Source organism: Herpetosiphonaceae bacterium, assembly GCA_036374795.1.
Taxonomy (GTDB): Bacteria; Chloroflexota; Chloroflexia; order Chloroflexales; family Kallotenuaceae; genus LB3-1.
The window spans coordinates 1-48497 of the sequence record DASUTC010000372.1; the positions used below are offsets into that span (position 1 = coordinate 1).

Genomic DNA, 48497 nt, shown 5'->3' on the forward strand with positions numbered 1-48497 from the left:
TCCGGCAGCGGCGCGAAGACCGCCGAGCGCGATCCGACCACCACCCTGGCCGCGCCACGCCGCAGCCGCCGCCAGGTATCGTAGCGCTCGCCCAGCGACAGCCCGCTATGCAGCACCACCACCTGCTCGCCGAAGCGCGCCGCGAAGCGCCGCACCAGTTGCGCGGTCAGCGCGATCTCCGGCACGAGCACCAGCGCCTGCCGTCCCCGGCGCAGCGACCGCGCGATTGCGCGCAGGTACAGCTCAGTCTTGCCGCTGCCGGTGACACCATGCAGCAAAAAGACCGCGTGCTGGCGGGCGGTGATCGCCTCGGTGATCGGGCCGAGCACCCTCGCCTGCGACGGCGACAGCTCCGGTGGCTGATCGGGCTGGATCGCCGCGCCATCGAGCGGATTGCGGATCACCTCGCGGGATGCGATCTCGATGTACTTGCGCGCCGCGAGATCGCGCAGCGTCATCAGCGGAATGCCCTGAGCCGACAGCAGCGGCGTGCCATCCCCGGCTGGATCTTCCTCGGCGCGCGCCGTGGCCTGCCGCGCCAGCTCCGCCAGTGTCGCCGCCTGCCTGGGAGCGCGGGCCAGCTCCGCCAGCGTCGTCTCCAGATCGCCGGGCGCGATCAGCAGCCGCACCATGCGCTCGTACTGCGTGCGCGCCTTGGGCCGTGTCAGCGCAACGCCCCGCGCGATCAGGCCGCGCTCCTTGAGCGCCAGGCAGACGCGGCGCAGCTCGCTGGGCGAGCCATGCAGCGCGGCGTGCAGCGTCGCCTCCGCGACCTCGCCCTGCCGCCGCAGATAGTAGAGCAGGCCGCGCTCTGCCGCTGGCAGCGTGCCCAGTTCGACGCTCATGCCCTGTGGTGTTGCGCGCCACGTCGCCAGCGATTGCTGCTCGCTGCCGGGCGGCAGCAGCAGCTCCAGCGCATCCCACAGCGGCACGCGGTAGTAGCCGTGCATCCAGCGAGCCAGCCGCAGCAGATGGACCGGGATCGAAATATCGGCCGCGCTCAGATCGTCGATCGGGCGAATCGTCGGGGCGTTGGGATCCAAGTCCGTGGCGACGATCTGACCGCTGTGTACGACCGGCGGCTGATCCGGCGTGGGCCGCAGATGCGGCGGAAGCTGGCTATAGAGCGTCACGACGATGCCCTGGACCCGCTGACGACCGAACGGCACCCAGACCAGCGCGCCCTCCTCGATCGTGCTGTGCAGCGCCGGGGGCACGTAGTAGGTAAACACGGCGTTGGGATTGCGGAACAGCGCGACGCGGACGGCCACGTCGGCGAAGAGTTCAGGCGAGCGATCGGTCATCGACGGCCAGTTTCTCATGTATGGTCAAGGAAGCGCTTTGGTTTCGAGCGGGCCATGACGGAGCGCTCATCTTTGTTTGGCGAAGGTCTGCGCCAGCCACTCGAGCGCGCCCGGCGTCGAGAGCCAGTGGACCAGCCCCTCGATCAGATACTCGATCGCCTCGCTCTCGTCGCCGTAGCCGATGAACGGCGGCAACGAATCGGGCGGCTCTTTCGCGCCGGTCAGATAGAGCGGCACATGCGGGTTCTGTCTGAAGGCTTTGCGCAGCGCGGCATTCGCTTTACGGCCCGGACCCTCGCGGCGGAAGAGCCAGATCGCGCGGGTGTAGAGCCAGGCCGCCGACTCATCCTCTTTGTAGCGATCCAGCAGCTCGCCCAGTGCCTCATCCATGCCGGTTTCGAAGAGACAACTGGCGAGCAGATAGCGCAGCCCCTGGTTGTCGCCCGGATTCAGCCGCAGCAGATCGGTGAAATGCTCGATCGCCTCCTGACGCTTGCCGAGCGCCCAGAGCGTCTGCGCGAGCCCGGCGCGCGCCCGCATGTACGGTCGTGTCTCGATCATGCCCCAGAAGTGCCCGGCTCCCTGCTCAAAGACCTCAGGGCCGAGCGCTCGCTCGGCAGCCTGCACGCCCTGCTCGTACAGATCTTTCGCCTTGCGCACGCTGCGCGTCGACTCTTCGGCCAGCAGCACGTAGGCGTCGGCACAGTCGGGCGAGATCTGCAGCGCGCGCTTTGCCAGCTCCACGCGCTGCCGCTTGCTGGGGGCGTTCCACGCCTGGTACATCACCTCCTGCGCCTCCTCAAGCGGCGTTTCAGGCGGCGACGGCTGATCGAGTCTGCCACTGGTCATGAGCTCCTGCAAAAACGCATTGGCTTCGTCGATCGACTCGAACTCCTGCTCGCTCAGCGCTCTGCTGACCTGCGCCATCATCTTTTCCATCGCGCGGCGATCCATGATCGGCGGGCCGGGTATCGGTGCCAGCATATCGGGGGGCGGCGCTGGTTTCTGCGCTTTCTTTGGGCTCATACGACACTCCCTCTTGCTATCGGCAACACGCAGCCGCCACATGCGCCAGGCATGGCTCAAGGCAAGGCGCTTAGTTTTGCACCTCGACGATCCCGCCCAGGCTCTCGCCGACGATCACGATCGTGCCGTTCCGCGCGCGCAGCCAGGCCGTATCGCGCGACGCCTTGACGCGCTGCACGCCGTTCGAGAGATGCACCGAGGTAAGCGGCTGCGGCAGCGCCGCCGCGCGCAGCTCGATCGCCAGCGACAGCACCTCGCGGTCGTCGTAGATATGCCCGGCGACGATGCTCAGCTCGAAGCCGCCCGGATAGAAGCGCCGCACCTCGTAGCGCGGCTCGCCGCGAAAGGTCTTCTCCTGATAGTCGGCGCTCAGCACACGGGCCAGCCGCCGCATCATCTCGGCGGCCTCGATCGACTCCTCGGAAACCTGCTGATCGTCCCAGATTAAAAGATGTGACGCGCGCTGCATCTTCGCTGCTCCTTGCGTGGGATCAGCATACCCCGCGCCGATATGCACGTCAAGCACGCTGCGCCTCGCTCTGTGGCGGCAGACCCAGCCAGCTTGCGTAGATCCGCCGTGGAAGCTCGTCGGGCTGCGCTACCTGCTCGATCGTCAGCCGGTCGTGCGTGGGCACTGCCAGCGCCACCTCGATCGTCCGCAGCTCCTCGCGGCGGAAGATCGTCAGACTCACGCGCGCATCACTGCCGCGATCGTTGAGCCGCTCGCGCAGCGTGGCCTCGTCGGCAACACGATAGCCGTCGACCGCGACGATCTCGTCGTCGGCGCTGAGGCCCGCCTGGTAGGCCGGGCCATCGCTCAGCACCGCCGAAACTCTGAGCTGACCTCCGTCATGCCTGGTGCGAATGCCAAGCGCTGGCCTGGGCGATCTGCCATCCGCCGCCTTCTCTTTCCAGTCCCAGCTCGGCCTCAGCCCGGCGGCCTCGAAGATCTGAGCGTAGGGTAGCTCGTCTGTGCCGCCGATATAGCGCGCGAAGAAATCGCTGAGATCCTGGCCCGTCGCCTCCCGAATCGCGTCGAGATAGCCGTCGCGCTCAGGAATGCCGGGGCCGTCCAGCGGATATGCCCGGAACAGATAGCGCAGCACGTCATCCAGCGAGCGCTCGTTGGCAGTGCGACGACGCAGCTCAAGATCGAGCAGCGCGCCGACGATCGCGCCCTTGAGGTAGTACGAGGCCGCTGTATTGACGGTGTTCTCGTCGGGCCGGTAGTGCTTGATCCATGCGTCGAACGAGGAGCACTCCAGGCTGTGCAGGTTGCGTCCGGGCGTGTGCTGAAGCGTGACGATGTCGTCTGCCAGCCGCTCAAGGTAGCGCTGCGGCGTCAGCAGCCCGGCGCGGACCAGCAGCAGATCGGTGTAGTACTCGGTGATGCCCTCCATCGCCCACAGCAGCGTGGTGTACGTCTCCTGCGTATAGTCAAACGGACCAAGACCTGCGGCGCGAATGCGCTTAACGTTCCAGACATGGAAAAACTCGTGGCAGGTAACGGTCAGATAGCGCTCGTAGCTTTTGGCCGCGCCGAAGACGAAGCGCGGCAGCAGCAGCGAGGTCGAGTTGCGATGCTCAAGGCCGCCGCCCGCGCCTTTGCCCGCCAGCAGCAGGAAGAAGGTGTAGTGCTCGTAGGGCAGGCCGCCGAAGAGATCGCGGGCGGTTTCGACGATCTTGCGCGTGTCGTCGATCAGCCGCTGCTCGCGCTCGTTGCCCCTGCCCCAGATCACAATCCGGTGCGGCTTGCCGTCGACCTCGAAGCGCAGCGTGCGGTGCCGCCCGATCTCGAAGGGGCTATCGACCAGATGATCGTAGTCGTCGGCGTGAAACTGCTCGTCCCGATCCGCGTCCAGGCCGGTCGCCGTCTCCCACCCGTCGGGCGCGACAACCTCGATGGTGAGCGGCTGCTCCGTCGCGCCGTGGACGTACATGAACGTCGCTGCCGGGATCACATGCGCGTGCGTATCGTCGACATGGTTGGTGCGCACGGTCAGCTCGTTGCCGTAGACTCGATAGCGGAGCTGCACCCGCTCCGCGCCGTCGGCTGCGACGCGCCACGTCTGCTTGTCGCGCTTCTGCCATGTCGCGGGCCGATCATCCGCCGTCGCCGTAACCTCCTGCACGTGCCGCGAGTACTCGCGGATCAGGTACGAGCCCGGCGTCCAGGTCGGCAGCACAAAATCAAGGTACTCCACCCGCACATCGGCAACGTCGATCGTTACGTCGAGCAAGTGCTGCGCGGGCCGGGCGAGTGTCAGCGTATAGTGGATCTTCAAGGTTTGCGTAACCTTTCGTGACGAACGAGTTAGGAAAGATTGTACCGTAGATTTAGCGGGGGAAGAACAACGGAACAAAGAACCGGGTGCTCTCTGGGCGCACAAACCGAGAACCAAGAACTCAGAACTCAGAACTTAAAACTTTGAACTCTCGCTCCGATTTGACTCCTTCGGTACAATACCCTGCGATTATCCCCAACCAAGCTTCGGGATGAGCCGACACATGTACCCCAGAGAAAAGAGGCAATCATGACCATCCTACCCCCCGATGGAGCGCTGCTCACTGCGGCTGAAGCCCTTGTACTCCAAAATCCGGATCGCAGCCAGGGACGAGCGGCGCTGAAGCTGACCCTGATCGAGCTGCTGGCGCGCAAGCTGGTGACGCTCCGCAGCGAGGAAAAGAAAGGCATGCTTGGGCGTGTCCATAAAACTGACTACCTGCATCTGAGCCAGGAAGCGCACGAGCGCGCGCCACAGGGCACGCATGTGCGGTCCGTGCTGGAGGTGCTGGCCGCCGCCGGAGCCAATGGGAGCGGCGCGACGATGGCCCAGGTGGTGCGGCACGCGCAAAAAGCGTTCGGCTCCGACCTGGCAAAGTTCCAGTCGGCGCAGATCATCCCGACGCTGATCAGCCGTGGCCTGATCGAGTCGTACACCGCCAAGCGGCTGGGCATCTTTTCCACCACGCGCTATCGTCCGACGGCTGTCGGCGCGTCAATCCAGCAGCAGCTTGCAGGCTCGATGGCCCAGGCGCGCACGCTGCCGACGCTGATCGATCACGACCCGGCCAGCGCGGCGGCGCTCGTGGCGGGACTTGGCAGCATGGTGCTGCTCGTCGACGAGCTGAAGCCGCACTACGCGCGCATCTCCCAGGCGCTACGACCCGCAGCCGCCGATGGAGCCGACTTCGAGCTGGCTGATCCCGGCAACTTCGATGCCTCGCTCGGCGACAGCTTCGACTTCGACCTCTCGGCCTTCGATGCGCTCGACAGCAGCCTCGACGCCTTCGACAGCAGCTTCGACGCCGCCGACTCCGGCAGCGATGGCGGCGATGGCGGCGGCAGCTCCGATTAATAAAGAACAACGGAACAAAGAACAAACGGAAGAACAAAAGCACAAGGGAACAAGGGAACAAATGTCTAACTCTTTGTTCCCTTGTTTGCTTGCTCCCCTGTTCCTGCGCTCCCCCAACTTGACACCCCGTTTACATTAAACAATCAGACGTTCAGCGCCGTAGCGTGGTGCGAGGCGTATTCGCCATCTCGTTAATTTTGGTTTAAAATGCACGAATCGATTGTCAATCAGAAAGGAGAAGGAGATCGACAGATACCCTGCGATCACTCGTCGTCCAATCCTGAATCGTAGCCATCGATCAGACCCCGCCAACAGTGGAAAGGATGAACTGATGTATCGACGCTCCTCCTTGACCTCACTGCTGATCTGCCTCAGCCTGCTGCTCGCGGCCTGCGGCGGAACAGCGCCACAGACTCCGGCCTCGAACGCGACCGGCGCGCCTGCCGCCTCAACCGCTCCCCAGCCCTCAGCAAGCGCCGCAGCGACGGCTGCAAGCACAGACGGCGATCTCGTCGCCGGTGCCGACATCAGCAAGACCATTGCAGAAGTCCCGATCAACAACACGATCAAAGACAAAGGCGACATTACGCTCGACGTCTGGATGGCCGCAGACTACTACCAGACCGCGCCGGTCAAGGCCGTCTTCGACGCCTTCCAGCAGGCGTATCCCAACGTCAAGCTGAACGTCAGCGGCTACGAGTGGGGCGACATGCAGAATCAGGTCAAGCTGGCGGTAGGTACGGGCACCGCGCCCTGCGTCAGCCACGGCCACCCCTACGCCATGGGCGCGCAAGGCTTTGCCGAGGACATCACCGACTTCTGGAATGCATGGCAGCAGACCGACAAGTTCATGGAGAGCGGGATCAAAGACGTGATGTGGAAAGAGCGCGTCTATGGCGTGCCGCTCGACATCAACACGCTCTTCACGATCTACAACAAAGAGATGTTCAAGAGCGCGGGCGTGGCCGAGCCGACCGCGAACTGGACCTTCAAGGATGCGCGTGAGGCCGCGCTGAAGATGACTAAGGGCGATGTCTACGGCACCGTGATCTCGGCCAGCGGCTGGGGCATGAGCGGCATGGTCGTCTCCAACGGCACCAATCTGATCAAGACCGAGGGCAAGCAGATCAAGGCCAACCTTGACGATCCCAAGGTCGTCGAGGTCCTGGCGACGATCTCCGAGCTGGGCCACAAAGATAAGGTCAGCCCGATCCCGCCGCAGACGCCGCGCCAGACCGACGCGCCCGTAGCGATCTTCGGCGCGGAGAAGGCCGCGTTCTTCTTCAGCGGCCCGTGGGATCTGGCCCGTATCCGCAAGGAGGCCAAGCCCGGCTTGATCGACAAAGTCGGCACCGCGCCGCTGCCCAACGGCATGACCGGCCAGACCGACGGCTCAGTGCTCGGCGGCGGCTCGCTCTGGATTCCCAAGGGCTGCAAGAATACCGAGGTCGCCTTTGAGCTGCTGAAGTGGTTTACCACCAACAGCTACCAGATGAGCATGGTGAAGGATCAGGCGCGCTATCCGGTGATCGCCGAGCTGTACAACACCACCTACCTGCAATCGGACGCGCTCGCGCAGCCGTTCTACGAGCAGCTCAAGACGGCGGCGCCCTTCGCGCTCGATCCCTACGCCGACGCGGCAAAGGCCTGGGGCGATGCCGTGCGCGCGGGGATGGACGGCGGCGACGCGGCCCAGCTCCTCAAAGAGGCGCAGACCAAAGCCCAGGCCGCGATCGATGATGCCGAGAAGCAGTAGCGCCCACGCCAGCGCTCACCTCGAAACGTAAGGCCGGTTCGTCAGGGGCGTATTGCATACGCCCCGCCGATCACCATTGAAACATAAGGCAAAGATCAGCATGTCCACATCCGTCGAACGTGTGCAGCCACGCGGCGCCGCTTTTCGTCTGAGCAGCGCCCGCCATCAGCGCTGGCTCTACGGCTATGCGTTTATCGCGCCCGCGCTGCTCGTGCTGACCGTGTTCGTGCTGCTGCCGATCGTCGTCGCGATCTACCTCAGCTTCACCACCTACAACCTGATCGAAGCGCCGCGCTGGGCCGGGCTGGACAACTACCGCCAGCTAGCAGCCGACGGGCTCTTCCGCAAAACGCTCGTCACCACGACGATCTACGCTGTCGGCTCGATCGCGCTGGGCCTGGGCGGCGCGCTGGGCGTGGCCCTGCTGCTCAACCGTCGTCTGCCGGGCATCACCGGCTTCAAGATCCTCTACTTCCTGCCGACGATCGCCTCCGAGGCGGTGATGGCGGTCGTCTTTCTGTGGATGTACCAGGACCAGGGCACGCTCAACGGCCTGCTGACCGCGCTGGGCCTGCCCACGGTCGGCTGGCTGCGGTCGGGACGCATGGCGCTGCTGTCGATCATCGTCTACGGCGCGTGGCGCGGCCTGAGCTACAACACGCCGATCTTCCTTGCCGCGCTCAAGAACGTCTCGCAGGAGTTGTACGAGGCCGCGCAGATCGACGGCGCGAACAGTTGGGCGCAGTTCCGCTTCGTGACGATCCCAGGGATCATGCCGATCGTGATCTACACCGTGATTATGTCTACAATCGCCTCATTCCAGGTGGTAGCGGTCGTCGACCTGATGACCGATGGCGGGCCGCAGTACGCAACCGAGGTCACGATTCGCTATATCGCCTTCACCGCGTCGGAGTCGCTCAAGATCGGCTATGCGTCGGCCATGTCGGTCGCGGTGCTCGGCCTGCTGCTCGTCGTCACCTACTTCCAGATGCGCCTGTCGCCGGAGGATTGATTATGGCTTTCCCGTCCGCCGCCCGCCCGCAGCGCCGCTCCCGGTCGCGCCCGCCGACGGCCTGGGGCACGATGCTGCTGCTCTACATCCTGCTGGTGCTGGTGCTGCTGATCACGGTTGGGCCGTTCGTGGTGATGATCTCGACATCGCTCAAGGCGCAGTGGGAGAACTTCGTCTATCCGCCGACGCTGCTGCCGCAGCAGGTGACGCCGCAGAATTATGTCGAGGCCTGGACGGAGAGCATCGTGCCGCGCGGCGTCTTCAACAGCTTCATCGTCGCCACCGTCTCGGTCGTCACCAATGTGCTCTTCGGCTCGCTGGCGGCGTTCGCCTTTGCGCGTATGGACTTTCCTGGGCGGCAGGCGCTCTTCTGGATCGTGCTGGCGACGATGATGATGCCCTCCGCCGTGCTGGTCGTGCCGTTGATGTTTATCGTCAAGAACATGCCGGGCGGCGGCGCGCAGGGCTGGTTCAACACCTACCAGGGCTTGATCGTGCCGGGCGCGATCACTGCCTTTAGCGTCTTTTTTATGCGGCAGTACTTCCTTGGCATTCCGCGCGATCTCGACGAGGCCGCGACGATCGACGGCGCTTCGCCCTGGCAGGTCTTTCGGCATGTGGCGCTGCCGCTGGCCCGGCCCGGCCTGGCGATCGTCGCGATCTTCACCTTCCTGAGCCGCTGGAACGAGTACCTGTGGCCGCTGATCGTCGCGCGCCAGCCGTCGATGTACACCGCGCAGATCGCGCTGCGCTCGTTCGTGCTGACCTACACCGTCGAGTGGCAGAAATTCATGGCGGCGGGCGTGATGATCGCGCTGCCGGTGCTGCTGCTCTACCTGATCCTTCAGCCCTACTTCGAGCAAAGCCTGGGCGCGCTGGGCCGTGGCGTTAAAGGCTAGCACGCCGAAGAACCAAGAACAAAGAACAGACGGAGGAACAAAAGAACAAGCGAACAAAGCGAGCACCAAGACGCCCAGAGGGCACCTGAAACTAGAAACCAATAACTCGAAACTTGAAACTCGAAACAGCGTACACTTGCATGAGCACCATCGTCCTGAACCTGACCGGCTATGTCACGCCGGAGGATAAGCAGAATAACGATTACCGGTACGTCCCATTCGATCTACCCGCACCTGCCGCGCGGCTGCATGTCAGCTACCACTATGCCCCGGCACAGCCAGCCGATGCGGCGGATACCGTGATCGACATCGGGCTGTTCGATCCACGCGGCGCGGCATTCCCTGGCGGCTCCGGCTTTCGCGGCTGGAGCGGCGGCGCGCGCAGCGAGTTTACGATCACGCCCGCCGACGCCACGCCCGGCTACTTGCCCGGCCCGCTTCCGGCAGGCCGGTATCAGGTCATCCTGGGGCTGTACCGCATCCCGGCGTGCGGCGTGGACTACGCGCTCACGATCGAGGCCACGCTCGCCGATGGTGCTCAGCAGCAGCCGACGATCGAGCAGGATCGTCTGCCCTCGGCTCCACACGGCGCTGGCGGCGCGAACGCAGAGCGCTTCTGGCTGCGCGGCGATCTGCAAAGCCACACCGAGCACAGCGACGCGCGCGGAACGCTGGCGCAGCTTACCGCCAAAGCACGGGCGCTCGGCCTGGACTTCCTGGCGATCACCGATCACAATACGATCAGCCATCATGTCCACCTGGACGCGCTCGCCGACGACGATCTGCTGCTGATCCCCGGCCAGGAGGTGACGACCTACTACGGCCATATGAACGTGTGGGGCGCGCGCCGCTGGTGCGACTTCCGCTGCCGCAGCGCTGCGGAGATGACGGAGGTGATCGCGCTGGCCCACGCGCACGGCGGCGTGTGCTCGATCAACCATCCCAAGCGGGACGGCCCGGCCTGGGAGTACGATCCGGGGCTGCCCGTGGACGCGATCGAAGTCTGGCAGGGGCCGTGGCCGTGGCGCAATACCGAGAGCCTGGCCTTCTGGGAGCGTCTGCTTCAGAGCGGGAGGCAAATCCCGGCGGTCGGCGGCAGCGATTACCACTGTCCGGCGGGCGAGGAGATCGGCTTTCTGCGCCTGGGCCAGCCCACCACCTGGGTCAAAGTCGGCGAGCGCAGTATCCCCGCGATCCTCGACGCGATCCGCAGCGGTCGCACGTCGATCAGCGCCATGCCCGACGGGCCGCGTCTCGATCTGCGCGCGACGGCAGGCGGCAGCAGCGCCGAGATGGGCGGCGTGCTTCAGGGCACTGCGGGTGCTCCTGTGGAGGTTGAGGTGCAGGTCGAGCGAGGGGCTGGGTGGACGCTCCGGCTGGTCGCCGACGGCGTGATCGCACACGAGACGCCGATCACCGATGCCACAACAACCGTGCGCCATACGCTAGCCGCCGAGCGCTACATTCGCGCCGAGCTGGTGGGCGACGCGCCGCCCGAAATCCTGCCGCCGAACGCGCCGCCGGGCATCGATCTCCGCGAGTGGCGCTGGGCGCTGTCGAATCCGATCTACGTCGCGCCGTAGCGCGGGAGCAGTGCTACTCTTCCCGCGCCGCAACCAGGAACAGGCCCGGTATCTGGCCTGAGACGAGGGTCTGGTAGTGGCCCTGGATACCGCTCTCGTCGAGCGGCTGCTTTTGCAGCAGGCTGTAGAGCACCGCGTACGGCTCGTGCCGCCACTCGACGGTGTACGTCGCCGGGCTGCCGCCCTTGACCCGCAGCAGCGCGAGCTCGAACCGCGCCACCGCCGCGATCAGCGCATCGTCGTGCTGGCTCATGGCCTCAAGAAAGGTCAGGCCAAGCCGGTCGACAAACGGCGAGACATCGCGGCTGCCGAGAAATGCATGCGCTGTCGGCTCGAAGCTGCCGCGCTGTTGCAGCAGCGTCGACGTGAGCGGACAGGCGCGTATGATGCCAAAGGTCTGCCACCAGCGCGCGATCTCGCTCACCAGCTCAAGCTGCGGCGATTGCGCGACCATCTGAATGTAGGGCTCGTCGGCCTCGGTTGGCTGATAGGTCGCTTTGATCAGGCCGAGCAATTGCCGTTGCAGCAGCGCTAGTTCCATACGATCTGATCCAATCGCTTGCCCAGCCGCGCCAGCTCGTCGGTGATAGCGTCGTGGCCGAGCACCGGCACGGCCTCGCGCAGCACCTCGTAAGTCACAGCCTTGACCGAGCCGTGCGCCATGCGCGTCACCTGCTGAGCCAGCGCGACGGTCGACGGCTGCGGCAGGCGCGAATGCACGTCTAGCTGAAAGCCTTTGTGCTCGATCCCGCCTGCGACATGCAGCTCGCGCACGGCGGCCAGGTTAAGCTCGGCCAGAAACGCCGGAATATCGAAGCCGTAGTTGCGCGCGTCGCATTCGAGATTGTACACATCCAGGATCAGCCCGCAGCCGGTGCGCGCGACCAGCGCGTTGAGAAACGCGGCGTCTGAGTAATCGCCGGGCAGCTCCGGCAGCACATGCACAACGTTTTCGAGCAGGAACGGCACGGTGTAGCGCGCCTGAAGCTCGCCGACTCGCTGGCAGATCATGTCGAGCACCTCGTCGGTCTTGGGCAGGGCCAGCATCGTCCCCAGGTTCTGCCCATCGACCATCGTGTAGGCCAGGTGCTCGCTATGCCAGGCGACATCGAGCTTGCTCATGATCTCGTCGAGGAGACGGATGTACTGGCGCGAGTAGCCATCGTACGAGCCGATCGAGAGGCCGACGCCATGCACGATGATCTTTGCGTCACTGCCGATGTTTTGCAGCTCCGCGATCGTCGGGGCATGCAGCGCGACGCCATCGTCGCGCATCTCGGCGATCGTATCGGGCGTGACCTCGATATAGTCGACCAAAGGGAGCACTCGCTCCAGGAGTGCCGGATCATTACCCTCATAGGTAAATGCCAGCCCTGGGCGAGTACTCACCTCCGCGCTGAACGATGCAGCGTACGGCATAGGGTTAAAGCTTTCTACGTGAGCGTGGAAGGGAGAATGTCTGGCTGAGGTCCACCACTCGGATTGTCAAGCTCTCTGCGTGAGCGTGGAAGGGGGACTACCGACCCATCACCGATACGTCCTGCAAGCCCTCGATGCCCTCGAAGCGCTCGAACAGGCGATCGTCGCGGACGCGGATCATCAGATCGTCGATGCCGACGAGGCCACAGGCGGGGCAGCCAACCTCATTGAAGAGTTGGTCGAGCATCTTGTGAACGCTCTCAGCTTTGATGTTCTCCCGGACGACAAACTGCCATCGTTGGCCGCTGATGAACCTGGATTGTTCAAATCCTTGCTTCTCGGTCATGGCTTGCCTCCTGGGGTGATGAGGAAAGAGGAATACTCCCTCACAGTCATGTTACTATACGGCAGATCGAAATGCAATAGCTGGGCACGAGCGCAATCGCGCTCGTCGTCGCTTCCGGCCCAACGTCATCCACCCGCAGCCCACGGAGGAATCATGCCGCTCGATCAACTCATTCCGGGGATCATCGGCCTGCTGATCTTCGGCATCCCCACTGCCTACCTGATCTGGCTCTGGCTTCTGGCGCTCCAGAGCCGCAGCTGGGCCACCACCCCCGGCACCATCACCCGCTCGCAGGTCCAGCCGGGCGTGCGGCAACAGGCCACGGCCTCGATCCACTACACGTACCTTGTCGATGGCAAAGAGTACACCGGGACAACCGTCTATTTTGGCGGCTTCATCAACGCCCGCGCCTCCGACGCCCGCGAGACGGTTCGGCGCTATTCGCGCGGCGCTACCGTCACCGTCCGTTACCACCCGCAGCGTCCAGGTACGTCCACCCTGGAAACGCGAGTATCGCGCGGGCTGCTTTTGTGGATCGTGCTTGGCCTGGGCATGGCGAGCAGCATCCTGTACGGCCTGATCACCGGCACCTGAGTTTCAGGTTTCAAGTTTCAAGTTTCAAGTTTCCGGTTCTTGGTTCTTGGTGTGCCGGGGTACCATGCCGGGCACCCTTTGGGCATGGCACCCGGTTCGCGTGTTCTTCCTTTTGTTCTTTGTTCTTTGTTCTCTCACATGGAGATCCCCAATGTTTGTTTCAGATCCGCTGGTCTTTCTGGAACTCCAGAAAACGGGTTGTACGCACATCGCCAAACAGCTTGCACGAGTGCTGCCGGGCAAGCAGGTCGGCAAGCACAATCGTCTGCCGCCGCATCTCGCCGACGGCAAGCGTCAGATCGTCGGCTCGATCCGCAACCCCTGGGACTGGTATATCTCGCTCTGGGCCTACGGCTGCGATCGAAGGGGAGCGCTCTACCACCGCCTGACCTCACGCAAGCAGTGGTTGTTCACTCTGCTCACCAATCCGGCCCTTGCCATACGCCGACTACCCCAGGAGCGGCAGAAGCCGCAGCGTGCCTGGCGCAACGCCTATACAAGCGTGGATGATCCCCAGGTCTTTCGCGAGTGGCTGTATCTGATGTTCGATGCGGATCGCAAGCACGACATCGGCGAAGGCTATGGCAGAACCGCGATCAGCTCCTTTGCTGGCCTGCTCACCTTTCGCTACATCTACCTATACTCACGGGATATTAGGGAGCTTGCGCAGCAACCCGACCTGATCCGGAATCTCGACGACCTGCGAGCGTTCGATCGGCAGAACAATGTTTTAGACGCGATCATTCGCAACGAGCAGCTTGAGGATGACTTGATCGACGTTCTCAGGCAGTGCGGCGTCAATCTCACCGAGGCACAGATCCATGCGATCCGCAGCGCGAAAAAGACCAATACATCGTCGAGAAAGCGCGGTGTCGAGTACTACTACGATCGCGAGACGCTCGAATTAGTCAGGTCAAAAGATCAGTTCATCATCGACAAGCATGGCTACGCGATGCCCAGTTTGTAGCGCGGCGAAAGAACACGGGAACACATAGAGAACCAAGCACTAAGCATCAAGCACCAAGACGCTGAGCCGTCCGGTTCTCGGTTCTTGGTGCCCTCTGGGCCTCCTGGCTCTATGTCCGCTGCGCAGGCTCAGAGCTGGCACCGTTCTTGATGGCGGTAGCCGCATGAGCAGCCGTCGCTCCAGGTGAACGCTACAAGAAAGGGAGACTCATGCAACGTCGTGGACTTTTGCTGATCGTCGTATCTCTGCTGGTAGCCGCCGTTATCCACACCCCACTCTCACAGGTACTTGCCCAAACATCCGAGCAGTGCTTTCCCGAAACGCGGCAGTGCGTGAGCGGACGCTTCCGCCAGTACTGGACGCAAAGCGGCGGCCTGCCGGTGTTTGGCTTTCCGATCACGGGCGCGGCGAACGAGCCCAACCGCGATACGGGCCAGACGTATCTGACCCAGTGGTTCGAGCGCAACCGCTTCGAGCTGCATCCCGAAAACCGCGCGCCCTACGATGTCTTGCTTGGGCGTTTGGGCGATGATCGGCTGCGGCAGCAGGGCCGCGACTGGCAGACGTTTGCCAAGGTTGCGCCGAACACGCCCCACTACTTCGCCCAGACCGGCCACGCTATCGCCTATGAGCCGTTCTGGCGCTACTGGAGCACGCACGGCCTGGAGCTGGGCGATCGTGGGGTGAGCGAGCGCGAGAGCCTGGCGCTCTTTGGCCTGCCGATCTCGGAGCCGCAGATGGAGACGAACACCAGCGGCGATACCGTGCTCACGCAGTGGTTCGAGCGCGCCCGCTTCGAGTACCATCCCAACAATCCCGATCCTTACAAAGTGCTGCTTGGCCTGCTGGGCAACGAGGTGCGGGCCAACAGCGGCCCTGGGCCGTCGCCATCACCCTCGCCGTCAGCCTCGCCCTCGCCGTCAGCCTCACCATCACCGTCAGCCTCGCCCTCACCATCGCCATCGCCGTTGCCGCCGTCGTACAACAACTGCCAGGAAGATCCGAACGACGACGCCGCGCCGAACTTTCCGGTACGCATTGTCACCGTCGACAAGCAGGCAGAGACGGTGACGATCCGCAACGTCAGCAGCGCGTCCGTCGATCTCAACGGCTGGCGTATCTGTAGCATGCGCGGCAACCAGCTCCACGCAACACTAAGCGGCGTGCTGGGCGTCGGCGAGACGCGCATCATTCCCTCGCAGGCGGGCGGCAACATCTGGAGCAACGACGACCACGACGACGGCGCGCTCTACGATGCCAACGGCTCGCTCGTCAGCTTCTGGGACGATCCAACGTAGTGGGCCGTCAGGCCGGGGTTGGGGGAGCACCCAATTATTTCCCTATTCTGATGCAGAATCGCATGAATGACGAAGCAGGAGGCCGATCACACACCGATCGGCCTCCTGGGTTTGGTCGTACGGTAAAATAGATCAACTATGCCTGACGCACTCTTTCACATCAGCGACCGACCCGACATTGCCCGCTTCGATCCACGGCCCGCGCCAGTGCCCGACGCTGGCCAGAGCGGCAGCATGGTCTGGTCGATCGATCGTGAGCATCTCCACAACTATCTGCTCCCGCGCGACTGTCCACGGGTCACGTTCTACGCGCTGCCCGAGAGCGCGCCGGATGATATAGCCCGGCTGATGTGCTACAGCAGCGCATCCCACATCGTCGTGATCGAATCGCGCTGGCTGCCCGCAGTGCTGCGCGAGCGCCTGTACCGCTACGAGTTCGCCCCCGACAGCTTTACCGTCGTCGATGTCGGCGCGGGCTACTACATCTCGCGCGTCCCGGTGATCCCGCGCTCGGTGACACCGATCGACGATCTGCTGAGCGAGCTTACGCAGCATGATGTCGAGCTGCGCGTCATGCCCTCGCTGTGGAAGCTCTACGATGCCGTGATCGGCTCCACGCTCCAGTTCTCGATCATCCGCATGCGCAACGCGCAGCCGCGCCCCTAGCTCCCCAGCCGTTCGGCAATCCTCGCTCATCCCGCCGCAGATGTAGAGGCCGAGCTCCGCTGCTGAAGAATAAAAGAACAAGAGAACCAAGGAACAAGAGAACAAGAGATCAAGGGAACAAAGCACGGGGAAGCAGGCGGGGAATCTCCTGACGCCAGACCCCCGGCCCCTGATTCCTCGTCTTGGAACGCGAAACTCGAAACTTGGAGCTTGGAACATGGAACGATGAGCGGCGGCTAGTTCTGCGGGCCGTCGCCGAAGGCACGCTCGCAGACCTCAGGCGAGGCCGTCTCGACGAAAGGCAGCAGCAGCAGCTGAGGATCTTGGATACCTGCGATCACCCGCAGCGCTAGCCGAATTGCGTCGCTATCGCTCGATACACCGTAGCGATCTTTGATCGTCTGAATCGCCGCGCGATCCGCATCGCCCAAAAAAATCGTTGTTCGCTTCATACACACCATTCAATCTACAGCAGGCACGCGCTGGTCCGGGCACGCTTTCGGCGGAGCGGTACTGTTGCTTTTTTGTGGCGCGACGCGCAGATACAGCGCACGTCGCGCCACCTTCGCCTGGATCACGACTAGCTACATAACCGGGCTCCTGCTCGAAAGCCAGGCAAAAGTGCAGGAGCGTACCGGACCTCCGGCCTAGCGCTCGCTCAGCAAACCACATCACCACAAGGTATAGTGATGAGTGTTCCCCCTAATTGTACGTATGAACCGTGACGAATCGTTAGGCGAATGCACAACAAAGCCTTCATCGACCAATAGGATCGTTGTGCAGTTGCACAATCAGTCCATCGCACATACGATATACACCGCCCTCATTTAATCAGTTGATCAGCACGTCCTGTCTGTAAGGCTCATCGCCACCAGACCTGCCACAAAAGTTGACGAACGATCTACGAAGCGTAGCTAAACCATTACATTAGGGAGCGCCTCTATGACTTATCATCCAACTGTACCGCAGCATGCGACGATTCTACTGGTTGAAGATAATTTAGATAATCTCTTTGTTTTTCAAGATATTTTGCGGACGGATCTCGGCGTGCCGACGTGTACCGCTCGCGCGTCGGGACAGCAGGTGCTAGCCTTCCTTGCGGAGCATCCCGATTGTCAGCCGGATCTGATCCTGGTCGATCTGGCGCTGCCCTATGAAGATGGCTTCGCCGTCCATAAGCAACTTCGTGCCTACTTCTGCAAGGTCGATTTCATGCCGCGCATTGTCGCGCTGACCGTGGATTGCGCGCCGCAGACGGTGGCGCGGGCGCGGCGTGAAGGCTTCGACGGCTTCATCGGCAAGCCGATCGAGTGCAGGCGCTTTATCCGGCAGATCACCGAGATCTTGGAGGGCGAGCCGATCTGGGAGCCGGTCTGATCGTCGCTGACACGGTGGCGCGGGCGGTTTTCCGGCTCACCAGCGGATTATGTTTATAAACCGTAAAATGTCCTTGCATCTTGTATGTAGTTGCGATATAGTTAGGCCATACAACGCCTATACAGCGTCGAGTGAATCGATTCATGTTCCTTGTTCGATCGAAGCATACGTAAGAATTGCCTACCGCATCCTACGCACTGCTCCGCCGCTATCCTTCCTTTTCAACCAGCTTCGCAACGCACTCGATGCAACGGAGATTTAAGCGCGTCGATCCATCGGGCGCTTTACCGATTCCAGGGTACCGGATAGCGCACGAACTATGTCTGCTCGATCCAGCCGCTTCGACGCCGAGCGCGGCTGATTGAACTCATCACCGTCGCTGAGAAAGAAATAGATGGCACCGATCCAGGTCGTCAACGCCAGCGGGATCGTTTCGATCTCGGCTGCAACCTACTCCCTGACTTTCCCACCCGACCGGCCATTCGTGTATGTCCACGACGCCCAGGGCCGCAGGCTGGCTGAGCTGTTTGTGCTATCGAGCGTGCATCCGCTCCACGATCGCGACGATACCGTTGCGATCGGAGCCTGGGAGATCGAAGCAACGCCCGGCGGGGCGATCTGCACGCTGCGCGCGCAAAGCTCGGTCTGGCGCGAGAAGATCTATCGCCTGCGCTGCGAAACCCAGCGCTTCAGCTACGACATCGAGATCGCGGGCAGCGCGCGGCTGGCGGAGGTCTGCTACTTCGGCGGCTACTCCTCCGGGCAGCAGCGCTGGGGATCGGGCTTTTTCAGCTCAGGCCAGCACTTCAGACAGGGCTTTAATCCTGAGCCGAATACCGAAGAGCGCAGCTACTTCGCCACCAATGGCGGCTCGCGCATCGATCTGACGGGCGTGCCCCTGCCCGGCAAAGGCGATTGGTTTTTCACGCCGCCGCCCTTCTGCTTCGCCTTCCAGGGTCCAGACCAGTGGCTCGCGCTGGGCGTCGAGGCGCAGCCAGGCATGCATCAGTTTACCGAGTACTGGTACCACGGCTCCACCGGCTTTCATCTCTCGCTCGCCTACGAAGGCCATACCACAGTTGACGGCGCGTACCGGCTGCCCGCGATCGGCTTTGATGTTGGAGCGGACGAGTTCCAGGCGCTGGCGGCGCATGTGAGAGCGGCCCGGCAGACGCTCGGCACCCCAACCGTCGCAGCCCGCGACCAGCCCGCCTGGTGGTACGAGCCGATCTTCTGCGGCTGGGGCTCGCAGTGCGCCGCCGCCGCGACCGAGCGCGGGCACGCGCCGGAGTACGCCCGGCAGCCGCTCTACGAATCGTTCTTGTCTACGCTGGCGGCACAGGACATCGATCCCGGCATCGTGGTCATCGACGACAAGTGGCAGGCCAGCTACGGCGAGAATCAGGTCGACGCGCGGAAGTGGCCCGATCTGCGCGGCTTTATCGACGGTCAGCACGCGCTCGGACGCAAGGTGTTGCTCTGGCTCAAAGCCTGGGACGCCGAGGGCGTGCCGCCCGCCGAGTGTATCACCAACGCGGCAGGCGTACCGCTGGCCGTCGATCCGTCGCATCCAGCCTACGAACAGCGCCTGCGCGAGTCGGTGCGGCGTATGCTGGCGGCGGACGGCTACGATGCGGACGGCTTTAAGATCGACTTTACCGCGCGCATTCCGAGCGGACCCGGCATGCGCTCCTACGGCGGGCTGTGGGGCCTGGAGCTGCTGAAGCGCTACCTGACGATCATCTACCGCGCGGCCAAAGCCGTCAAGCCCAACGCGCTGATTATGACGCACACGCCGCATCCCTACCTTGCCGATGCGCTTGACATGATCCGGCTCAACGATGCGTTCGATCTCAATCGTCTGGACGAGGGCATCGTCGGGCGCGACCTTGGGAAGACAATGGCGCTACGGGCCAGGGTGGCCGCGCTGGCGTGTCCCGATGCGATCATCGACACCGACAACTGGCCGGTGCGCGACCTGGCGACGTGGCGCGAGTACCTGGACGTTCAGCCGGAGCTAGGTGTGCCCTCGCTGTACTTTGCGAGCCACATCGATCTGACCCAGGAGTTGCTTGAAGCCGCCGACTACCAGCAGATTCGCGAAACCTGGGCGGTCTATCGAGAACAACGAACAAAGAGCAACGGCACAACGAACAAAGAATAACGAACACCCAGAGCGCACGCGGCAACCCAAGGAACCCAAAACGCCAGCTTGAAACGTTGAACTTGAAACGTTGAACTCGAAACCGCGCCGTAGCCAGAACCGTGAGGATACCGATTTAAGTAGGACGACAGGACATGCAACACTCCCCATTCCAGATCCGAGGTGTGATCGAAGGCTTTTACGGGCCGTTCTACACCTTTCCTGAGCGCAACGACTTGATCGCGTTTATCGGGCAGCACGGCTACAACCTCTACATCTACGGTCCCAAAAACGATCGGCAGCATCGTCACCGCTGGTCGGAACCTTATCCTCCAGAGATCATGGCTCAGTTCGCGCAGACCGCCGCGCTCGCGCAGCAGGTGGGCGTTACCTTTTGCTACGCGATCTCGCCGCTCAGCTACGATCCCGATCAGGACTTCGAGAAGCTCGCGGCCAAGCTGCGCGACCTGTACGATTGTGGCGTGCGCGCCTTCAGCTACCTGATGGACGACATCGCCTGCGCGACGCATCACGCGGTCAACTGCCGCATCTGCGACAACTACGGCAGGCTGCACGCCCAGGTCTGCAACCGGCTCTTCGACTGGCTGCACGCGCTCGATCCGGCCTGCACGCTGAGCATGTGTCCCACCCACTACCACGGCGTCGCGCCCTTCAGCGGCTATCTGCACGATCTCGGCGCGCTGCTCAACCCCGGCGTCGATGTGTTCTACACCGGCCCCGACGTGTGCTCGGCCACGATTACGGCATCTCACGCTCAGGACTTTGCGCAGGCGGTGCGGCGACCGCCGCTGATCTGGGATAACTACCCGGTCAACGACCTGGCGATGCGCGCGAACCTGCACATCGGGCCGCTGCGCGGACGGGATGCGGCGCTGCACACGGCGGTGCGCGGGATGGTCTTCAACCTGATGTTACAGGCCGAGGCTTCCAAAATCCCGCTGCTGACCATCGCCGACTACCTGGACGCGCCGCAGCAGTACGATCCCTGGCGCTCCTGGGAGCGTGCGCTGTCGGAGGTCGGCGGGCAGGAGAGCTGCGCGGCGCTGCGGGCCTTCGCCGAGCACTCACTCGACTCGTGCCTGGCAAGCGATGCGCCGTCGCAGCTCAAGCGCCTGACCGAGGCGACGGTCGCCGCGCTGCAAAAGGGCGTGGCCTGCTCCGTCAGCCAGGCGGTGCATCAGCTCACGCAGTATCTCAGCAGCCTGGACGAAGCCTGTTACTTCTTGAAGCACCGTATGCCCAACCTGCGGCTCCGCGAGAACATCCTGCCCTGGATCGAGGCGCTCGAAGATTGGATCTGGCTCGGGAAGCATGCGCTCGCCACGCTGGAGCTGCTGGAGCAGGGCGGCGCCTACGAGCAGCGGCTCTCGGCACTGAAAGAATCGCTCAACCTGATCGCGCGTCACAGCAAGCGCAGCGGCGGGCAGGACATTTTCCCGCTGGCGCTCTACACGCTAGAGTATGCCGAGGATTATCGCATGCGCCACGGACAGTCGATTTTCGACACGACCTTCGGGTTCGCGGCGCTGGATCTTCTCGATCGAGCGCCTGAGATACCGCCGCAGGAGCGCTATGCTCTGAGCGGTATTCCGGCCAATTGAGCGGTACGGACGATGGGATCGAGCACAAGCAGACATCAGGAATAGACTTATGGTAGTACGACTGATCGGCAATCTCTACGTCGTCTCCGGCGACAAGCTAACCCATCCGTGGGACGCCAGCGCCTATCTGCTGGCCGGAGACGAGCCCACCCTGATCGACTGTGGGAGCACCGAGGGCTACGCGGCGCTCAGGAGCAATCTTGCGGAGCTGGGCTACCAGCCGCGCGACATTCGCCGCGTGATCGCCACGCACGGCCACTGGGATCATATCTCGGCGATGAATCTGCTGCGCGAGGAGAGCGACGCACAGCTCTTGTTGCACCCTGCCGATCGCCAGCCCGTCGAGAGCGGCGACTGGGATGCGACCTCGGCGTTTTTGTACGATCGTCCGTTTCCGCCGACGCGCGTCGATCGGCTGCTCCACGACGGCGATGTGCTGGACGTGTGCGGCTACCGCATGCATGTCTATCACACGCCGGGCCACTCGCCGGGCTGCGTCTCGTTCTGGCTGGAGATCAACGGCCTCAAAGTCTTGATCGCGGGCGATACCCTCTGGGGCGCGTTTCACACCCGGCTGCGCTCGAACATCGACGACTGGACCGCCTCGCTCGACCGGCTGCTCAAGCTGGACTTCGATGTCGCCACGATCGGCCACTGCCCGCCGACGCTGATCTTCGACGCCAAGACCAAGGTGCGCGAGGCCCGGCAGCAGTTGGGCGTGCTCTTCGATCCCTGGTTCAAGCCCTTCAACGTCAAGTTTATGTATCGTGGATTATAAGATGAAAGATACAACGCTCCATATGATCGGCAACGCGCATCTCGATCCGGTCTGGCTCTGGCAGTGGCAGGAAGGCTTTCAGGAGACGAAAGCGACCTTCCGCTCGGCGCTGGACCGCATGCGCGAGAGCGACGATTTTGTGTTTACGTCAAGCTCAGCGGCGATCTACGAGTGGGTCGAGCACAACGATCCGCAGATGTTCGCGGAGATCCGGCAGCGTATCGCCGAGGGCCGCTGGCAGATCGTCGGCGGCTGGTGGGTGCAGGCCGACTGTAACCTGCCCTGCGGCGAGTCGTTTGCGCGCCAGGCGCTCTACGGGCAGCGCTACTTCAAGGCCAAGTTCGGCGTGACCGCCAGCGTGGGCTACAACGTCGACAGCTTCGGGCATCACGGCATGCTGCCGCAGATCCTCAAACAAAGCGGCATGGACGCCTACGTCTTTTTGCGCCCGTCGCCCAACGAGAAAGGCCTGCCCGGACGACTCTTCTGGTGGGAGTCCGACGACGGCTCGCGCGTGCTGACCTTTCGCATTCCCTACGAGTACGGCACCTGGGGCAAAGACCTCGATAAATATGTGCGCCGCTGCATCGCCGAGCTAAAAGACCCGCTGCGCGACATCATGTGCTTCTACGGCGTCGGCAACCACGGCGGCGGCCCGACCACAGAGAACTTGCAGAGTATTCGGCGTCTGAACGAGAGCCTGGGCTTTGCCAGGCTGGTCTTCAGCACGCCCGACCAGTTCTTCAGCGCGGTTGCCATGCAAGACCTGCCGCTGCCGGTCGTCCACGACGATCTGCAACATCACGCCAGCGGATGCTACGCGGCGCACTCCGGCGTCAAGCGCTGGAATCGTCAGGCCGAGAATCACCTGCTGCTGGCCGAGAAATACGCCAGCCTGGCCGACTGGCTGACCGGTCAGCCCTACCCCGTCGACTTCGGACGCGCCTGGAAGAATGTGCTCTTCAACCAGTTCCACGACATCCTGGCGGGCACCAGCATCGAGGCGGCCTACGACGACGCGCGCAACCTGTACGGCGAGGCCATGTCGATCGCCGGACGCGCGCTCAACGACGCGATCCAGTCGATCGCCTGGCGGATCAAGATCGATCCCGAAGCGGGCATGAAGCCGATTGTGGTCTTCAACCCGCACGCCTGGGCCAGCACGGTCAACGTTGAGCTGGAGTTCGGGCGGCTCAAAGAAACCGAGGTGCTGCTGGACGATACCGACCGCCAGGTGCCGGTGCAGGTGGTCCAGTCGGCGGCTGCGGCGCGCGGACGCAACCGGCTGAGCTTTATCGCCGATCTACCGCCGCTGGGCTACCGCGTCTATCGCGTGGCGGCGCGGCCCAACACGATCGAGGGCACGCCGCTGCGCGCTACGGACTGTTCGCTGGAAAACGATCGCTTCCGGCTGGAGTTCGATCCGCAGACCGGCTGGATCGGCAGCCTCTACGACAAGCACCGCCAGCTCAACGTTTTTATCGGCCCTGCGGCGCGGCCCGTGGTGATCGAGGACCGCAGCGACACGTGGAGCCACGACGTGCTGGCCTTCGACACGGCGATCGGCGACTTCACCGCGCGCAGCGTCCGCCTCGTCGAGCACGGCGCGGTCAAGTCCGTCGTGCGCGTCACCAGCGAGTACGGCGCGTCGCGGCTGGTGCAGGATTTTACGATGTATCGCGAGCTTGAGCAGATCGACGTGCATGTCACCGTCGACTGGCGCGAGGAGTTCAAAATGCTCAAGCTCAAGTTTCCGATGAACCTCAACTTTATCCGCGCGACCTACGAGATTCCCTATGGGCACATCGAGCGTCCGGTCAACGGCGAGGAAGAGCCGGGGCAGAGCTGGATCGACGTATCGGGCGAGTCGCGCGATGTGGATGAGCTGTACGGCCTGAGCCTGCTCAACGACGGCAAGTACAGCTTCGATGTGCGCAACAAGGAGCTGAGCCTGACGGTGCTGCGCAGCCCGATCTACGCCCATCACGATCCCTTCGTGCCACAGCCCGACGGCCAGTACTCGTTCATCGACCAGGGCATCCAGCGCTTTTCGTACACGCTGCTGCCGCACAGCGGAAGCTGGGAGCAGGCGGGCACGATCAAGCGCGCCGCCGAGCTGAACCAGCGTCCGATCGCGCTGATCGAAACGTACCACGAGCACGGCACGCTGCCGCAGTGCGACTCGTATCTCGCGGTCGAGCAGGGCAGCGTCGTCGTCAGCGCGCTGAAACAGGCCGAGGAGTCCGACGATCTGATCGTGCGCTGCTACGAGACGCACAAAGCGCAGACCGACGCGACGATCCGGCTGCCGAAGTGGAATCGCACGATCAGCGCGACGTTCGGCCCGTGTGAGATCAAGACGTTCCGCGTGCCCAAAGACCCGGCGCTGCCGATCGTCGAAACCAATCTGCTCGAATGGACCGCGCAGGAGATGGACCCGCACGCCGTCCCGCTACCGGCGACGCCGCTCGCCCAGCATCATGGAGCCGGAGGAAACGGTCAGCGGGAGAACAGCTAAACAAAGAACAAAGAACAAAGAAGAACCAAGAACCGAGAACCAAGGAGAACTCGAAACTTTGAACTTGAAACTTGAACCTTGAAACAAAGTTTGTTCTCTGTTCCGCTGTTCTTTATTCTCTACAAGGGGCTGGTTCATGTTTTTCACCGCAGAAAAGATCGCCAAACAACTGCCTGAGATCCGCCAGGCGATCCACCGCGAGGCCCTGCCGATCCCCAGCTTCAAGTTCTTCGAGGGCCAGTGCGACGACGCGCGCTGCCCCTTCTTCGACGATCGCGACTGGCGCGACTTCAACGTCGGCGAGTACTGGGGCGGCTACGACATCGTGGCCTGGTTTCGCGCCACGGTGCCGATCCCGGCGCACTTCCGCGATCACAAAGTGGCGCTGCGCTTCCTGGTCGGGCCGAGAGATACCGGCAACTCCACCGCCGAGACGCTGCTGTTCGTGAATGGCGCGCCGCTCCAGGCGATCGACGTGTGGCACGACGAGGCCTGGCTGCCGCCTGAGCTGCTGCAAGCCGAGCAGATCCAGATCGCGCTCAAGGCCTGGAGCGGCGTGATGTCGGTGCCTGACCGGCGGCGCTTCAGGCTGGCGCAGCTTGTGCGCATCGACGAGCCAACCGAGCGCTTCTACTATCTGGCCGATACGCTGCTCAAGGCGGTCAACGTGCTGGATGAAAACGATCTGCGCCGGATCAGGCTGCTGCGCGCGCTCAACGGCGCGTTTCTCACGATCGATTTTACCAAGCCGCACTCCGACGCTTTCTACGCCTCGATCGCCGCAGCCGAGCGCGTGCTGCGCGGGCAGGTCGAGCACCTGGCGGCGACCAGCGAGATCAAGCCCACGGTCGTCGGCATCGGCCACTCGCACCTCGATCTGGCCTGGCTCTGGCGGCTGTGCCACACCCGCGAGAAAGCGGCGCGGACCTTCGCGACGGTGCTGCATCTGATGCGGCAGTATCCCGAATACTACTACCTGCACGCATCGCCGCAGTTGTTCAAGTTCGTCAAAGAAGATTATCCTGAGATCTACGCCCAGATCAAAGAGCGCGTCGCGGCGGGCCAGTGGGAGATGACCGGCGGCATGTGGGTCGAGGCCGACATCAATTTGCCGAGCGGCGAGTCGCTGGTGCGGCAGATCTTGTACGGCAAGCGCTTCTTCCGCGATGAGTTCGGCGTCGATACCAGGGTGCTGTGGCTGCCCGATGTCTTCGGCTACTCGTGGACGCTGCCGCAGATCATGAAGCAGAGCGGCCTGGACTACTTCATGACGACCAAGATCAGCTGGAATCAGTTCAATCGCTTCCCCTACGACACCTTCCACTGGCGCGGCATCGACGGCAGCGAGGTGCTGACGCATTTCGTCACGACGCCGGAAGAGCACTCGCACCACTACACCTACATCGGCACGCTGGAGCCGCGCGAGGTCAAGGGCATCTGGGACAACTACAAGCAGAAGGACATCAACGATACGCTGCTGCATGTCTTCGGCTGGGGCGACGGTGGCGGCGGCCCGACCAAAGAGATGATCGAGATGGGCCGCACGATGCGCAATCTGCCGGGATTGCCCCGCGTGGAACTGGCGAAGGCCGAGCCGTACTTTGCCGAGCTTGAGGCGCGCATCGCCGGGCAGGACGTGCCGGTCTGGGACGGCGAGCTGTATCTTGAGTATCACCGGGGCACCTACACCTCGCAGGCGCACATCAAGCGCGCCAACCGCAAAGCTGAGGTGCTCTACCACGATGCCGAGTGGCTGAGCGCCGTGGCCGATGTGCTGACGGGCCAGGGCCTCTATCCTGCCGAGACGCTGCGGGAGGGCTGGGAGCGGCTGCTGCTCAATCAGTTCCACGACATTCTGCCGGGATCGTCGATCCGCCAGGTCTATGAGGATAGCCGCGCGGACTTCGCGCAGATCAACGAGCTGGGCGGGGATGTGCTGCGCCGGGCACGCGCCGCGATCGTGGAGCGGATCGGCGTGGCGCAGGAGAGCGTGGTCGTCTTCAACTCGCTCTCGTGGACCAGAGCCGGCCTGATCGAGCTGCCGTGGTCGGAGCAATGGCGGCATCTCACAGCGCTGCTGCCAGATGGCACCCAGGCGACGACGCAGATCGTCGACGAGCATGGCCTGAAAAAGGTGCTGCTGGAAGTCACCGATGTTCCCGCGCTGGGCTACCAGACGTTGCCGCTGGTGCCGCGCGAGCACCACGCCGAGAGCGCCGACGCGATCACGATCGCGCCGGAGCGGCTGGAAAACCGGTTCTACCGCGTCGCGCTGAACGAGCGCGGCCAGATCGTCTCGCTCTTCGACAAGCAGAACGAGCGCGAGGTGCTGCCGCCCAGGGCGCGCGGCAACGTCTTGCAGGTCTTTGAAGACAAGCCGATGAACTTCGACGCCTGGGACATCGACCCGTACTTCTATGAGAAGATGCGCGAGATCGACCAACTGATCGCCGTCGAAGTGGTCGAGCAGGGGCCGCTGCGCGGCGTGCTTGAGCTTCAGTGGCGCTTCTACGACTCGCTCATCACGCAGCGGATCACGCTCTACGGGCACTCGCCGCGCATCGACTTTCGCACCGAGGTCGATTGGCGGGAGCGCCAGGTGTTGCTGAAGGTGGCGTTTCCCGTGGCCGTGCGCGCCACCAAAGCGACCTATGATATTCAGTTCGGCAGCATCGAGCGCCCGACGCACTCGAATACAAGCTGGGACTACGCGCGCTTCGAGAGCGTGGCGCACAAATGGGTCGATCTCTCTGAGGGCGGCTACGGCGTCGGGCTGCTCAACGATTGCAAGTACGGCTACGACGTGAAGCATAACGTGCTGCGGCTGACGCTGATCAAGTCGCCGATTGGGCCGGATGAGACGGCAGATCGCGGCAGGCACGTCTTCACCTACAGCCTGCTGCCGCACGCCGGGACGTGGAGCCAAAGCGCGATCGTCCGCGAAGGCTATGATCTCAACTATCCGCTGCTGCTGGAGACGATCGCGCAGCCGCAGCCGGGCAAGCTGCCGCATACCTACGCCTTCGCCGAGCTGGACGCCGATAACGTGGTGGTCGAGACGATCAAGCGGGCGGAAGACGAGGACGCCTGGATCGTGCGCGTCTATGAGTGCCAGCAGTTCCAGCGCAACAGGGTCAGCCTCAGCTTCGGCCAGCCGATCCGCAGAGCCGTCGTGTGCAACCTGCTCGAAGAAGACCAGGAGCCAGCCCGCCACGACGATCGAGCGATCACCTTCGGCATCGTGCCCTATGAGATCAAGACGTTCAAGGTGTGGCTGGCGTAGAGCCAAGAACCGAGGGAACAAAACGCCCAACGTCTTTGTTCCCTTGCGCTCTTGTTTCCTTGGAACCTGGAACCCGGAGCAAAGTACTACCTACGGAATAGGACATTTTGACAGGCTGCCAGATCGCGAGTCGGCTGCTATACTTTGATCATCCACTACCGAATGATGCTCGACCGACTGGGGGGTGGGCCGAGCACCACAAGGTAGTGGTTTTTTTGCTCCACAGACGGCGCTCGATCGACGGTCCACATGCGCCAGAAAACCAACGTCATAGGAAAAAGTGGGGGTAAGGGGGGTGAAGGCGGCGCCTCGGCGCGTCGGGGTAGGTGCGCTTACGCCTCGGTAGCACCAGCCAGCACGAACAAAGGATCAGGATGATCGGCGCTTGTTCCGCTCGCCAGCCACAGCACGTATCGCTGGAGGGTGTTGCCCGACACGTGATGCTGCATGTGGCGCTGGTACCCGTCGATGAACCAGGGGGAGCGTTCATCTGACTTGATTCAAGTGTAGCACACCAACCTTATCGCCAACCTTACCGCCATCGTAGAGATTCGTTTGCATGCGGCCAGGATATGTCACCGCTCGGAGACGGTCGCGCGCCTCTGCGATCGTTAGGTACCGGATGCAGACGCGCCGCCCGGTAGCTGCTCCATCGTCCCACGACACCGTTTGCAGACGCGCCGCTCAGTGATATTCGGCAGGCCACACTGCGGGCAGGCGATCATCGGCTCTGGAAAGAGTCGACCGATCAGCGCATAGAGCGCGCCGTAGAGGCACAGACCCGTGATGAGGGTAAACATCCAAAGCGGCCCCGTCTGCACACCGGAATCGATCATAAAACCTACAAAGATCAACACGGCGCTATGCAGCAGGGTCCTAAGCAGATGATCCACGATCAGCCTTTCACAGGACATGATACCACGCTGGCAGTATATCATCAGCCGCAGGGGAAGATCTAGCGACGATCGAACGATCTTGCGGCGCTGATGTTAATCGGGCAGCCAGGCGTGCTGATCGATGACTGAATGGCCTACGGGCGCAGCGCCGCCGACCATGCGCTCAAGCTCCAGCGCCTCGTCGATCGCCTGATCGAGCGTCAGAGCGCTGCCTGCGCTGGAAGCTTGCGCAAACGTAGCATCATCCAGCATCAGGCGTAGCGCGGCGAGCGTGCCGCTGTGCTCGGCGGGAAGATCCTGGTGGTCGCCGGTAGCACGCAGCGCCGCCACCGCCGCGCAGAGCCGCGCGGCCACCACTGGGCGATCCAGCTCCACAAACGCCGCCGCCAGACCGGTCAGGCACTCGACGCAGTACCAGGCATCGTCGAGCGCGCGAAACAGGCCGAGGCTATCTGCGAAGTAGCGCGCGGCGGCATGGTAGGCTGCCTGCGCCTGCGCCACATGGCCCCGATACAGCAGCGCCCAGGCGTAGCCCCGCCGATCGTTCAACTCCTGAAACAGCGCCAGACTTCGCTCCAAGAGCGTCACCGCCCTCCGTTCATCGCCCTGTGCCCGCGCGGCCTGGCCCTGATTGGTCAGCGCCCAGGCATAGCCCCGCCGATCGCCAAGCTCCTGAAACAGCGCCAGGCTTTCGTCGAAGAGCGTCGCCGCGCGATCGTACGCGCCCTGCGCGAGCACCGCCTGTCCAAGATTGGTCAGCGCCCAGGCCATGCCGTGACGGTAGCCTAGACTTTGAAAGAGCGTCAGCCCGGCCTCAAACAGCTCGACCGCGTGCGTGTACGCGGCTTGCGCATGCCGCACCTGGCCCTGCACGGTCATCGCGACCGCGCAGCCGCGCCGATCGCCAAGCTCCTGAAACAGCGCCAGGCTGCGTTCGAGCAGCGCCAGCGCGTACAGATAATCGCCCTGCGCCTGCGCGATCTGAGCGCGGCTGGTCAGCGCCGTAGCGCTGCCCTCGTGATCGCCAAGCTCCTGAAACAGCGCCAGACTTTCGTCGAAGAGCGTCGCCGCGCGATCGTACGCGCCCTGCGCCTCCGCGACCTGTCCCAGGTAGTTGAGCGTACACGCGCTGGCCGCAGTATCGCCCAGCTCGCGGCTGATGGCAAGACTGGCCTCAAGCAGCAGCGTCGCCTGCCGCCAGTCGTTCTGTGCCCACGCCAGCCGACCGCCGCCACACAGCGCGCGGACCCGCGCCAGCGTCGGTCGGCTGGTCGTCGGCAGCGCCTGCACCGTCGCGATCCAGGCCCGGCCCTCGCTGATATAGCCGCGCACCAGCCAGAACTCCCACAGCAACTCCACCAGCGACCAGGCGGCCTCGGCGTCGCCAGACGGGCCGCAGCACCAATCCAGCGCGGCGCGCAGGTTCTCATGCTCGGCCTCAAGCCGATCCAGCCAGGCTTCCTGCTCCGTATCCTGCAAGTGCGGACCGGCGGCCTCGGCCAGCGCCAGGAAATAGCGCGCGTGCCGCTGCCGGAGCAGATTCAGCTCGCCCGCCGCAGCTATGCACTCCAGCGCGAACTCGCGCAGCGTTTCCAGCATCGCAAAGCGTACCGTGCCGTCCGTCGCCTCCACGCGGCGCAGCAGGCTTTGATCGATCAGCGACAGCAGCCCCCGCAGGACCGCCTCACGCTCGGTGGTCGGCGCGCGATCTGTGTCGGCGGCGCAGATCGCCTCTACCGCTTCGAGCGTACACCCGGCCACGAAGACCCCCAGCCGACGAAAGAGCGCCTGCGCATCGGGTTCGAGCAGGTTGTAGCTCCAGGCGATGGCGTCGCGCAGCGTTTGCTGACGTGCCGGAAGATCGCGGGCACCGCCCGTCAGCAGGCTGAGCCGCTGCTCCAGCTTGGCAAGCAGCGCCTGCGGCGTTAGCAGCTTGATCCAGGCGGCAGCCAGCTCGATCGCCAGCGGTAGGCCATCCAGGCGGGTACAGATCTGGGCGACGGCGGTGGCGTTCGCGGGCGTGAGGCTGAAGCGCGGAGACACTGCGCGCGCCCGATCGACAAAGAGCGCCACCGCCGCATATTGCGATAGGACATCGACCGGCGGCAGCGCTTGCGCGTCGGGCAGCGCCAGCGGCGGCACCGGCAGCTCATGCTCGCCTGAGAGATGCAGCACCACGCGGCTGGTGACAAGCAGCTTAAGCTGCCGCGCATGGGCCAGCAGCCCGGCGATCACAGGCGCGGCTGCAACTACCTGCTCGAAATTATCGAGCACCAGCAACATCTGCTTATCGCGGAGGTAGCTGCTCAGCAGCTCGTCGATCGGCTGCCCGCCCGCCTCGCTCAGATCGAGCGCCTGTGCGATCGTCGAGGCTACCAGGCTATCATCGTCGATGGTCGCCAGCGCGACAAAGCACACGCCATCGCGGAAATCGTCGAGCAGCTCTGCGGCGATCTGAATGCCGAGCCGGGTCTTGCCCGCACCGCCGGGGCCGGTCAGCGTCAGCAGCCGCACGCCGGGATCACGCAGCCGGTGGCACGCAGCAGCAACTTCGCGCGCGCGTCCGATCAGCGGGTTGGGCGGCGCGAGCAGGTTGTTGAACTGGCGCTGTGGCTGCCCGCGACCGGCGGCGATAAAGGCGGGGCGCTCGTCCGGCGCGATCTTGAGCTGATCGGCCAGCCGATTGATGAAGTGACGCGAAGGCCGAACTTCGTTCGCCTCGATTTTGCGGATCGTGATCTCGGCGCAGCCAACCCGCTGCGCCAGCTCGGCCTGCGTGAGATCCCATGCCTTGCGGCACCGCCTGACCCATTGCCCAAACGCCTCGCCGGTCATCGAAGCTCCTTTGCTCGTCGCGGAGAACGGCAATGATCTTATGTATATCCACCTCATTATAAATTAAAATAGCTTTTACCGATCAGCGCCGATCGCACAAGCCCGACACGCCGGAGCGCCCACTGCGATTTTCTATCGGTAATGCTATCGGTCGACATCTTGTAGCCGCCCGAATCACCGTGCTTTAATGTTGTTGTGCATTTCGCCTTCAAAGTTCCGAGTGCTTTATTCTTTGTTCTTTATTCTTTGTTCTTTATTCTTCGATACTCAGGAGATCGCGATGAGGATCACACACGATTCGTTTCGATCACATCGGTGGCAGCGCCTGGGACGCGCGCTCACGACATTCGTTCTGATCAGCAGCATTATGTTTAGCATCACACCACACAGCTCACCGACCGCCGCCGCCGCTCCCGTCGGAGTGGGCGCTGGCAGCTACAACACCACGCTGCCAGCAGGCGCGAGAGTACCATCCAACTCCGACGGCGTTGCCGTCACGCCCAAGAAGACCGCCAACGTCACGGGCGCGATGCCGACCAACAAGTGGTGGTCGTCGCTGGCCTGGCAGCGCTACGCGGGCAATCCCTACTCCGAGAACATGTACGCGCATCCGCTGGCGTTCCGCGCCAAATCCGGCGGCCTGGGCGTCAGCTACCCGACCAGCCCGGTGATCTCGACCGGCAATCCGTCCTACCTTCAGGAATATCACTACTCCTACGCCGAAGATCTGATGCTGGGCGTGGCCGGGCTGAACGCGCCCGACGCGCGTGTCGACGGCTTCTCAGACTGGACCGTGACCGCCGCGCTGTCCGATGGCGTGCGCAGCCTCAAGGCCACCTTCGGCCACGGCCTGCCCTTCGTCTATGCCAGCAAGAGCGGCGGCAACGCGCTGATCGTCTTCAACGGCCCGCCAACGATCTGGTCGAACAGCAACGGCGTGCTCGGCGTGACCGTCAACGGCCATCACTACGGCATCTTCGCGCCGAGCGGCTCCACCTGGACGATCACCGGCACGACGATCCAGTCGACGCTGGCGGGCAAGAGCTACTTCTCGGTAGCCGTGCTGCCCGACAACACCGCCGCGACGCTCAGCTTCTACAGAAACCATGCGTACGCCTTCGTCACCGGCTCGACCGTGAGCTGGAGCTACAACGAGGCCACCGCGCAGCTTACCACCACCTACAACGTCGCAACCAGCGCCCAGGAGGGCACCGAGACACGACCGCTGCTGGCGCTCTATCGTCACCAGTGGCTCAACACCTCAAACGCGCTGACGAGCTACAGCTATGTCTCGCCGCGCGGCGCGATGAAGGTGCTGCAAGGCGCGTCGTTCAGCACAAACATGGCCTTCAACGGCGTGCTGCCCGCGCTGCCCGATAAAGGCAGCTACAATCGCACCACGCTTTACAACTACGTCAACGAGGTCTATGCCGCCGGGAGCTTCCTGCCCAACGGCACCGGCACCTACTGGACCGGCAAGGCGCTCGGACGGATCGCGGCGCTGGTGCGCATCGCCGATCAGGTCGGCCATACCGCCGCGCGCGACGCCTTTCTCTCGGCGCTCAAGGGCAAGCTTCAGGACTGGTTCCAGGCTCCCGACGGCAAGAGCAGCAACCTGTTCTACTACAATAGCACCTGGGGCACGCTGATCGGCTACCCGGCGGAGTACGGCTCCGACACCGAGCTGAACGATCACCACTTCCACTACGCCTACTACATCATGGCGGCGGCGACGATCGCGCAGTACGACACGACCTGGGCCGCCGATGCCAACTGGGGCGGCATGGTCAAGCTGCTGATCAAAGATGCCGCCAACTGGGAGGCGACCGAGACGCGCTTCCCACGGCTGCGCAGCTACGACGCCTACGCCGGTCACGGCTGGGCCTCCGGACACGCGGGCTTCGGCGCGGGCAACAACCAGGAGTCGTCGTCGGAGTCGATCAACTTCTCCACATCGCTGATCCTGTGGGGCGCGGCGACCGGCAACCGGACGATCCGCGACCTGGGCATCTACCTCTACACCAACGAGGTCAACGCGATCGAGCAGTACTGGTTCGATGTCAACGACGCGGTCTTCCCGGCGGGCTTCAACCGCTCGACCGTCGGCATCGTCTGGGGCGATGGCGGCGCGTACGCCACGTGGTGGACGGCCAATCCTGAGGAGATTCACGGCATCAACTTCCTGCCGATCACCGGCGGCTCGCTCTACCTTGGCCGCAATCCGGGCTACATCCCCACCAACTACAACGATATGCGGACCAACAACGGCGGCGACGAGACGGAGTGGCGCGACATCATCTGGTCGTTCTATGCGCTGAACGACGCGCCGGGCGCGGTGACGAAGTTCAATGCCAACGCGGCCTACGTGCCGGAGGGCGGCGAGTCCAAGGCGCACACCTACCACTGGATTCACAACCTCAACGCCATGGGCCAGCTCGACCGCAGCGTCACCGCCAACATCCCGACCTACGCGGTCTTCAACAAGAGCGGCACGCGCACCTACGTGGCCTACAATCCGGGCAGCACCGCGATCACCGTGACCTTCTCCAACGGCACGACGTTGAGCGTGCCCGCCCGCAGCATGGCGACCAGCAGCGGCGGCTCCAATCCGCCCGGCAACGGTAACGGCACCGGCTTGCAGGGCGAGTACTTCGACAACATCGACTTCACCAGCCCGAAGGTCACGCGCACCGACGCGACGGTCAACTTCGACTGGGGCACTGGCTCGCCCGACCCGACGATCGCCGCCGATACCTTCTCGGCGCGCTGGACCGGCCAGGTGCAGCCGCGCTACAGCGAAACCTACACCTTCTACACCACCTCCGACGACGGCATTCGTCTGTGGGTCAACGGCCAGCAGATCATCAACAACTGGACCGATCACGGCCCCACCGAGAATAGCGGCACGATCGCGCTCAGCGCCGGTCAGAAGTACGACATCCGGCTGGAATACTACGAGAACGGCGGCGGTGCCCTCGCCCGGCTGTCATGGTCCAGCCCCAGCCAGATCAAGGAGATCATCCCGCAGAGCCAGCTCTATCCCGCCGCCACAGGCACGCCCAAGAGCAACACGCTCTATGTCATCGACGGCGCGGGCGCGGGCGTGGCGAGCAGCCTGAGCTTCATCCAGGGCAGCAGCGCGGCGACCGATACAATCCCCTCGGCGGGCGGCGGCAACTACGATGGCACGCCGAATAATCCGCTGGTCTACACCGTCAGCGGCGTCAGCGGCACCTACGACTCGACCAAGACCACCGGCTTCAACATGTTCGTCGACGCAGGCGCGAACGTCGGCGACGGCTCGCAGGTGCGCATCTCATACGATTTCACCGGCGACGGCACCTACGATCGGCTCGAAACCTACACCTACTTCGCGACCAACGATGTGGTCGGCTGGGAGCAGTATACTCAGGCGCGCGGCCTGAAGTCCGCTAGCGGCACGTTCGGCAACCTGAGCAACGGCAGAATCCGGCTTGAGATCTGGAACGCGATCGGAACCCACACCGTGTCGCTGCGCACCAGCGCGAGCACCACGCAGGGCCAGCAATCGCTGCTGACGATCCCGTTCACGAATATCCAATAACATCGCCCCTACAATACGTACCTGCGGCTGGTGGAGCGCTCCGCCAGCCGCCGCGTTTAACGCGACCAGGCGCACGCAGCCGCAGCAGTACTCATTGCCTCGACTTGACACATCCGCTACACTCAGCAAAGGCACCGCACGCTGCGTCCCCCCACAGAACGATGCGCCTGTCCGATCACCGAACATGTCCATCGACAGACGGTTTATCGAAAGGAGCGCCCTCATGATTCGACATTCCCGTCCAGGCACCGCCCGCCACCTGCTGATCATGCTGATCCTGACGCTGATCATCAGCGCGTGCGGCCAGACCGCCACGCCTGCCGACCAGGGCGGAGCACCGGCTGCCGGGTCGCCCGCCGCCTCGGCAGCGCCCGCCGCGTCGCAAGCGGCTACCAGCGCCGCAGGATCGTCCGCAGATGCCGGATCGCTGATCTTCCTGTCCTCTCAGTTCAAGCCAGTTGAAGAAGCAGAGCGCATGCGCAACACGATCCTCGCCGGATTCGGCGGGCAGGTCGAGTTCATCCCCGAAGACGGCGGGCCATTCAACGACCGTATTCGGGCCGAGGCGCAGGGCGGCCAGAAGACGATCAGCATCATTGGCGGGCTGCACGGCGACTTCGCGCCGTTCGTCAAAGATCAACTGCTGGAAGATCTCACGCCGCTGATGGAGAAGCTCAAGGATCGCGGCTTTCCCGAGTCGTTTGTGGAGCTGAGCCGCATGGGCTCCGACAAGAGCTACTACGTGCCGTGGATGCAGGCGACCTATGTGCTGGCGGTGAACAAAAAAGCGCTCGAACATCTGCCGCAGGGCGCGGACCAGAACGCGCTGACCTACGCGCAGCTCAACGAGTGGGCCGCCAACGTCGAAAAAGCCACGGGCGAGCGTAAGCTGGGCTTTCCGGGCGGTCCCAAGGGCCTGATTCACCGCTTCTTCCAGGGCTATCTCTACCCATCGTACACCGGATCGTCGGGCGTCGCCGGCTTCAAAACGCCGGAGGCCGCGCAGATGTGGACCGAGTTCAAAGACATGTGGGCGCATGCCAATCCACAGTCGACGAGCTACGAGTTCATGCAGGAGCCGCTGCTCTCCGAGGAGGTCTGGATCGCCTGGGACCACGCCGCGCGGCTGATCACCGCCGTCACCGAAAAGCCCGACGACTTTGTGCTGCTGCCCGCGCCTGCGGGACCCAAGGGTCGCGGCTACATGCCGGTGCTGGCCGGTCTGGCGATCCCCAAGGGCGCGCCCAACCGCCAGGGCGCGGAGCAGTTGATCGAGTACCTGACGCAGCCGGAGCAGCAGATCACCACGCTGCGTGAAAATGCGTTCTTCCCCGTCACCAGCGCCCCGATCCCGCAAGACCTGTCGGCGGGCGTGCGCCTCGAAGCCGAGGCCGTGCAGAAACAGTCGTCGGCCAGCGATGCCCTGCCGTCGCTGCTGCCAGTGGGCCTGGGCGCGAAGGGCGGCGAGTTCAACAAAGTCTATCTCGACACCTTCCAGCGCATCGTGCTGAACAACGAGCCGGTCGAGCAGGTGCTTGAGCAGCAGGCCACCACGCTTCAGCAGATCTTGAACGACACCAAGGCCGGTTGCTGGCCGCCCGATCCGCCGAGCGAGGGGCCATGTCAGGTCAAGTAACGCAGCGAGCCGATCTGGAGCGGGAGAAGGTTCCCGCTCCACCACTGGCCGTCCGCCCGCGACGGCGCAGCCTGGGACCGTACCTGCTGCTCGCGCCCGCCGGGGTGTTTCTGGCGGTCTTTTTCGTCTGGCCGATGGTGCAGGCGCTCCTGCTGGCGTTCCAGAACGAAGCGGGCACCTTCACGCTTGAGCCGTTTCGCCGCATGGTCAACGACATCGCCTTCGGGCGCGCCGTGCGGAACACGCTGCTGCTGATCGTCGTGATCGTGCCGCTGCAAATGGTGCTGGCGCTGATCATGGCGCTGCTGCTGCAGAGCGGCCTGCGCGGCACGGGGCTACTGCTCTACCTGTGGGCAATCCCGCTGGCGATCTCCGACCTGGCGGCGGGCATCGTCTGGCTGGCGATCTTCGCCGACCGGGGCTACCTCAACTCGGCGCTGGTGGGGCTGGGCCTGAGCGAGACGAGCATTCGCTTTTTGAGCTACGAAAACCCGGTCAGCATGTTCCTGGCGGTGGTGCTGGCCGAAACCTGGCGGGCCACATCGATCGTGATGGTGATCCTGCTGGCCGGGCTTCAGGTGATCCCCAAGGAGTACGGCGAGGCCGCCGCTGTCTTTGGCGCGAACGGCTGGCAGCGCCTGCGGCATGTCACGCTGCCGATGCTGCTTCCGAGCATCCAGGTCGCGCTGATCCTGCGCACGATCCTGGCGTTTCAGGTCTTCGCGGTGGTGATCGCGCTGGCCGGGCGCAACCTGCCCGTGCTTGCGGGCGAGGCGTACTACTGGTACGGCAGCTACAGCAATCCCAACGTCGCGGCGGCCTACGCGCTGCTGATCCTGATCTTTTCGGTGCTCAACACCGGCATTTACCTGCGAGCGCTGCGCGTCCGCGATGAAGCGATAGGTGTGACATGAGCGTCCCGATGCCCATCCCTCGGCAGAGCGGCCCGCCCCGGCGGGTGTACCGCAACACGCTGCTCTACGCCGCCGCGCTGCTGATCTCACTGTTCATGGTGCTGCCGATCTACCTGATCATGATCGCGGCGTTCAGCCCGCGCGCGGCGATCTCGGCCTTTCCCAAGGCGCTGGTACCCGCCGAGTTTTCCACCGAGACGCTGCTCTTCTTTCTGCGCTCTACGGGCGTGACTCGCGCCGCGCGCAACAGCGTGCTCGTGGGGCTGCTCACGCTGGCGATCTCGCTGCTGCTGGGAGCGCCCGCCGGATACGCCCTGGCGCGTTTCGCCTTTCGTGGCCGCGATACCTTCAAGCTGCTGATCCTCTCGACGCGCGCCTTTCCGATCGTGATCCTGTCGATCCCGCTGGCGGTGACGTTCATCACCTGGCGGCTCTACGACTCGCTGCTGGCGGTCGCGCTGGTCCACACCGCGCTGGCGCTGCCGACGACGATCCTGGTGACAAGCAGCATTTTTATGAGCGTGCCCAAAGATCTGGAAGAGGCCGCGCTGACTCTCGGCTGCACGCCGCTGGGCGCGTTCCGGCGCATTGTACTGCCCCTGGCGCTGCCCGGCCTCGCGGCGTCGGCGATCTTCACCTTTGTGCTCTCGTGGAACGAGGTCTTTGCCGCGACGATCCTGACGGTGCGCAACCGCACGCTTCCGGCGCACGTCCTGGGCGTGCTCAACGACTCGCCGCTGCCGTTTCGGTTCGCGGGCGGCTTCGCGCTGGTGGTTCCATCGCTGATCTTTATCTTTTTTATGCGCCGTTACCTGCTCAACATGTGGGGACGAGTGACGAAGTGAGGCTGCGGCATGGCGACGATTACGATCAAGACGATCCGCAAGACCTACCCCGGCACGAAGCAGCCCGCCGTCGACGACGTGAATCTGACGATCGAGGATGGCGAGTTCATGGTGCTGCTCGGCCCGAGCGGCTGCGGCAAGACCACGCTGCTGCGGATGATCGCCGGGCTGGAGTATCCCGATCATGGCCGGATCACGATCGGCGAGCGCGATGTTACCGATCTGCCGCCGCGCGCCCGTCAGATCGCGATGGTCTTTCAGAGCTATGCCATCTTTCCGCATCTGACGGTCTTCGAGAACGTGGCCTTTGGCCTGCGCATGCGCAAAGAGTCCGGCCCCGATGTCAGGCGCAAGGTCGATCATGCCGCCGGGCTGCTCCAGCTTGAGCCGTATCTCGATCGCTACCCGGCACAGCTTTCGGGCGGCCAGCGCCAGCGCGTCGCCGTGGCCCGCGCGATCGTGATGGAGCCGAAGGTGCTGCTGATGGACGAGCCGCTGTCGAATCTCGATGCGCTGCTGCGGCTGCATTTTCGCGCCGAGCTCAAGAAGCTGGTGCAGGATCTTCATGCCACGACGATCTATGTGACCCACGATCAGGTTGAGGCGCTCAGCCTGGGCGACCGCATCGCCGTGATGCGTCAGGGCGAGATCGTGCAGTGCGACACACCGATGCAGGTCTATGATCGCCCGGCCAGCGAGTTTGTCGGCAGCTTTATCGGCAATCCGCCGATGAATTTTCTGCGCGGCAGGCTCGAACGCCGCGACGGAGCCGCGCAGGTGCTCCTGGCCGATCATCCGCTGGCGGCATCGCCTGGATTGACGCACCAGCCGGAGCGCGAGGTGCTGGTCGGCATTCGCGCCGAGCACATCGAGGCCCGCACCGCCGCAGCGCCCGATACGCTGCCGGCTCAGGCCGAGGTGATCGAGCCGCTGGGATCGCATCTGCTGATCACGGCGCTGATCGGCGATCAGCGGCTCAAGCTGCAAACGCACGTCGATTTTCCGGTCCAGGCCAACCAGCCCTTGTGGCTACGGCCAGATCCTGGTAAGCTGCGCTACTTCGATCCAGAGACGAAGCGTGACCTGATCGGCGCGCCGTAATGCGCCGGTAGGCGGGGGCGGGCACCCTCTGGGTGGTGGCCCCCACATATTCCCCATCCTGAGCCGATGCAGGAGATCCGAATTCCGGCAAAAGCTCCCTGAGCATACGCTAAGCAGAAGGAATCCAATGACCAATCAACCGCATACCGAGCTGATCGAGCAGGCCAGGGCGGTGCTCGCCGACAACTGGGTCGGCGCGTTTACCAAGCCGTCGCCGCGTCTGTACCCGCACCAGTGGTCCTGGGACTCGGCGTTTATCGCGATCGGCTACGCCCGCTACGATCAGGCCCGCGCCGAGCAAGAGCTGCGCTCGCTCTTCGCCGGGCAGTGGACCAACGGCATGCTGCCGCATATTGTCTTCAATCCCGCCGCCAGCGACTATTTTCCGGGGCCGCACGAGTGGCACACCGTCGATCACCCCCACAAGCCCCAGAACGTACAGACTACCGGCATTGTCCAGCCGCCGGTCCATGCGACCGCCGCGCTGCATGTGTTTCGGCACGCGCAGGATACCGCTCGCGCCCACGCCTTTCTGGCCGAGCTGTTTCCCCGCCTGCGCGACTGGCACGCCTATCTCTACCGCGAGCGCGATCCGCGCGGCGAGGGGCTGGTCTACATCGAGCATCCCTGGGAGTCGGGCCAGGATAACTCGCCGCTGTGGGATGCCGCGCTGGAGCGCATCACGATCGATCCCGACCAGATTCCGTCGTTTCAGCGCGTGGACATCACGATCGTCGACCCGATCGATCGACCGACCAAGACCGAGTACGACTACTACATGTATCTGGTCAAGCTGCTGATCGACCGCGACTACGACGATGCCAGGATTCGCGCCGATTTTCCGTTTCTGATTCAGGACGTTTTGTTCAACACGCTGCTCTGCCAGGCTAGCCGCGATCTGGCCGAGATCGCGCGAATCGTCGGCGAGTCGCCGGGGATCTTCGAGGCGTGGGCCGCACAGACCGCCAGCGCGATCGACGCCAAGCTGTGGGACGAGCAGCACGGCATCTATATCAACTACGATCTGGTCGCCGACGCGCCCGTCGATGTGCATGTCGCGGCGGGCTTCACGCCGCTCTTCGCCGGAGTCCCCGATCAGGCGCGCGCCGAGCGGATGTATCGCTACTTGAACTCCGACGCCTTCTGCGCGCTGGACGATGCCTGCTACCCCGTGCCCTGCTATGATCGGCACGCGCCCGGCTACCTGCCCAACCGCTACTGGCGCGGCCCGGTGTGGATCAACGTCGACTGGGCGATCTACCACGGGCTGCGACGCTACGGCTTCGAGGCGTACGCCGCCTGGATGCGGCAGCGCATCATCGAGCTGGTGCGAGACAACGGCTTCTTCGAGCACTTCACGCCGGAGACGGGCGCGGGCCACGGCACCGACCAGTTTTCGTGGACCGCCGCGCTGCTGATCGATCTGGCGCTCGGCTAAACTGCGCCGTACTCCTGGGCGAAGATTGCAGCGGGCTTCCATCCCCACGCGATCTTCGCCTTTTTCCTCCTGTAACCGCTGCTCGTCGGCGTCCGTAGAGAAGAGCGCGGGGCTAGACAACATTACTATTGCTCGTCGTCGCGCGCTTCCTCGACAAGCATCAACACCCTGTAGGCAGCAGGCGCTCATCCGTGTAAGATAGAGATACTCACACAGCCTTCGATCGCCGTTTTGTTTGTCCGCCGCAGGCCGTCGGCATGCCACGCGCGGTTTCGCTCCGCGCACCGGCAATAACGGCTCGTCATCTCGCCCGCCGTACAAACTGGTTGCTCACAGGAAAGGACTCCCCCCATGAAGTACGTCCATCTGTCGATCGTCCTGGTGCTCGGTCTGCTGCTCGGTATGGGAGCGACCGCCAGCGCTTCCCGGCCCACATCGCCCGCCGCCACTGGTACATTTGCCGCAACCACCAGAGCCTTCACCTACCAGGGCCGCCTGACCAATGGCGGCGTTCCGGCCAACGGCACGTACGATTTTACCTTCATCCTCTACGACGCCAGCGTCGGCGGCTCGCAGGCCGGGCCGATCGTCACCCGGAACGATGTCGTCGTCACCAACGGCCTGTTCAACGTCACGCTCGACTTCGGCAATATCTTCGTCGGCACGCAGTACTACCTCGACATCGCCGTGCGACCGGGCGCGAGCACCGGCAGCTACACGCAGCTCACGCCGCGCCAGCCGCTCACCGCCGCGCCCTATGCGTCGGGGCTGGTGCTGCCCCTGGATGCCTCGACGAGCACCAGCGGCAGCGCCTTCGTGGTCGACAACAACGGCAGCGGCCAGGCCGCCGAGTTCCGCAGCAACAGCACCTTCGCCACGATCTACGCCTCCAACAGCGGCACCGGCGGCACATTCCGCGCCGACACCGGCTCGTCGGGGCAGGGCAGCGCGATCACCGGCTACAACTACGGCACCGACCGCTACGCCGCCGAGCTAGAGCTGGTCAATAGCACCAATCCGCGCGCGGCGCTGTATGCGCGCACGGCGGGCAACGGCCAGGCGATCGACGCCGAGGTCAACTCCAATACCAACGGCGATGCGATCTTCGCGCGCACCACCAGCAGCAGCGCCAGCAGCTACGCCGGAATCTTCGTCGGCAACGTCTCGATCAGCGGCAATCTCGCCAAATCGTCGGGATCGTTCAAGATCGATCATCCGCTCGACCCGGCCAACAAGTACCTGTATCACTCGTTCGTCGAGTCGCCCGACATGAAGAACATCTACGACGGCGTGGTGACTCTCGACGACAACGGCGCGGCGGTGGTGACGATGCCCGCATGGTTCGACGCGCTCAACCAGGATTTTCGTTACCAGCTCACGGCGATCGGCGCGCCTGGGCCGAATCTGTACATCGCCAAGGAGATCACGGGCACTAGCTTCACGATCGCCGGGGGCACGGCGGGCATGAAAGTCTCGTGGCAGGTGACAGGCATTCGCCACGACGCCTACGCCAAGGCGCATCGCATCCCGGTGGAGGAGAACAAACCGGCAGCCGAGCGCGGCAGCTACATCCACCCCGAACTCTACGGCAAGCCCGCCAGCCAGGGCCTCGATCGGCTTGAGCGCCCGCTTCAGCCCGCGCCGCAGCCGGAGGGAGCGGGCCAATGAGAGCGAGGATGCTATTAGTTGCCCTGGCGCTGCTCGGCGTGGTGACGCTGGTCGCCGTCGATCGCGTGCGATCCCACGCGGCAGGCGTGGCACCCGCGCAGAGCGCCCTGGCCGAGTATGCCATCGACTGGTTCACGATCGACGGCGGCGGCGCGATGAACAGCAGCGGCGGCGTGTACGGCCTGAGCGGCACGATCGGGCAGCATGACGCGGGCGCGAGCATCGGCAGCCCGTATGAGCTGAACGGCGGCTTCTGGCCCGGAGCACAGGCGCGCTACATTGTAGCCCTACCGATCGCCGCCAAGTAACCGAAAGGCAGCAGCGCGATCATGAGGAAGGGCGCATCCTGCTGCGCCTCTGGAGGTCAATCGATCTGCAAACTGCTCTCAACCGCACGAGGAGGGAGCGCCAGGAAACAAGCAAACAAGCGAACCAAGGCTTAACTCCCTTGTTCGCTTGTTCTTTTGTTCTTCTGTTCAGCGCTTCGTTCACGAGCGAGTCTAGCGCTGGAAGTAGAACCAGTTGAGGTTCACAAAGTCGGAGGGCTGGCCGCTCTTGAAGACGACGTAGAGATTATGCACGCCGGTGACGGCGTTGGAGCTGGCCGGAACGGTGCGCCAGGATTGCCAGCCGCCCGTGTTAGCGATCGAGAAGCTGCCCAGCAGCGGCCCCGTGAGGCTGTCGATGCGGTACTCGACGATGCCGCTCACGCCCGACGCCGCGCCTGAGGCCACGCGAGTCTGGATCTGCACCGGGCGGGTGCTGCCAAAGTCCACGTTATTGAAGACCAGATAGTCGCCGTTGGCGATCCAGCCGACATTCTGACCGCCGCCGGTATCGCTGCACGCCTCAACCTGCGTTCCCGACTGGCTGCTGTAGCTCTCGGCCTGGACGGTGCTGTATGGGTTGATCGTCGTGGTGCCGCTGCGCTTATAGACGCGCACATAGTCGACCATCACGCGCGCCGGAAAGACGGTTGTGCTGTCGGGGCTGCCCGGCCAGTTGCCGCCAACCGCCAGATTCAGGATCATGAAGAACGGCTTGTGAAACTCCTCGGTGCTGTTGATATTATTCAGGATGTTGGCCTCCCAGAACTTGGTGCCGTCCAAGAACCAGCGGATCGCCGAAGAATCCCACTCGATCGCGTAGGTGTGGTAGGTGGTGACGTTCACCGCGCCGGACGGACCGCCGTAGCTCGCGTAGCCGTTGCTATCCCAGTGGATCGTGCCGTGGGTCACGTTTTCGTTGTTGACATGCTCCATGATGTCGATCTCGCCGGAGTTCGGCCAGGGCGTTGAGGGAAAGTTCGCGCCGAGCATCCAGAACGCGGGCCAGATGCCCTTGCCCATCGGCAGCGCCATGCGCGCCTCGATTCTGCCGTACTGGAACTCGCGCTTGCCCTTGGTGTTCATGCGCGTCGAGGTATACTGGCAGGTGCCGTACCAGCAGCTATAGCCGCTGCTTACCCTGTTCGCGGTGATCGTCAGCACGCCGCCGGAGACGCTGGCATTGCTGCCGTTGGTGTAGTACTGGAGCTCGTTGTTGCCCCAGCCGTGGCCGCCCGTCTCGAAGGTCCAGTTGGCGGGATCGACGGACGTGCCGTTGAACTCATCGCTCCAGACCAGCTGCCAGGAGGTCTGGGCGCTGGCCGGATTCGGCTGGGCTACCAGGCCAAGCTGCGCCACCAGCAGCCCCATGATGATACACAAGACCCCAAAACGGGAAGGACGAGTCAGTCGCGACGGGCGGCGCTTCAGCGCGCCGAGAAGCTGAGCCTTCATCGGATCTCCTCCTGAGCCGGGGGGTGTAGCTTGCATTGAATCACTAGCCCGATTGAAGCACATGCCGCCACGTACATCAAGCGCCGAACCGATAGAAAATCCGATAGAAACCACCGCCCGCTCGACCGCCGGGCTGAATCAGCTTCCGAGGGGTATTCGCCCGCCGCGCTGTTGTACGGACGGTACGCTCGTACCAGAACCAAAGTACCACCGGATGAACGTAGCCATACCCGCCTCTATCGTCGTAAGCTGAGGCGCGAAAGGGCTGCGGCCCGAAAGGCCGGTGCGCTGAAAGTCATAGTCGGGAGCAACCCTTTACCAGGACCCAACCAAGGACCGGAGTTACATGCCGGAGACAGCCCTGGTCGTTGCGCTTTTAGCAAGTCGTTATACAATGTAGTAACCCCTCGTGGCACGTAACCGACACTTCCCGCACCGTGACGGTACTAGCCGTGATGGTTGCTTGGCCGTCACTGCTTCAAGATTGCCTTAGCGCGGATCTGGAATATCGCCCGGACGACAGCCATGCGTCGCTTGATTCCTGGCTATCGTTCTACATAGACAACACGTATGCAACTCGTCGCTCATCATCTCGCGGATCTTCACAGCACCGAGGCACAGAGCCACGTCTATCTGAGCAGCCTTCTGAACTGGCTGCGCGATCTGCTCACGTGGCATATCGCTCTCACGCAGCATACCTTTGGCGCGCTGGCCGACGATACCTATCGCGGCCTGTATGTGCCCGATGCCGAAGTCGAGATCCTCAGCGGCGGCAGCGCTGCCATGCCGCCACAGCTTGTAGCCCGCCGCGCCGCGCTCGCCGAAGAGCGCGCCGCGCTCGAAGAGCAGGCCGCAGCCCTTGAGCGGAGCGGTACGATCGTGCCGCTGCTCAAGCTGGCGCGAACCTTTGGCTTCTCGCCGTTCGAGCGCGATGTCCTGCTGCTGGCGCTCGCGCCTGAGCTTGATCTGCGCTATGAGCGGCTTTTCGCCTACATTCAGGACGATGTCACCAAAAAGCGGCCATCGGTGAATCTTGCGCTCGCGCTGCTGTGCGCCAGCCCCGAAGAGCGCATCGCGGCGCGCACCGCCTTTACGCCGGACGCGCCCCTGATCCGCTATCGCATCGTCCAGCTTTTCGAGGATGGGCAGCGCCAGCCGCCGCTGCTGTCGCGCTTCATCAAGCTCGACGACCGCATTGTCTCGGCGCTGCTGGATCAGCCGACCGTCGATCCGCTGCTGGATCAGACCGTCAAGCTGACTAGACCGCGCCGCGCGCTGGCGAGTATGGTCCTACCGACCGACCTGCGCAATCGGCTGCGGCAGGCGATGATCGAGCATGCCGATGGCTTGATCCTGGCATTGCAGGGCAGCTACGGCAGCGGACGCCGCGCCACCGCCGAGGCGCTGTGTACCGAGGTCGGCCTGCCGCTGCTGACGGTCGATCTGGATCGGCTGGCGGCCAGCGATCTTCATCCCGAAGAGGCGGTGCAGCGCGTGCTGCGCGAGGGCATGCTCAACGGCGCGGCGATCCTCTGGCTGGGCGGCGACCGCGTGCTGCATGAGGACTCCCTAGCGGCGTGGCAGGCTGCGCTCCTGGCGGCGCTGGACAGCTACCGTGGCTGCTCGTTCTTGCCGCTCGACCAGGCCTGGGAGGCGCGCGGCGCGCTGCGGCACAACTGGTTCCTGCGCATCGAGCTGCCGAGGCTGACCTACGGCGAGCGCGAGCATATCTGGCAGGCGCGCCTCAACGGCGATGCGCCCGACGAGCAGACGCTTCAAGCGCTAGCCAGCACCTTCCGGCTGACCGGCGGACAGATCCGCGACGCTGTGATCATGGCGCGGTCGCTGGCGCGCTGGCATGGCGGCACGCCCAGCCGCGAGGATTTTTACATCGCCTGCCGCGCCCAGTCGAGCGGACGGCTGGATAGTATGGCGCATAAGATCAAGACGACCTACGACTGGGACGATATTGTGCTGCCGCCGGATCAGCTCGGCCAGCTGCGCGAGATTAGCTCGCAGGTGCGGCACCGGCACACCGTGCTGGAGCGCTGGGGCTTCGATCGGCATCTGGCGATGGGCAAGGGCGTCAATACGCTCTTCGCCGGGCCGTCGGGCACCGGCAAGACGATGTCCGCCGAGATCATCGCCGCCGATCTGGGCCTGGAGCTGTACAAGATCGATCTTTCGACGGTGATCAGCAAATACATCGGCGAAACCGAGAAAAATCTCGATCGGATCTTCAACGCGGCGCGCGAGGCCAACGCGATCCTCTTCTTCGACGAGGCCGACGCGCTCTTCGGCAAGCGCTCCGAGGTCAAGGACGCCCACGATCGCTACGCCAACATCGAGGTCGGCTACCTGCTCCAGAAGATGGAAGAGTACGACGGCATTGTGATCCTGGCGACCAACCTGCGCAAGAATATGGACGATGCGTTCGTGCGGCGCTTGCATGTCGCGATCGATTTTCCGTTTCCGGAGGAGCCCGACCGTCTGCGGATCTGGCAGAAAGCGTTTCCGCCGGAAGCGCCGCTGGCCGAAGATGTCGATCTGCCGTTTCTGGCGCGGCAGTTCAAGCTGGCCGGCGGCAATATCCGCAACATTGCGCTGCTCTCGGCCTTCCTGGCCGCCGAGGCCAGCACGCCGATCCAGATGATCCACTTGATCCGCGCGATCAAACGCGAATATCAGAAGCTCGGCAAGCTGGTGACGGAGTCCGATTTTGGGCGCTATATGTCGTTGATTCGCGGCTAGTGCGCCAACGGAAGAACAAGGGAACAAACGGAGAGCAGAGAACAAAGAACAAGGGGACGAGCACCAAGAGCTTGAAACGTTGAACTCGGAACTCGAACAGCAGCACGTTCAAGGATAGACTGATGGCAACGCGCAACATCCACAAACGACAGATCACCGCGCCCAAGACGGCTCCAAAGGCTGTCCAGCGTGCGGCTGAGCAGGATGTCGCCGAGCCACAGTCGGAGGCTGCCGAGCCGGTTGCTGCGCCCCACCTGGCGAGCCGTCCCAACCCACAGCAGGCCCGCGCGATGCAGCACATGCAGCGCACCATCGGCAACGCGCAGGTGCAGCGGATGTTGAGCAACAGCACCAGCCAGCCGCAGATCCAGCGCGCCGCCGCGAGCGCGCCCAGACGCACCGCGCCGCAGCAAGATCCACGTTTCCAGAGCATCACCTCCAAAGCCAAGCAGGTCGCCACCAAAGAGAAGCAGCACGCTCCCGCCAAAGCCAAGGTGTCCGAGGCGCAGGCAGCGGCGGTCGGTCCCGCTAACGACGTATCCAGTCAGGCGGCGGCGGCGCAGGTCGGCAAGATGAACGCGCAAAAGCCTGGAACGTTCAACAAGCAGCAGTTTGTTGCCGCGCTCAACCAGGCTATCGCCAAGATCACGCCTAATAACTTGGAAGAAGCCGACGAGTTCAAGCAATCCGGCAAGGCGGGCGAGCTTAAAGGCCAGGTGACGGGCCTGGTCAAGGATAACAAAGAGAACGCCGAGAGCGCGATCGAGACGACGACGAAAGCCGCTCCCGATCCGCGCGGTGCCAAGCCTAAATCTGTCACGCCGATGAAGCCGGAGGAGGCGGGCGCGGCACCCGGCTCGATCGGCGCGGGCAACGCCATGCCCGGCAACAAGTCGGCGCAGGAAACCTCGCTGGACGAGGGTAAGAAGTCGCTCGATAGCCAGATGGCGGGGGCGGACGTTACCGAGGAGCAGCTCAAGAAATCCAACGAGCCGAGCTTTACCGGCGCGCTGGCTGCCAAAAAAGAAACTGAGGCGCACGCGACTACCGCGCCGCAGCAGTTCCGCGCGCAGGAGCAGAAAATCCTGGGGCAGGCGCG

General features: G+C 63.7%; 36 protein-coding genes. 25 read left to right on the forward strand and 11 right to left on the reverse strand.

Translation table 11 applies throughout. The features are described 5' to 3' along the window. The 4 genes from VFZ66_29995 to VFZ66_30010 form a co-directional block, all read right to left on the reverse strand. Positions 1–1304, reverse strand: a 1304-nt coding sequence (locus VFZ66_29995) for a DEAD/DEAH box helicase (protein ID HEX6293451.1), incomplete at its 3' end; no start/stop codon positions are given. A gap of 66 nt (positions 1305–1370) precedes the next feature. After that, positions 1371–2330, reverse strand: a complete 960-nt coding sequence (locus VFZ66_30000; GenBank protein HEX6293452.1) for a hypothetical protein — start codon at positions 2328–2330, stop codon at positions 1371–1373. 70 nt (positions 2331–2400) lie between these two features. After that, positions 2401–2799, reverse strand: a complete 399-nt coding sequence (locus VFZ66_30005) for a hypothetical protein (protein HEX6293453.1) — start codon at positions 2797–2799, stop codon at positions 2401–2403. 49 nt (positions 2800–2848) lie between these two features. After that, positions 2849–4615, reverse strand: coding sequence for a PDZ domain-containing protein (locus VFZ66_30010; GenBank protein HEX6293454.1), 1767 nt, complete (start codon positions 4613–4615; stop codon positions 2849–2851). Positions 4616–4864: 249 nt separating this feature from the next. On the opposite strand from VFZ66_30010, the gene VFZ66_30015 reads away from it, so the two are divergent. The 5 genes from VFZ66_30015 (at position 4865) to VFZ66_30035 (ending at position 10939) form a co-directional block, all read left to right on the forward strand. Beyond that, the gene (locus VFZ66_30015; protein HEX6293455.1) at positions 4865–5689 is read left to right on the forward strand and encodes a hypothetical protein; all 825 of its coding nucleotides are present in this window, start codon (positions 4865–4867) and stop codon (positions 5687–5689) included. A 331-nt stretch (positions 5690–6020) separates the two neighbouring features. Next, entirely contained in the window at positions 6021–7445 is a 1425-nt protein-coding gene (locus VFZ66_30020) for a sugar ABC transporter substrate-binding protein (GenBank protein HEX6293456.1), read from the forward strand. 100 nt (positions 7446–7545) lie between these two features. Then, the gene (locus tag VFZ66_30025; protein ID HEX6293457.1) at positions 7546–8457 is read left to right on the forward strand and encodes a sugar ABC transporter permease; all 912 of its coding nucleotides are present in this window, start codon (positions 7546–7548) and stop codon (positions 8455–8457) included. 2 nt (positions 8458–8459) lie between these two features. Beyond that, positions 8460–9356 carry a carbohydrate ABC transporter permease gene (locus VFZ66_30030; protein HEX6293458.1) on the forward strand — a complete coding sequence of 299 codons (897 nt, stop codon included), beginning with the start codon at positions 8460–8462 and terminating at the stop codon, positions 9354–9356. A gap of 140 nt (positions 9357–9496) precedes the next feature. Next, positions 9497–10939, forward strand: coding sequence for a CehA/McbA family metallohydrolase (locus VFZ66_30035; protein ID HEX6293459.1), 1443 nt, complete (start codon positions 9497–9499; stop codon positions 10937–10939). A gap of 13 nt (positions 10940–10952) precedes the next feature. Here VFZ66_30035 and VFZ66_30040 read toward each other — a convergent pair whose 3' ends face one another. From VFZ66_30040 to VFZ66_30050, 3 genes are all read right to left on the reverse strand, one after another. After that, entirely contained in the window at positions 10953–11480 is a 528-nt protein-coding gene (locus VFZ66_30040; protein ID HEX6293460.1) for a hypothetical protein, read from the reverse strand. Beyond that, on the reverse strand, positions 11471–12358 hold the full coding sequence (locus VFZ66_30045) for a DUF692 family protein (protein ID HEX6293461.1): 888 nt from the start codon (positions 12356–12358) through the stop codon (positions 11471–11473). The genes VFZ66_30040 and VFZ66_30045 overlap by 10 nt, the downstream gene beginning before the upstream one ends. A gap of 97 nt (positions 12359–12455) precedes the next feature. Further along, entirely contained in the window at positions 12456–12704 is a 249-nt protein-coding gene (locus VFZ66_30050; protein ID HEX6293462.1) for a hypothetical protein, read from the reverse strand. Between the two features lie 153 nt (positions 12705–12857). Between VFZ66_30050 and VFZ66_30055 the strand changes: the two genes are divergently transcribed. The 4 genes from VFZ66_30055 (at position 12858) to VFZ66_30070 (ending at position 16229) form a co-directional block, all read left to right on the forward strand. Then, positions 12858–13298, forward strand: coding sequence for a DUF3592 domain-containing protein (locus VFZ66_30055; protein HEX6293463.1), 441 nt, complete (start codon positions 12858–12860; stop codon positions 13296–13298). Between the two features lie 151 nt (positions 13299–13449). Then, entirely contained in the window at positions 13450–14265 is an 816-nt protein-coding gene (locus tag VFZ66_30060; protein HEX6293464.1) for a hypothetical protein, read from the forward strand. A gap of 209 nt (positions 14266–14474) precedes the next feature. Continuing rightward, on the forward strand, positions 14475–15563 hold the full coding sequence (locus VFZ66_30065; GenBank protein ID HEX6293465.1) for a lamin tail domain-containing protein: 1089 nt from the start codon (positions 14475–14477) through the stop codon (positions 15561–15563). Positions 15564–15701: 138 nt separating this feature from the next. Next, the gene (locus VFZ66_30070; GenBank protein HEX6293466.1) at positions 15702–16229 is read left to right on the forward strand and encodes a hypothetical protein; all 528 of its coding nucleotides are present in this window, start codon (positions 15702–15704) and stop codon (positions 16227–16229) included. 236 nt (positions 16230–16465) lie between these two features. On the opposite strand, the gene VFZ66_30075 is transcribed toward VFZ66_30070, so the two are convergent. Continuing rightward, positions 16466–16681 carry a hypothetical protein gene (locus tag VFZ66_30075; GenBank protein ID HEX6293467.1) on the reverse strand — a complete coding sequence of 72 codons (216 nt, stop codon included), beginning with the start codon at positions 16679–16681 and terminating at the stop codon, positions 16466–16468. A 490-nt stretch (positions 16682–17171) separates the two neighbouring features. Here VFZ66_30075 and VFZ66_30080 point away from each other — a divergent pair, with 490 nt between their 5' ends. From VFZ66_30080 to VFZ66_30105, 6 genes are all read left to right on the forward strand, one after another. Continuing rightward, on the forward strand, positions 17172–17606 hold the full coding sequence (locus tag VFZ66_30080) for a response regulator (GenBank protein HEX6293468.1): 435 nt from the start codon (positions 17172–17174) through the stop codon (positions 17604–17606). Positions 17607–18000: 394 nt separating this feature from the next. Beyond that, positions 18001–19770 carry a hypothetical protein gene (locus VFZ66_30085; GenBank protein HEX6293469.1) on the forward strand — a complete coding sequence of 590 codons (1770 nt, stop codon included), beginning with the start codon at positions 18001–18003 and terminating at the stop codon, positions 19768–19770. A gap of 134 nt (positions 19771–19904) precedes the next feature. Next, positions 19905–21371 (forward strand): protein O-GlcNAcase, encoded by a 1467-nt coding sequence (locus VFZ66_30090; protein ID HEX6293470.1) that lies wholly within the window; start codon positions 19905–19907, stop codon positions 21369–21371. A 49-nt stretch (positions 21372–21420) separates the two neighbouring features. Then, positions 21421–22149 (forward strand): MBL fold metallo-hydrolase, encoded by a 729-nt coding sequence (locus VFZ66_30095; protein ID HEX6293471.1) that lies wholly within the window; start codon positions 21421–21423, stop codon positions 22147–22149. Between the two features lies 1 nt (position 22150). After that, positions 22151–24667 (forward strand): glycoside hydrolase family 38 C-terminal domain-containing protein, encoded by a 2517-nt coding sequence (locus VFZ66_30100; GenBank protein ID HEX6293472.1) that lies wholly within the window; start codon positions 22151–22153, stop codon positions 24665–24667. Between the two features lie 136 nt (positions 24668–24803). Next, positions 24804–27950, forward strand: a complete 3147-nt coding sequence (locus VFZ66_30105) for an alpha-mannosidase (protein HEX6293473.1) — start codon at positions 24804–24806, stop codon at positions 27948–27950. A 611-nt stretch (positions 27951–28561) separates the two neighbouring features. On the opposite strand, the gene VFZ66_30110 is transcribed toward VFZ66_30105, so the two are convergent. Next, on the reverse strand, positions 28562–28786 hold the full coding sequence (locus VFZ66_30110) for a hypothetical protein (protein ID HEX6293474.1): 225 nt from the start codon (positions 28784–28786) through the stop codon (positions 28562–28564). 153 nt (positions 28787–28939) lie between these two features. Then, positions 28940–31681: a tetratricopeptide repeat protein gene (locus tag VFZ66_30115; protein HEX6293475.1), complete on the reverse strand. Its 2742-nt coding sequence runs from the start codon at positions 31679–31681 to the stop codon at positions 28940–28942. 280 nt (positions 31682–31961) lie between these two features. On the opposite strand from VFZ66_30115, the gene VFZ66_30120 reads away from it, so the two are divergent. The 8 genes from VFZ66_30120 (at position 31962) to VFZ66_30155 (ending at position 43174) form a co-directional block, all read left to right on the forward strand. Next, on the forward strand, positions 31962–35264 hold the full coding sequence (locus VFZ66_30120; protein HEX6293476.1) for a glycosyl hydrolase: 3303 nt from the start codon (positions 31962–31964) through the stop codon (positions 35262–35264). A gap of 223 nt (positions 35265–35487) precedes the next feature. Next, a complete protein-coding gene (locus VFZ66_30125) occupies positions 35488–36900 on the forward strand; it encodes an ABC transporter substrate-binding protein (GenBank protein HEX6293477.1) in 1413 nt (470 codons plus the stop codon). Continuing rightward, positions 36885–37814, forward strand: coding sequence for a sugar ABC transporter permease (locus VFZ66_30130; protein HEX6293478.1), 930 nt, complete (start codon positions 36885–36887; stop codon positions 37812–37814). The genes VFZ66_30125 and VFZ66_30130 overlap by 16 nt, the downstream gene beginning before the upstream one ends. 8 nt (positions 37815–37822) lie before the next feature. Next, positions 37823–38659, forward strand: coding sequence for a carbohydrate ABC transporter permease (locus VFZ66_30135; GenBank protein ID HEX6293479.1), 837 nt, complete (start codon positions 37823–37825; stop codon positions 38657–38659). 9 nt (positions 38660–38668) lie between these two features. Further along, entirely contained in the window at positions 38669–39760 is a 1092-nt protein-coding gene (locus tag VFZ66_30140; protein HEX6293480.1) for an ABC transporter ATP-binding protein, read from the forward strand. Between the two features lie 127 nt (positions 39761–39887). Next, a complete protein-coding gene (locus tag VFZ66_30145; GenBank protein ID HEX6293481.1) occupies positions 39888–41198 on the forward strand; it encodes a trehalase family glycosidase in 1311 nt (436 codons plus the stop codon). 351 nt (positions 41199–41549) lie between these two features. After that, positions 41550–42866 (forward strand): hypothetical protein, encoded by a 1317-nt coding sequence (locus tag VFZ66_30150; GenBank protein HEX6293482.1) that lies wholly within the window; start codon positions 41550–41552, stop codon positions 42864–42866. A gap of 8 nt (positions 42867–42874) precedes the next feature. Continuing rightward, positions 42875–43174, forward strand: a complete 300-nt coding sequence (locus tag VFZ66_30155) for a hypothetical protein (GenBank protein HEX6293483.1) — start codon at positions 42875–42877, stop codon at positions 43172–43174. Positions 43175–43366: 192 nt separating this feature from the next. On the opposite strand, the gene VFZ66_30160 is transcribed toward VFZ66_30155, so the two are convergent. After that, entirely contained in the window at positions 43367–44647 is a 1281-nt protein-coding gene (locus VFZ66_30160; GenBank protein HEX6293484.1) for a carbohydrate-binding protein, read from the reverse strand. Positions 44648–45217: 570 nt separating this feature from the next. Between VFZ66_30160 and VFZ66_30165 the strand changes: the two genes are divergently transcribed. Together VFZ66_30165 and VFZ66_30170 are read left to right on the forward strand one after the other, a co-directional pair. Next, positions 45218–47398, forward strand: a complete 2181-nt coding sequence (locus VFZ66_30165; protein HEX6293485.1) for an ATP-binding protein — start codon at positions 45218–45220, stop codon at positions 47396–47398. Between the two features lie 122 nt (positions 47399–47520). After that, on the forward strand, positions 47521–48497 hold a 977-nt coding region (locus tag VFZ66_30170; GenBank protein HEX6293486.1), incomplete at its 3' end, for a hypothetical protein.

Coding starts and splice junctions, on each gene's coding strand:
- VFZ66_30000 (HEX6293452.1), bottom strand. CDS start 2,330: ATGAGCCCAAAGAAAGCGCAGAAACCAGCGCCGCCCCCCGATATGCTG.
- VFZ66_30005 (HEX6293453.1), bottom strand. CDS start 2,799: ATGCAGCGCGCGTCACATCTTTTAATCTGGGACGATCAGCAGGTTTCC.
- VFZ66_30015 (HEX6293455.1), top strand. CDS start 4,865: ATGACCATCCTACCCCCCGATGGAGCGCTGCTCACTGCGGCTGAAGCC.
- VFZ66_30020 (HEX6293456.1), top strand. CDS start 6,021: ATGTATCGACGCTCCTCCTTGACCTCACTGCTGATCTGCCTCAGCCTG.
- VFZ66_30025 (HEX6293457.1), top strand. CDS start 7,546: ATGTCCACATCCGTCGAACGTGTGCAGCCACGCGGCGCCGCTTTTCGT.
- VFZ66_30030 (HEX6293458.1), top strand. CDS start 8,460: ATGGCTTTCCCGTCCGCCGCCCGCCCGCAGCGCCGCTCCCGGTCGCGC.
- VFZ66_30035 (HEX6293459.1), top strand. CDS start 9,497: ATGAGCACCATCGTCCTGAACCTGACCGGCTATGTCACGCCGGAGGAT.
- VFZ66_30040 (HEX6293460.1), bottom strand. CDS start 11,480: ATGGAACTAGCGCTGCTGCAACGGCAATTGCTCGGCCTGATCAAAGCG.
- VFZ66_30045 (HEX6293461.1), bottom strand. CDS start 12,358: ATGCCGTACGCTGCATCGTTCAGCGCGGAGGTGAGTACTCGCCCAGGG.
- VFZ66_30050 (HEX6293462.1), bottom strand. CDS start 12,704: ATGACCGAGAAGCAAGGATTTGAACAATCCAGGTTCATCAGCGGCCAA.
- VFZ66_30055 (HEX6293463.1), top strand. CDS start 12,858: ATGCCGCTCGATCAACTCATTCCGGGGATCATCGGCCTGCTGATCTTC.
- VFZ66_30060 (HEX6293464.1), top strand. CDS start 13,450: ATGTTTGTTTCAGATCCGCTGGTCTTTCTGGAACTCCAGAAAACGGGT.
- VFZ66_30065 (HEX6293465.1), top strand. CDS start 14,475: ATGCAACGTCGTGGACTTTTGCTGATCGTCGTATCTCTGCTGGTAGCC.
- VFZ66_30070 (HEX6293466.1), top strand. CDS start 15,702: ATGCCTGACGCACTCTTTCACATCAGCGACCGACCCGACATTGCCCGC.
- VFZ66_30075 (HEX6293467.1), bottom strand. CDS start 16,681: ATGAAGCGAACAACGATTTTTTTGGGCGATGCGGATCGCGCGGCGATT.
- VFZ66_30080 (HEX6293468.1), top strand. CDS start 17,172: ATGACTTATCATCCAACTGTACCGCAGCATGCGACGATTCTACTGGTT.
- VFZ66_30085 (HEX6293469.1), top strand. CDS start 18,001: ATGGCACCGATCCAGGTCGTCAACGCCAGCGGGATCGTTTCGATCTCG.
- VFZ66_30090 (HEX6293470.1), top strand. CDS start 19,905: ATGCAACACTCCCCATTCCAGATCCGAGGTGTGATCGAAGGCTTTTAC.
- VFZ66_30095 (HEX6293471.1), top strand. CDS start 21,421: ATGGTAGTACGACTGATCGGCAATCTCTACGTCGTCTCCGGCGACAAG.
- VFZ66_30100 (HEX6293472.1), top strand. CDS start 22,151: ATGAAAGATACAACGCTCCATATGATCGGCAACGCGCATCTCGATCCG.
- VFZ66_30105 (HEX6293473.1), top strand. CDS start 24,804: ATGTTTTTCACCGCAGAAAAGATCGCCAAACAACTGCCTGAGATCCGC.
- VFZ66_30110 (HEX6293474.1), bottom strand. CDS start 28,786: ATGATCGATTCCGGTGTGCAGACGGGGCCGCTTTGGATGTTTACCCTC.
- VFZ66_30115 (HEX6293475.1), bottom strand. CDS start 31,681: ATGACCGGCGAGGCGTTTGGGCAATGGGTCAGGCGGTGCCGCAAGGCA.
- VFZ66_30120 (HEX6293476.1), top strand. CDS start 31,962: ATGAGGATCACACACGATTCGTTTCGATCACATCGGTGGCAGCGCCTG.
- VFZ66_30125 (HEX6293477.1), top strand. CDS start 35,488: ATGATTCGACATTCCCGTCCAGGCACCGCCCGCCACCTGCTGATCATG.
- VFZ66_30130 (HEX6293478.1), top strand. CDS start 36,885: ATGTCAGGTCAAGTAACGCAGCGAGCCGATCTGGAGCGGGAGAAGGTT.
- VFZ66_30135 (HEX6293479.1), top strand. CDS start 37,823: ATGCCCATCCCTCGGCAGAGCGGCCCGCCCCGGCGGGTGTACCGCAAC.
- VFZ66_30140 (HEX6293480.1), top strand. CDS start 38,669: ATGGCGACGATTACGATCAAGACGATCCGCAAGACCTACCCCGGCACG.
- VFZ66_30145 (HEX6293481.1), top strand. CDS start 39,888: ATGACCAATCAACCGCATACCGAGCTGATCGAGCAGGCCAGGGCGGTG.
- VFZ66_30150 (HEX6293482.1), top strand. CDS start 41,550: ATGAAGTACGTCCATCTGTCGATCGTCCTGGTGCTCGGTCTGCTGCTC.
- VFZ66_30155 (HEX6293483.1), top strand. CDS start 42,875: ATGCTATTAGTTGCCCTGGCGCTGCTCGGCGTGGTGACGCTGGTCGCC.
- VFZ66_30160 (HEX6293484.1), bottom strand. CDS start 44,647: ATGAAGGCTCAGCTTCTCGGCGCGCTGAAGCGCCGCCCGTCGCGACTG.
- VFZ66_30165 (HEX6293485.1), top strand. CDS start 45,218: ATGCAACTCGTCGCTCATCATCTCGCGGATCTTCACAGCACCGAGGCA.